The sequence below is a fragment of the Brevundimonas sp. genome, assembly GCF_041688735.1.
Taxonomy (GTDB): domain Bacteria; phylum Pseudomonadota; class Alphaproteobacteria; order Caulobacterales; family Caulobacteraceae; genus Brevundimonas.
In genome coordinates, this window is record NZ_JBDNHO010000064.1 from 1 (window position 1) to 55559 (window position 55559).

Annotated in this window: 53 protein-coding genes, 3 tRNA genes and 1 pseudogene (1 of these 57 running past the window's edge); 15 read left to right on the forward strand and 42 right to left on the reverse strand. The window is 67.0% G+C overall.

Annotation, left to right across the window (positions count from 1 at the left end; genetic code table 11):
* Positions 1-258 precede the first annotated feature (258 nt).
* The 12 genes from ACESMO_RS06810 to folK all read right to left on the reverse strand — a co-directional run bounded on the left by ACESMO_RS06810 (position 259) and on the right by folK (position 11185).
* On the reverse strand, positions 259-1203 hold the full coding sequence (locus ACESMO_RS06810) for a hypothetical protein (RefSeq protein ID WP_372707410.1): 945 nt from the start codon (positions 1201-1203) through the stop codon (positions 259-261).
* Between the two features lie 68 nt (positions 1204-1271).
* Positions 1272-2003, reverse strand: a complete 732-nt coding sequence (gene recO / locus ACESMO_RS06815; protein WP_372707411.1) for a DNA repair protein RecO — start codon at positions 2001-2003, stop codon at positions 1272-1274.
* The gene (locus ACESMO_RS06820; protein WP_372707412.1) at positions 2003-2632 is read right to left on the reverse strand and encodes a nuclear transport factor 2 family protein; all 630 of its coding nucleotides are present in this window, start codon (positions 2630-2632) and stop codon (positions 2003-2005) included. The genes recO and ACESMO_RS06820 overlap by 1 nt, the downstream gene beginning before the upstream one ends.
* Positions 2633-2690: 58 nt before the next feature.
* A complete protein-coding gene (locus ACESMO_RS06825; protein ID WP_372707413.1) occupies positions 2691-3926 on the reverse strand; it encodes a serine hydrolase domain-containing protein in 1236 nt (411 codons plus the stop codon).
* Positions 3927-3930: 4 nt separating this feature from the next.
* Positions 3931-4878: a GTPase Era gene (era, locus tag ACESMO_RS06830; protein ID WP_372707414.1), complete on the reverse strand. Its 948-nt coding sequence runs from the start codon at positions 4876-4878 to the stop codon at positions 3931-3933.
* Positions 4875-5591, reverse strand: coding sequence for a ribonuclease III (rnc, locus tag ACESMO_RS06835; RefSeq protein WP_372707415.1), 717 nt, complete (start codon positions 5589-5591; stop codon positions 4875-4877). Before rnc ends, era begins: the two co-directional genes overlap by 4 nt.
* Complete coding sequence (gene lepB, locus ACESMO_RS06840; protein ID WP_372707416.1) at positions 5591-6583, reverse strand: signal peptidase I; 993 nt, start codon at positions 6581-6583, stop codon at positions 5591-5593. Before lepB ends, rnc begins: the two co-directional genes overlap by 1 nt.
* Before the next feature lie 59 nt (positions 6584-6642).
* Positions 6643-7044 carry a holo-ACP synthase gene (gene acpS / locus ACESMO_RS06845; protein ID WP_372707417.1) on the reverse strand — a complete coding sequence of 134 codons (402 nt, stop codon included), beginning with the start codon at positions 7042-7044 and terminating at the stop codon, positions 6643-6645.
* A complete protein-coding gene (locus ACESMO_RS06850) occupies positions 7041-7778 on the reverse strand; it encodes a pyridoxine 5'-phosphate synthase (RefSeq protein WP_372707418.1) in 738 nt (245 codons plus the stop codon). Before ACESMO_RS06850 ends, acpS begins: the two co-directional genes overlap by 4 nt.
* Positions 7779-7869: 91 nt before the next feature.
* Positions 7870-9936: a bifunctional (p)ppGpp synthetase/guanosine-3',5'-bis(diphosphate) 3'-pyrophosphohydrolase gene (locus ACESMO_RS06855; RefSeq protein WP_372707468.1), complete on the reverse strand. Its 2067-nt coding sequence runs from the start codon at positions 9934-9936 to the stop codon at positions 7870-7872.
* A gap of 227 nt (positions 9937-10163) precedes the next feature.
* Positions 10164-10523: a DNA-directed RNA polymerase subunit omega gene (gene rpoZ, locus ACESMO_RS06860; RefSeq protein WP_372707469.1), complete on the reverse strand. Its 360-nt coding sequence runs from the start codon at positions 10521-10523 to the stop codon at positions 10164-10166.
* A 107-nt stretch (positions 10524-10630) separates the two neighbouring features.
* Positions 10631-11185, reverse strand: a complete 555-nt coding sequence (folK, locus tag ACESMO_RS06865; protein WP_372707419.1) for a 2-amino-4-hydroxy-6-hydroxymethyldihydropteridine diphosphokinase — start codon at positions 11183-11185, stop codon at positions 10631-10633.
* Between folK and ACESMO_RS06870 the strand changes: the two genes are divergently transcribed.
* The 3 genes from ACESMO_RS06870 to ACESMO_RS06880 all read left to right on the forward strand — a co-directional run bounded on the left by ACESMO_RS06870 (position 11184) and on the right by ACESMO_RS06880 (position 12728).
* Positions 11184-11765, forward strand: coding sequence for an NYN domain-containing protein (locus tag ACESMO_RS06870; RefSeq protein WP_372707420.1), 582 nt, complete (start codon positions 11184-11186; stop codon positions 11763-11765). The two genes, folK and ACESMO_RS06870, sit on opposite strands and share 2 nt — an antisense overlap.
* Positions 11762-12403, forward strand: coding sequence for a uracil-DNA glycosylase (locus ACESMO_RS06875; RefSeq protein ID WP_372707421.1), 642 nt, complete (start codon positions 11762-11764; stop codon positions 12401-12403). The genes ACESMO_RS06870 and ACESMO_RS06875 overlap by 4 nt, the downstream gene beginning before the upstream one ends.
* A gap of 172 nt (positions 12404-12575) precedes the next feature.
* The gene (locus ACESMO_RS06880; RefSeq protein ID WP_372707422.1) at positions 12576-12728 is read left to right on the forward strand and encodes a hypothetical protein; all 153 of its coding nucleotides are present in this window, start codon (positions 12576-12578) and stop codon (positions 12726-12728) included.
* 10 nt (positions 12729-12738) lie between these two features.
* Here the strand turns inward: ACESMO_RS06880 and smpB are convergent, their stop codons facing one another.
* Both smpB and dapA read right to left on the reverse strand, forming a co-directional pair.
* Positions 12739-13209, reverse strand: a complete 471-nt coding sequence (smpB, locus tag ACESMO_RS06885; RefSeq protein ID WP_372707423.1) for an SsrA-binding protein SmpB — start codon at positions 13207-13209, stop codon at positions 12739-12741.
* The gene (gene dapA, locus ACESMO_RS06890; protein ID WP_372707424.1) at positions 13209-14096 is read right to left on the reverse strand and encodes a 4-hydroxy-tetrahydrodipicolinate synthase; all 888 of its coding nucleotides are present in this window, start codon (positions 14094-14096) and stop codon (positions 13209-13211) included. The genes smpB and dapA overlap by 1 nt, the downstream gene beginning before the upstream one ends.
* A 112-nt stretch (positions 14097-14208) precedes the next feature.
* Here dapA and ACESMO_RS06895 point away from each other — a divergent pair, with 112 nt between their 5' ends.
* Positions 14209-16302, forward strand: coding sequence for a transglycosylase SLT domain-containing protein (locus ACESMO_RS06895; RefSeq protein ID WP_372707425.1), 2094 nt, complete (start codon positions 14209-14211; stop codon positions 16300-16302).
* Here ACESMO_RS06895 and ACESMO_RS06900 read toward each other — a convergent pair.
* From ACESMO_RS06900 to ACESMO_RS06915, 4 genes are read right to left on the reverse strand one after another with little or no spacing between them, the layout of a single operon-like run.
* Positions 16248-17048 (reverse strand): ABC transporter ATP-binding protein, encoded by an 801-nt coding sequence (locus ACESMO_RS06900; protein ID WP_372707426.1) that lies wholly within the window; start codon positions 17046-17048, stop codon positions 16248-16250. The genes ACESMO_RS06895 and ACESMO_RS06900 overlap by 55 nt on opposite strands.
* The gene (locus ACESMO_RS06905) at positions 17045-18037 is read right to left on the reverse strand and encodes a FecCD family ABC transporter permease (RefSeq protein ID WP_372707427.1); all 993 of its coding nucleotides are present in this window, start codon (positions 18035-18037) and stop codon (positions 17045-17047) included. Before ACESMO_RS06905 ends, ACESMO_RS06900 begins: the two co-directional genes overlap by 4 nt.
* Complete coding sequence (locus tag ACESMO_RS06910; RefSeq protein WP_372707428.1) at positions 18034-18834, reverse strand: ABC transporter substrate-binding protein; 801 nt, start codon at positions 18832-18834, stop codon at positions 18034-18036. The genes ACESMO_RS06905 and ACESMO_RS06910 overlap by 4 nt, the downstream gene beginning before the upstream one ends.
* On the reverse strand, positions 18831-19460 hold the full coding sequence (locus ACESMO_RS06915) for a TetR/AcrR family transcriptional regulator (RefSeq protein ID WP_372707429.1): 630 nt from the start codon (positions 19458-19460) through the stop codon (positions 18831-18833). Before ACESMO_RS06915 ends, ACESMO_RS06910 begins: the two co-directional genes overlap by 4 nt.
* Before the next feature lie 177 nt (positions 19461-19637).
* Between ACESMO_RS06915 and ACESMO_RS06920 the strand changes: the two genes are divergently transcribed.
* From ACESMO_RS06920 to ACESMO_RS06930, 3 genes are read left to right on the forward strand one after another with little or no spacing between them, the layout of a single operon-like run.
* Positions 19638-21071 carry a glycosyltransferase family 2 protein gene (locus tag ACESMO_RS06920; protein WP_372707430.1) on the forward strand — a complete coding sequence of 478 codons (1434 nt, stop codon included), beginning with the start codon at positions 19638-19640 and terminating at the stop codon, positions 21069-21071.
* Positions 21043-21972: a class I SAM-dependent methyltransferase gene (locus tag ACESMO_RS06925; protein ID WP_372707431.1), complete on the forward strand. Its 930-nt coding sequence runs from the start codon at positions 21043-21045 to the stop codon at positions 21970-21972. Before ACESMO_RS06920 ends, ACESMO_RS06925 begins: the two co-directional genes overlap by 29 nt.
* Positions 21969-22778 (forward strand): TrmH family RNA methyltransferase, encoded by an 810-nt coding sequence (locus ACESMO_RS06930; protein WP_372707432.1) that lies wholly within the window; start codon positions 21969-21971, stop codon positions 22776-22778. The genes ACESMO_RS06925 and ACESMO_RS06930 overlap by 4 nt, the downstream gene beginning before the upstream one ends.
* Before the next feature lie 55 nt (positions 22779-22833).
* Here the strand turns inward: ACESMO_RS06930 and dnaE are convergent, their stop codons facing one another.
* The gene (gene dnaE, locus ACESMO_RS06935) at positions 22834-26289 is read right to left on the reverse strand and encodes a DNA polymerase III subunit alpha (RefSeq protein ID WP_372707433.1); all 3456 of its coding nucleotides are present in this window, start codon (positions 26287-26289) and stop codon (positions 22834-22836) included.
* Positions 26290-26684: 395 nt separating this feature from the next.
* Between dnaE and ACESMO_RS06940 the strand changes: the two genes are divergently transcribed.
* A complete protein-coding gene (locus tag ACESMO_RS06940; protein ID WP_372707434.1) occupies positions 26685-26801 on the forward strand; it encodes a hypothetical protein in 117 nt (38 codons plus the stop codon).
* A 55-nt stretch (positions 26802-26856) separates the two neighbouring features.
* Here the strand turns inward: ACESMO_RS06940 and ACESMO_RS06945 are convergent, their stop codons facing one another.
* The 10 genes from ACESMO_RS06945 to rpsB form a co-directional block, all read right to left on the reverse strand.
* A complete protein-coding gene (locus ACESMO_RS06945) occupies positions 26857-27261 on the reverse strand; it encodes a hypothetical protein (RefSeq protein ID WP_372707435.1) in 405 nt (134 codons plus the stop codon).
* 41 nt (positions 27262-27302) lie between these two features.
* Positions 27303-28004: an ABC transporter ATP-binding protein gene (locus ACESMO_RS06950; protein ID WP_372707436.1), complete on the reverse strand. Its 702-nt coding sequence runs from the start codon at positions 28002-28004 to the stop codon at positions 27303-27305.
* Positions 27997-29301: a lipoprotein-releasing ABC transporter permease subunit gene (locus tag ACESMO_RS06955; RefSeq protein WP_372707437.1), complete on the reverse strand. Its 1305-nt coding sequence runs from the start codon at positions 29299-29301 to the stop codon at positions 27997-27999. The genes ACESMO_RS06950 and ACESMO_RS06955 overlap by 8 nt, the downstream gene beginning before the upstream one ends.
* Complete coding sequence (gene proS / locus ACESMO_RS06960) at positions 29298-30614, reverse strand: proline--tRNA ligase (protein ID WP_372707438.1); 1317 nt, start codon at positions 30612-30614, stop codon at positions 29298-29300. Before proS ends, ACESMO_RS06955 begins: the two co-directional genes overlap by 4 nt.
* A 193-nt stretch (positions 30615-30807) precedes the next feature.
* Positions 30808-31146, reverse strand: a complete 339-nt coding sequence (locus tag ACESMO_RS06965) for a DUF3088 family protein (RefSeq protein WP_372707439.1) — start codon at positions 31144-31146, stop codon at positions 30808-30810.
* On the reverse strand, positions 31143-31421 hold the full coding sequence (locus tag ACESMO_RS06970; RefSeq protein ID WP_372707440.1) for a DUF1467 family protein: 279 nt from the start codon (positions 31419-31421) through the stop codon (positions 31143-31145). The genes ACESMO_RS06965 and ACESMO_RS06970 overlap by 4 nt, the downstream gene beginning before the upstream one ends.
* The gene (mce, locus tag ACESMO_RS06975; RefSeq protein WP_372707441.1) at positions 31421-31858 is read right to left on the reverse strand and encodes a methylmalonyl-CoA epimerase; all 438 of its coding nucleotides are present in this window, start codon (positions 31856-31858) and stop codon (positions 31421-31423) included. Before mce ends, ACESMO_RS06970 begins: the two co-directional genes overlap by 1 nt.
* 69 nt (positions 31859-31927) lie before the next feature.
* Positions 31928-33010, reverse strand: a complete 1083-nt coding sequence (locus ACESMO_RS06980) for a sensor histidine kinase (RefSeq protein WP_372707442.1) — start codon at positions 33008-33010, stop codon at positions 31928-31930.
* A gap of 196 nt (positions 33011-33206) precedes the next feature.
* On the reverse strand, positions 33207-34151 hold the full coding sequence (tsf, locus tag ACESMO_RS06985; RefSeq protein ID WP_372707443.1) for a translation elongation factor Ts: 945 nt from the start codon (positions 34149-34151) through the stop codon (positions 33207-33209).
* Positions 34152-34370: 219 nt separating this feature from the next.
* The gene (gene rpsB, locus ACESMO_RS06990; RefSeq protein ID WP_372707444.1) at positions 34371-35312 is read right to left on the reverse strand and encodes a 30S ribosomal protein S2; all 942 of its coding nucleotides are present in this window, start codon (positions 35310-35312) and stop codon (positions 34371-34373) included.
* A gap of 183 nt (positions 35313-35495) precedes the next feature.
* Between rpsB and ACESMO_RS06995 the strand changes: the two genes are divergently transcribed.
* On the forward strand, positions 35496-35720 hold the full coding sequence (locus ACESMO_RS06995; protein WP_372707445.1) for a hypothetical protein: 225 nt from the start codon (positions 35496-35498) through the stop codon (positions 35718-35720).
* Between the two features lie 4 nt (positions 35721-35724).
* Here ACESMO_RS06995 and hrpB read toward each other — a convergent pair whose 3' ends face one another.
* On the reverse strand, positions 35725-38163 hold the full coding sequence (gene hrpB, locus ACESMO_RS07000) for an ATP-dependent helicase HrpB (RefSeq protein WP_372707470.1): 2439 nt from the start codon (positions 38161-38163) through the stop codon (positions 35725-35727).
* A 137-nt stretch (positions 38164-38300) separates the two neighbouring features.
* On the opposite strand from hrpB, the pseudogene ACESMO_RS07005 reads away from it, so the two are divergent.
* Positions 38301-38417 (forward strand): annotated as a pseudogene (locus ACESMO_RS07005) (hypothetical protein); the annotation flags it as partial.
* Positions 38418-38489: 72 nt separating this feature from the next.
* On the opposite strand, the gene ACESMO_RS07010 reads toward ACESMO_RS07005, so the two are convergent.
* Positions 38490-39923, reverse strand: a complete 1434-nt coding sequence (locus ACESMO_RS07010) for a sodium-dependent transporter (protein ID WP_372707446.1) — start codon at positions 39921-39923, stop codon at positions 38490-38492.
* 115 nt (positions 39924-40038) lie between these two features.
* Entirely contained in the window at positions 40039-41514 is a 1476-nt protein-coding gene (locus ACESMO_RS07015) for an alanine/glycine:cation symporter family protein (RefSeq protein ID WP_372707447.1), read from the reverse strand.
* A gap of 153 nt (positions 41515-41667) precedes the next feature.
* Between ACESMO_RS07015 and ACESMO_RS07020 the strand changes: the two genes are divergently transcribed.
* A tRNA-Leu gene (locus ACESMO_RS07020) sits at positions 41668-41752 on the forward strand.
* Between the two features lie 248 nt (positions 41753-42000).
* Here the strand turns inward: ACESMO_RS07020 and msrA are convergent.
* Together msrA and ACESMO_RS07030 are read right to left on the reverse strand one after the other, a co-directional pair.
* Positions 42001-42609, reverse strand: a complete 609-nt coding sequence (msrA, locus tag ACESMO_RS07025) for a peptide-methionine (S)-S-oxide reductase MsrA (protein WP_372707448.1) — start codon at positions 42607-42609, stop codon at positions 42001-42003.
* Between the two features lie 116 nt (positions 42610-42725).
* Positions 42726-43970, reverse strand: coding sequence for a class I SAM-dependent RNA methyltransferase (locus ACESMO_RS07030; RefSeq protein ID WP_372707449.1), 1245 nt, complete (start codon positions 43968-43970; stop codon positions 42726-42728).
* Between the two features lie 155 nt (positions 43971-44125).
* On the opposite strand from ACESMO_RS07030, the gene ACESMO_RS07035 reads away from it, so the two are divergent.
* Positions 44126-44851: a glycine zipper 2TM domain-containing protein gene (locus ACESMO_RS07035; RefSeq protein ID WP_372707450.1), complete on the forward strand. Its 726-nt coding sequence runs from the start codon at positions 44126-44128 to the stop codon at positions 44849-44851.
* A gap of 94 nt (positions 44852-44945) precedes the next feature.
* Here the strand turns inward: ACESMO_RS07035 and ACESMO_RS07040 are convergent, their stop codons facing one another.
* The 5 genes from ACESMO_RS07040 to ACESMO_RS07060 form a co-directional block, all read right to left on the reverse strand.
* The gene (locus tag ACESMO_RS07040; protein ID WP_372707451.1) at positions 44946-45677 is read right to left on the reverse strand and encodes a TlyA family RNA methyltransferase; all 732 of its coding nucleotides are present in this window, start codon (positions 45675-45677) and stop codon (positions 44946-44948) included.
* Positions 45674-48520: a valine--tRNA ligase gene (locus tag ACESMO_RS07045; protein ID WP_372707452.1), complete on the reverse strand. Its 2847-nt coding sequence runs from the start codon at positions 48518-48520 to the stop codon at positions 45674-45676. Before ACESMO_RS07045 ends, ACESMO_RS07040 begins: the two co-directional genes overlap by 4 nt.
* A gap of 133 nt (positions 48521-48653) precedes the next feature.
* A complete protein-coding gene (locus ACESMO_RS07050) occupies positions 48654-49286 on the reverse strand; it encodes a DUF2497 domain-containing protein (protein WP_372707453.1) in 633 nt (210 codons plus the stop codon).
* A 165-nt stretch (positions 49287-49451) separates the two neighbouring features.
* On the reverse strand, positions 49452-50975 hold the full coding sequence (locus tag ACESMO_RS07055) for a TolC family outer membrane protein (RefSeq protein ID WP_372707454.1): 1524 nt from the start codon (positions 50973-50975) through the stop codon (positions 49452-49454).
* 127 nt (positions 50976-51102) lie between these two features.
* Complete coding sequence (locus tag ACESMO_RS07060) at positions 51103-51732, reverse strand: protein-L-isoaspartate O-methyltransferase (RefSeq protein WP_372707455.1); 630 nt, start codon at positions 51730-51732, stop codon at positions 51103-51105.
* Positions 51733-51869: 137 nt separating this feature from the next.
* Between ACESMO_RS07060 and ACESMO_RS07065 the strand changes: the two genes are divergently transcribed.
* Positions 51870-51943: transfer RNA gene (locus ACESMO_RS07065), tRNA-Cys, on the forward strand.
* A gap of 234 nt (positions 51944-52177) precedes the next feature.
* On the opposite strand, the gene ACESMO_RS07070 is transcribed toward ACESMO_RS07065, so the two are convergent.
* Positions 52178-52981, reverse strand: coding sequence for a TrmH family RNA methyltransferase (locus ACESMO_RS07070; protein WP_372707456.1), 804 nt, complete (start codon positions 52979-52981; stop codon positions 52178-52180).
* A 70-nt stretch (positions 52982-53051) separates the two neighbouring features.
* Between ACESMO_RS07070 and ACESMO_RS07075 the strand changes: the two genes are divergently transcribed.
* A tRNA-Asn gene (locus ACESMO_RS07075) sits at positions 53052-53126 on the forward strand.
* 139 nt (positions 53127-53265) lie between these two features.
* Here ACESMO_RS07075 and ACESMO_RS07080 read toward each other — a convergent pair.
* Positions 53266-54018, reverse strand: a complete 753-nt coding sequence (locus tag ACESMO_RS07080) for a hypothetical protein (RefSeq protein ID WP_372707457.1) — start codon at positions 54016-54018, stop codon at positions 53266-53268.
* An 82-nt stretch (positions 54019-54100) separates the two neighbouring features.
* On the opposite strand from ACESMO_RS07080, the gene ACESMO_RS07085 reads away from it, so the two are divergent.
* Positions 54101-54703, forward strand: coding sequence for a TIGR00730 family Rossman fold protein (locus tag ACESMO_RS07085; RefSeq protein ID WP_372707458.1), 603 nt, complete (start codon positions 54101-54103; stop codon positions 54701-54703).
* A 298-nt stretch (positions 54704-55001) separates the two neighbouring features.
* On the opposite strand, the gene gltX is transcribed toward ACESMO_RS07085, so the two are convergent.
* On the reverse strand, positions 55002-55559 hold the end of the coding sequence (gltX, locus tag ACESMO_RS07090) for a glutamate--tRNA ligase (RefSeq protein ID WP_372707459.1). 777 nt of this gene lie beyond the right edge of the window; 558 of the gene's 1335 nt are visible here — the last part of the coding sequence; the start codon falls outside the window, past its right edge; its stop codon occupies positions 55002-55004.

Genomic DNA, 55559 nt, shown 5'->3' on the forward strand with positions numbered 1-55559 from the left:
CTAGTCCAGGGGTTCAGACGCTGGTGACCACGCGTTTCGACCAGGCGCAAAATCAGCCTTCGACTTAGCATCCAGCGTCCGCTCCGGGTCGAGAGCCGCCCTTAACCTATGCCCCGAAACCCGACAGGGGCCGTCTGACCCGAAAGCGGGCGTGCCGAGCTCTGGACGGTGCGAAGAGCGGTCATTCCTGTGTTCTGCGACAGAGCGTGACATTCGCCCCTACTCTGCCGTTCAGAGCCGCTCCTGCATCGCCACCCGTCAATCCTCGACGTGAGGCGGGCAAGTCGGCACGGCGTCGTCTGATCGCTGCAGGCCGCCGATCACGACCTGGATCACAGGCTCGGGCCAGTGCTCAAAAGTCGCCATTCCCGGCGGCACTGTACAGACGGACGTTGCGACAGGACCGCGCGCCTGGCCGCCGACGTAACGCACGATCAGCCCGAAATACTTCAGCCCTTGACCCTGGCCGTTTTCCACCTTGAGGATTGAGCCGACGTCCTGGCGGGCGTGCAGGCCGAACCTTATCGTCCCGGCTGCCGCCCTGTTCAGTTGATCGCGTGACCCCTCCGCCGGGGGCAGAACGTCACGAACCTGGATCCGGTCGACGTCGACCAGGTCGTAGCTACCGTCCGCGTTCAGGCGCAGGGTCGCTCGCTCGCCGGTGGCAACGTTCAGCGTTCCTTGCACGTAGGCGGATTGCCGCCCCGCGAATTGCTGCGGCGTGGCGGGATGGGCAACCTGGGCGGTCGGAGCGCCCTGAGCCCGCTCAGCACCCGGGGCGCCGTAAGGTCGAGCCGCAGCGTCCAGCCGCAGGTCGCCCGCCTCCACGTCGGCAACGGCACCGGGGACCTCTCTCGCCAAGTCCTGACAGCGACGCTTCAGGCGCGGGTACATCTGGCGCAGGTGGCTGCGGGCTTGTGCGCGAGTCACGCCGGTCGCGTCCATCACAATGCCAACCTCGGCGCGCTCGAGATCGCGGCCCCGGTCGTAGGCGCTGCTACGCTGGACGGCGGTCCAGCCCGCAGCAGCAGAGCGGCGTTCAAAGGCGTCCGCGAGGCGCCGCCCCGCTTCGATATCGACAGCGTAATAGGGCTCGCACACGGCGAAGAGGGTGGAGAGGCGCCCGAGGCGTTCGCCCTCACCGGCCAGGCCATCGGTCGCCACAAGCTGGAGCGACAATGCGACGAGAGCTGCGGTAATCATCTCACCACCCTCTTTCACCTGATTGACCAGATCAAGGCCTCAGGTGTGGCGGGACACACAGGCCAAAGTTAAAGCCGCCCGGCCTCGCGCAGTTTGTCGATCATCCACACCCGCGCGGCGGGGATCGGCTTGTTCTGGGGGTGGAAGACGAACTGTTCGAGGAAATGACCGGTCAGGTCGAGCCCCTTGCCGACATCGCCCTCGCCCAGTCCCGCCTGCGCCCCCAGCATGAAAGGCGGCAGCGACAGGAGTTTGTCGGCATAGGGCTCACCGGCCTCGCGGCTGACGGCGCGCCCGGTGCGCGGGCTGACCCAGATCAGGTCGTCCATGGTCCCGGTGACGGCGCAGCGCGACAGGTCGAGGCCGAAGCCCAGATCCTCCAGCAGGCCCGCCTCGAAACGCACGAAGATGGCGGGCCAGACGTCCGAGAGGGCGAAGGCGCTCATCAGCGCCTCGAAGGCCAGGAAGGCACCGGGATGCGACTCTCGCTCAGGCATGGCACCCTGCGCGACCGACGCGGCCGCCGCCAGGCCGGTCAGCGCCAGGGGGTCGTCGAACAGGGCGCTGGGCCCCTCCCCCACCGGTTCCAGTCGCGCGGAGCCCAGATGATCGGACGTGCGGGCGCGATAGTCGGCCACGACGCGCGCTCCGGCCTGAAGAAAGGGCTTCATCCTGCGCGACGCCCCGCCCGCCACATAGGCGGCGCGGCGACCGTGCGTCTCGGTCAGCAATTCGACCACCACGCCGGTGTCGCCATGGGATCGCGCGGAGAGGACGAAGGCGTCGTCGGTGAAATCCATCAGCGCGGGGCGGTCGCAGCAGCGGCTTCGGCTTGGCGTTCGCTTGCGTTGGCCGCCCTGTCGAACCCGGCGTCAAGCTCGTCTATCGCCGCGTCCGCCTCGCCCTCCGCCGCTTGCTCGGCAGCGGCGGGTGCAGCGGCGCGGTAGGCCGCGATGACGCGCACGACCGGACCGGCCGTCTCGTTCGGCACGGCGAAGCTCAGCACATATTGCTCGATCTTCCAGCCGCCGTCGGTCAGGCGCAGCACGCCCGAGCCGCGCGTCTCGCCATAGCCGGTGTTGTGGAGCCTTTCCTCGAACCAGGCGACGCAGCGGCAGGCGATGTCGGCCACGGTGATCGTCCGCGCGTCCACCCCATAGGTCCAGCCCCGCCCACGCGAGAAATAGGGTTCGGCGTAGGCGCGGAACCGGGCCACAGTCCAGTGCTCGCTGGCGTCGGTGCCGATGTAACGGGCGTCCGGGGTGAACACGTTGAAATAGACGGCCCCGTCCGCCCCCGCGGCGCTGGCGTGCAGCGTGTCCAACACGGCGGCGATCTCCGCCTCCGGCGACGCGTCGGACGTAGGGGGAGGCGACGCGGGGGGCGCGGTCTGGGCGGCGAGGACCAAGGCGAGGATTGGGGCGATCATGGCGGCGACCCTAACCCCGGAACGCGAAAGAACAAAGAGGGACCGGACCTGGTAAGCCTCAGCGCGCCGCGGCGGTCGGGAACGGTCGTCCAAGGGCCGCGGCCATGCCCTGCTGCGACAACAGGAAGACCGCGTCGCGCTGGTGAAAATTGTTGGACAGGACAATGACGGTGACGTCGGCGTCCGGCTGATACGTCATCAGGTTGCGGAAGCCGGACCAGCTGCCGGTGTGATAGATCTGGCGGTCGTCGAAGGCGGGACTGACCTGGCGACCTATGCTGTTGACGAAGACACCGTAGCCCCAGTCGCGACGCGGGCGACCCCGCTCGGGCGGGGTGGTGGCGGGCGCGTGATCGCCGGTCATCCTGGCGTAACTCTTCCCGGACAGCAGGTCGCCGCCGTGCAGGGCGCGCTGCCAGACCAGCAGGTCGTCCAGCGTCGAATACAGGGCACCGGCGGCGAAGATGATGCTGACGTTGGCGTCCGGTTGGGGCGACGGTCCGGCGCCGCCGAGGTTGGCGTAGCCCATGACCACGTCGGATGCGCCGTCGTCATAACCGGTGTCGGTCATGCCGAGCGGCGTGAAGAAGGCCGTCTGGAGATAGTCCATCAGTGGCCGGCCGCTGGCCTGCGCGACCACGGCACCGAGCAGATTATAGCCCGCGTTGTTGTAGCGGACCTTGGTACCGGGCGGGAACTGAAGGCCGTATTTCGCTGATCCCCCTGTTAATTCATCCTCAGTCGCGGGCGTAACCCTGCGCAGGCCCCAGGCCGGGCGGGCCATCAGGTCGGGCACGCCCGAGCTATGCGACAGCAGGTGATGCAGTCGGATCGGCTCCCACGCCGCCGGACAGGGCTGGATCCATCGGCACAGCGGATCATCGACCGACAGCTTGCCTTCGTCCTGCAAGCGAAGGACGGCCGCAGCCGTGAACTGTTTGCTGACCGAGGCCAGGCGGAAACGGGAGTTCAGCGCCAGGGGTTCGCCACTGGAGCGGTCGGCGAGGCCGTGCACCCGGCGGAAGAGGACCTCGTCGCCGCGAGCGACCAGGATGCCGCCGGTGAACTGGCCGCGGCCACCCCAAAGGTCCAGCTGCGCTTTCAAACCCGGCAAGGTCTCGACCACCTCCACCGGTGGCCGGGGCGGCGGAACGGCCACGGTCGCGGGCGGCGTCGATGGCGTGGGACGAAGCGTCGTCCAAGAGGCCGCCCCGCCGCCGACGGCGATCAGGAGGATCAAGACTGCGAGAATGAGGCGCGGGTGATTGCCCGCGCGCCGGGGTACGTTGAACACGGCTCTAGACGTCGAAATTCAGCCCGAACTGGGCGTAGAGGGCGCGGGAGTCCTGCCATTTCGGGTCGACCTTGACCGTGATGAACAGGTGTACGGGGCGGTCCAGCAGCTCGGTCAGCTCCTCGCGCGACTTCTGACCGATCCATTTCAGCGTCTGGCCGCCCTTGCCCAGAACGATGGGCCGCTGGCTCTCGCGCTCGACGTAGATGGTCTGTTCGATACGGGCGGAGCCGTCGGCCTTGTCCTCGAAAGCCGTGGTCTCGACGGCCGCCGAATAGGGCAGTTCCTCGTGGACGCGCAGATAGACCTTCTCGCGCGTAATCTCGGCGGCCAGGACGCGCATGGGCACATCGGCCGACTGGTCCTCGGGATAGAGCCAGTGCCCGGCCGGCATCGCGTGCGCCAAACGCTGCTTCAGGTCGTCGACACCGTCGCCGCTCAGGGCGGAGATCATGTAGACCTCGGAATAGACGCCGGTTTCGAACATGGTGTGCGACAGGGCCAGAAGGGTGTCGCGGCGCATGCCGTCGATCTTGTTCAGGGCCAGGATGACCTGCTTGCCCGCAGCCTTCAGCGCGGCGATGATGGTCCCAGTGTCCTCGGCCGAGCGACGGTCGGCAGCCTGACCTTCCTTGCCCTCGGAGGCGATGTGGGACGCCGCGTCGATCAGATGCACCACCACGTCGGCGCCGTCCGCCCCGCCCCAGGCCGAGGCCACCATGGCGCGATCCAGGCGGCGGCGCGGGGTGAAGATTCCGGGCGTGTCGACCAGCACGATCTGGGCATCGCCCTCGATGGCGATGCCGCGCACGGGGAAACGGGTGGTCTGGACCTTCTGGGTGACGATCGAGACCTTGGTCCCGGTCAGGTGATTGACCAGTGTGGACTTGCCGGCGTTGGGCGCGCCGATGATGGCCGCGAAGCCTGCCCGCTGGTTTCCGATATTGGTCAAATCACGCCTTCACGCTGAAGCAGGCCGATGGCGGCCGCTTTCTCTGCGTCCTGACGCGAACGCCCCTGCGCGGTCAAGGGCGGATATCCGGCCACGCTGGCTTCGACGGTGAATGTCGGGGCGTGGTCGGAGCCGGTGCGTCGCAAGATCGCATAGGTCGGCAGGGATTTTCCCTGCCCCAGCGCCCATTCCTGCAGCGCGGATTTCGGATTGGCCGGCGAGCGCTTGGGCGGTGCCGACAGCTCGGCCGCCCAGGCCGTTTCAAACACCACGCGGGCGGCGTCGATGCCGCCGTCGAACCAGGCGGCGGCGAGTATGGCTTCCATCGCGTCGCCCAGAACGCCCTCGCGCCGGCGACCGCCCTGTTTCGCCTCGCCAGGTGAGAGGCGGAGCGCGGCGCCGACGTTCAATGCCTCGGCCACGCGAGCGCAGGTGGACTTGTCGACGAGGGCATGAAGCCGCGAGGACATTTCGCCTTCGTCAGCGTTCGGGAAGTCGAGCATCAGCCGATCGGCGACCAACAGGCCCAGCACCCGATCGCCCAGGAACTCCAGCCGCTGGTTGTCGGCGAAGGGGCGGCCGCGCGCGTCACGCTCGGCCCCCTCCCCCACGCTGGAATGCGTCAGGGCCAGTTCGAGCAGGCCGGGATCGCGGAAGACGTGGCCGAGACCGGCCACCAGCACCTGCACCGCCTCGGCCCGTCGATCACCCATCAGTTGAGGACGTTGAAGAACCGGCTAGGACGGATGTTGGCGAACCAGCTGACCGGATTCCACAGCGAGGCACCCGGCGTCCACGAGAACAGGATGATCTCGGCCTTGCCGATCAGGTTTTCGGCAGGGACCATGCCGACGCCGGCGGACTCATCGAAGCGGCTGTCGACCGAGTTGTCGCGATTGTCGCCCATCATGAAGTAGTGTCCCGCCGGCACCTCGAACACGTCGGTGTCGTCGGCGTTGTTGCCCGGGCCGAAGTCCTGAACGGTGAAGGATTTGCCTTCGGGCAGGGTCTCGCGGGCCTGGATGACCGGCATGCCGTACATGTTGGTCACATCCTGGGCGGTGACGGGCACGTCGGGAACGGCGGTTCCGTTGATATGCAGCACGTTGCCGATCATCTGGATCCGGTCGCCAGGCAGACCGATCAGACGCTTGATATAGTCTGTCTTGTCGTCACGCGGCAGCTTGAAGACGACGATGTCGCCGCGCTCCGGCGTCTTGTCGAACAGGCGACCCTCGAAGATCGGCGGGCTGAACGGGATGGCGTGTTTGGAATAGCCGTAGCTCCACTTCGACACGACGATGTAGTCGCCCTCTTTCAGGTTGGGCTCCATCGAGGCCGACGGGATGGTGAAGGGCTGGAACAGCAGAATCCGCAGCACCATGGCGATCAGAAGGGCGAAGAAGACGGTCTTGATGACCTCCCATCCCTCGTTGCCGCCGCCGGAAGATGCCCCGTTCTTGCGCTTGCCGCCGCGCGCAAGGATCGGCGTGGCAGCGAAGTCCTCCAAGGGCGCGTCGCCCTTTTCACTCCACACCGGGCTCTTGCCGGCGACCGATGCCGCAACGGCCGTGGGATGAGCATCGTTGCCGTCGGCGTCATGCGTCGCATGGTCCTCGGCAGCGTGCCCGTGCGCCGCGTGATCGTCATGGCCATGGGCGTCGTCATGGCCGTTGTCGTCTTGCGGCTTGTGCCCGTCGCTCATGGTTGCAGTATCCCCCAGCCGCTGACCGCAGTCTTGCGGCGAAAATCGGTATAACGTGATTAAGCCGTCGGCAAGGCTTCGATCACCACGAATGCCAAGGCATAGGGGTGCTCGTCGCTGAGCGTCAGAAATATCCGTGGTTCGTGACCGGGCGGTGTCAGCCTTAACAGGTGGTCCGCGGCGTGCCCGGTGAGGGCCATGGTCGGCTGCCCCGAGCGCTGATTCACCACCCCCATGTCGCGCCAGTAGACGTCGGCCCGCATGCCGGTGCCCAGCGCCTTGGCGCAGGCTTCCTTGGCGGCGAACCGCTTGGCGTAGCTCCACGCCGGGTCCGGCTTGCGGTCCGACCGTGTCCGCTCCAGCTCGGTGAAGCAGCGGGTCTTGAACCGCTCGCCGAAGCGATCGAGCGAACTCTGGATGCGACGAATGTCCGACAGGTCCGCGCCGACGCCGATGATCATGCGACCGCGTCCATCGCCGCGCGCATGCGGTGGATAGCAGAGGCCAGCCCGACGAAGACCGCCTCGCCGATCAGGAAATGGCCGATGTTGAGCTCGCACACCTCGGCGATGGCCAGCATGTGAGCGGCGGTCTGGTAGTCGAGCCCGTGGCCGGCATGGACTTCAAGACCCAGTTCGCCTGCACGCGCGGCGGCCTGTTCGAGACGTTCGAACTCGATTGCCCGCTCGTCGCCGTTCAGATGGCAGTAGCGGCCGGTGTGCAGTTCGACGATGTCCGCGCCGACCGCACTGGCCGCCTCGATCTGGTCCAGACTGGGTTCGATGAAGAGGGAGACGCGCACGCCGGCTCCGGTCAGGGCCTGGGCCAGGGGCGCGATGCGAGCCTCGTGCCCGGCCACAGCCAGCCCGCCTTCGGTCGTCACCTCCTCGCGCCGTTCGGGGACGATGCAGGCGGCGTGTGGACGATGGCGCAGGGCGATGGCCAGCATCTCGTCCGTCGCGGCCATTTCGAGATTGAGCGGACGTCCGACCTCGGCGCAGAGCAGGCTCAACGCGGCGATGTCGGGGTCGGTGATGTGCCGCCGGTCTTCGCGCAGATGGGCGGTGATGCCGTCCGCGCCTGCCGCCAGAGCCTCGCGCGCGGCGCGAAGAGGATCGGGATGCACCCCGCCGCGGGCGTTCCGCACCGTAGCCACGTGATCGATGTTGACGCCGAGCCTTACGCGATGGTTCATCCCGGACTCCGCATGCACCGGCGCGACGCCGACGCGTTGAAACAGATGGTCATGCCGCCGTCATAGCGAGCGTCGCCGTGGGAGCAAGGCCTCAGCCCCGCGCCCTTTCGACCGTGTCAACCGAAGGATTGGCCCGCAGCGCCGCCATTATGGTCGTGGCGTGGCGCGCGTCCTCGACCTCCATGTCGATGTCGACGTCGAAGAAGTCCTGCTGACGATGGCTCATGACCAGGTTCAGGATGTTCCCGCCCGCCTCACCGATCAGGGTCGCGACCTGTCCCAGGACGCCGGGCGCGTTCTTGATGGTGGCGCGGATACGGGCCGACGCGACCGTCCCCTGCTCCGCCTGCGGCGTCCATTGCAGGTCCTGCCAGACGGAATCGTCATCGCCGTAGTCGGCCAGACGCTGGCAGTCGATGGTGTGCACGGTCAGCCCGGCCTCGGGTTCGAGGATGCCGACGATGCGGTCTCCGGGCACCGGGCTGCAACAGTGGGCGAAATGGATGCTGACGCCCTGCGTCAGCCCGCCGCCGCGCACGAACAGACGGCCTTGTTCGTCGCCGATGCGCTTGCGGTCCGGGCCGGCCTTCAGACGACCCTTCAAGTCAGGGAACAGCGTCTCGCCGACCTTGGCGGCCGACAGGCGTCCGCGACCGATGGCCTCGAACAGGTCCTCGTCGCCGGCGAAGCCCAGCGTCTCTAGCACGGGCTTCAGCGTGACTTCGGCAGGGGTCTTGCCCGCGCGCGACAGGGTCTGCTCCAGCGTGCCGCGCCCCAGTTTCTGGAACTCGCCCCTCTCCGAGGTGCGGATGTGGCGACGAATGGCCGAGCGGGCGCGACCCGTGACGGTCAGCGAGCGCCAGTCGACGGGAATTTCACGTTTTGACCCGCGCACGATCTCAACCACGTCGCCGTTCTGAAGCTGGGTCCGCATCGGCTTGAGTTCGCCGTTGATCTTCACCCCCACCGCCGTGTCGCCGACCTCGGTGTGGACGGCATAGGCGAAGTCCAGCGCCATGCCGCCACGTGGCAGGGTGATCAGCGCGCCCTTGGGCGTGAAGACAAAGACCTGATCAAGGTACATCTCCAGCTTGGCGTGTTCGACCCAATCGTCGCCGCCCTCGCCGTGCTCGATCACCTGCACCAGATGGCGCAGGTTCTGCAGCGGGTCTCGCCCGCCGTCGCGCTCCATGGCCTCCTTGTCGAAGCCATAGCTCTTGTTCTTGTAGGCCCAGTGCGCGGCCACGCCATCCTCCGCCACGCGATCCATGGCTTCGGTGCGGATCTGCATCTCGATGCGCAGGCCGGACGGGCCGACGACCGTGGTGTGCAGCGAGCGGTAGTTGTTCGACTTGGGCGTCGAGATGAAGTCCTTGAACCGTTCGGGCACCATCGGCCAAGCGCGGTGTATGACGCCCAGGGCGCGGTAGCAGTCGTCCTCGGCCTCGACCAGCACGCGGAAGCCGTAGATGTCCGACAGGGACGAGAAGCCGACCGACTTGCGCTGCAATTTGCGCCAGATCGAATAAGGCGTCTTCTGGCGGCCGAAGACGTGGGCGTCGACGCCGGCTTCCTGCAACACGCGCTCGACCTCGCGCGACACGCCCTCGATGGCGCGACCATGCTCCAGCTTCAGGGCCTCGAGCCGCCGATCGATGGCGGTGCGGGCCGTGGGGTTCAGTTGCTCGAAGGCCAGTTCTTCCAGCTCGGACGCGATCGAATGGATGCCGATGGACCGGCCCAGCGGAGCATAGACTTCCAGCGTCTCGCGGCTGATACGCTCGCGCTTCTCCGGCTTGATGTATTTCAGCGTCCGCATGTTGTGCAGACGGTCGGCCAGCTTCACGAGCAGGACGCGCACGTCCTTGGAGATGGCGAGGATGAATTTCCGCAGGTTCTCGGCTTGGCGCGTGTGCTCGGCCTGAAGCTCCAGCCGTGACAGCTTGGTCACGCCCTCGACGAGGCCGGCGATCTCTTCGCCGAACATGCCCGCGATGTCCTCGCGCGTGGCCGAGGTGTCCTCGACCACGTCATGCAGCAGGGCCGTGATGATGGTGGCCGTGTCCAGCCGGTAGTCGGTCAGGATGCCCGCGACCTGGATCGGATGGGCGAAATAGGGGTCGCCCGAGGCCCGCATCTGCGAGCCGTGCATCTTCATCGCATAGACATAGGCCCGGTTCAGCAGGGCCTCGTCGGCGGTGGGGTCATAAGCCTTGACGGCCTCGACCAGCTCGAATTGGCGAAGCACCCGGGCCCTCGAAGGCGCGGGTGCTTCTGCCGCAGGGCGGCTGCCCTTGGGTTCGTTCAGATTCGCAGCTTTCAGAGGCGTCGCGGGCGGCGAGGTCCGCGCCGGAAGGATGGTGATACCGTTGGCGGGTTCAGCCGTCAGTACCGCTCCTCCTGCCCGCCGTCGCGGTCGCTCTGCAGCGCGCGAATCAGCTCGGCTTCCGCCATGTTCATGTGTTGCGGCTCAGCCAGAAGGGCGACGACCTCGGCCTCGTCCTCGGCTTCGGTACGCTCGTCGACGCGTTGCAGCGTGACGATGATGGCTTCTTCCAGCTCATCCGGAACGACGGTGTCGTCGGCCAGTTCACGCAGGGCCACGACGGGGTTCTTGTCATTATCGCGGTCGATGGTCAGGGCGGCGCCGTTGGCGATCGAGCGGGCGCGATGACCGGCCAGCAGAACCAGGCCAAAACGGTTCGGCACTTTTTCAATGCAGTCTTCGACGGTGACGCGGGCCATGAAATTCCTCGGGCGCGGGGGAGAGCCGCACAAAATAGAGTGTTGGGCTGAATTGTGCAACGCCGCATGGGCGGGAATGAGGCGTCCGACCGCCATGACTCCGGCGATCAGGCCGGATTGGCGTCCCTGCCGACCGGACTGGAGGTCGAAAGCGTCGCCGCCGTCCCGCCTTGCGGATGTTCCCACGCCGGTGCGATCTCCGCCAGCGGCCCCATGACGAACTTCCTTTCGTGCGCTCGCGGGTGCGGCAGGATCAGCCCTTCGATGTCGCCGGTCAGGCGGCCGTAGGCGATCAGGTCGAGATCCAGGGTGCGCGGGGCGTTCATGGCGTCGCGGCGACGGCCGAAGGCGTCCTCAATCCGGCCCAACGCCGCCATCAGACCGTGCGGATCGTGTTCCGTCCTGACGATGACCACCCCGTTCAGGAAGGGCGGATCGGACGGGTCGGGCCAAGCCTGCGAACGCCACCAGGACGACCGGCGGATCACGTCTATGCCTTCGGACCGGAACCGCGCCAGCGCCGCCTCCAGCGCCTCGCGGCAGTCGCGCCAGACCCCCTTGTCATTGCAGCCCAGCGCGACGATGACGGCGGAGTGCAGATCGACGGTGCCGTCCATTTCGACGGCGACCGGGACGTCCATATTCTCGGAGCCCTTTTTCATGACGCCTTATCCGACCGAGCGCATCGCCCTGTTCATCGACGGGGCCAATCTGTATTCCGCAGCCAAGGCTCTGAACGCCGATCTCGATTTCAAGAAGCTGGTCGAGAAATACCGCGCCGGGGCTGTTCTGGTTCGGGCGTATTATTACACGGCTGTGATCGAGGGCGAAGAGTTCTCGCCGATCAAGCCGCTGGTCGACTGGCTGGACTACAACGGCTTCACCGTGGTGACCAAGCCGGTCAAGCGGTTCACCGACGCCTTGGGCCACGTCCGGACCAAGGGAAACATGGACATTGAGATCGCGGTCGACATGCTGGAGTTCGCGCCGCACCTCGACCACGTCGTCCTGTTCTCGGGCGACGGAGATTTCCGACGACTGGTTCAGGCGGTGCAGGCCAAAGGCGTTCGCGTCACCGTGGTCTCGACCACCCGGACCCAGCCGCCCCAGATCGCCGACGAACTGAGACGTCAGGCCGACACCTTCGTCGAGCTGAGCGACCTGCTGCCAGAGATCGGGCGACCGAAGACCTCTCCGCCCACGCCGACCAGCCGGGTCTTCGAGCGGGACGATCGCGCGTGACGGCCTTCCCGCCCGAAGCGCCACGCGACTGCCCGCTGTGCCCGCGCCTCGTCGCCTATCGTGAGGAGAACCGGCGCCAGAACCCCGACTGGTGGAACGGGGCCGCGCCCAGTTTCGGCGACCCCAACGCCCGTCTGCTGATCGCGGGCCTGGCCCCCGGCAGGACCGGTGCCAATCGCACGGGACGGCCTTTCACCGGCGACGGTGCCGGCGTGCTTCTTTACCAGACCCTGATCAGGACAGGCTTCGCGCGCGGGGAATACCGGGCCGATCCGGACGACGGGCTCGAGTTGGTCGACTGCATGATCACCAATGCCGTGCGTTGCGCCCCGCCGCAGAACAAGCCCCTACCGGTCGAGGAGGCGACGTGCCGCCCCTTCCTGATCGCGCGCCTCGCCGCCCTGCCCCGGCTCAAGGTCATCGTCACCCTGGGCGACGTAGCGCGTCGGAACGTGTTGAAGGCGCTGGGTCTTCCGGGTTCGGCGGCCCCGCCCGGCCACGGCGTCGAGGCGGCGGTCGGCGGCTATGTCCTGCTGAACAGCTATCACTGCTCCAGGCTGAATACGAACACCGGCCGGCTGACGCCGGCCATGTTCGAAGCGGTGTTCCGGAGAGCCCGCGAAATTATCGACTCTTGATCGAACGACGGATTATGAACCGTGATGTGTGGCTCCCGCGCCACGCGAATCACACTTTACAGGGTGGAAGCTCGGCCTTCAGGAACACGTGCAAAAATCTTGCGTTTAACGGACAGCTTTGGAGGCTGTGATGCGCAGGGCGAACGGGGTCTTTTCATCCCAGGAACGGAAGATGGCGCTGTGGGCGCTGCTGATCGCAGGCATGATCGTGGCGCTGGGCCTGATCGTCCAGCAGTGGGCGCAACCCTCGCTCGGTCCCGGCGGCATCGACGCCTATACGACCGCGCCGTCGCCTGGCGTTCTGGACGCCCGGCCCATCGTCTGACGGCTTCGGGTCAGCCCCGGTCCTTCATCAGCCGCGCCTTGTCGCGTTGCCAGTCGCGCTGGGCCGTGGCCTCTCGCTTGTCGTGCAGCTTCTTGCCCTTGGCCAGGGCGATCTCGATCTTGGCCTTGCCCGCTTCGTTCAGATACAGCTTGACCGGAATGATGGTCTGGCCGTCGCGCTGGACCGCACCGATCAGCTTGTCGATCTGCTTGCGGTGGAGTAGCAGTTTCCGGTGCCGGCGCGGCTCGTGGTTGAAGCGGTTGGCCTGTTTGTAGGGCGGGATGTCGGCGTTCACGAGCACAATCTCGCGCCCCTCCACCGCCGCATAGCTCTCGGCGATATTGGCGCGGCCGGCGCGCAGGGCCTTGATCTCGGTGCCGAGCAGCATGATGCCGGCCTCAATGAAATCCTCGAGAAAATAGTCGAAGCGAGCCCGCCGGTTCTCGGCGATCACCTTCATCTTTGGAGAGGTCGACGCCATCAGCCGACGCCCGCCTCGGCCATGGCGCGTTCGATCGCCGGTTTGACGGCATCGGCGGTGGGAGCCAGCGGCAGACGCACCTCCTCGCTGCACAGCCCCAGCCGCGACAGGGCATATTTGGTCGGCGACGGCGAATTGTCGAGGAACAGGCCCTTGTGCAGGGCGATCAGCCGGTCCTGCCAGTCGCGGGCCGTGGCATAGTCTCCCGCGCTCGCCGCCTCGTGCATCGCCACCATGGCTTCGGGCGCGACATTGGACGTCACCGAGATCACGCCGACGCCGCCGTGGGAGTGATAGCCCAGATAGCTGGGGTCATCGCCCGAGATCAGGTCGAACTGGCCACCAGAAATATTGGCCCGCATCCAGCTGATCCGCGTCATGTCGCCGGTGGCGTCCTTGATGCCGACGATGTTGGGATGGGCCGCCAGCCGCGCCGTCGTCTCATTGGCCAGGTCCACGCCGGTGCGGCCGGGGACGTTGTACAGCAGCACGGGCAACTGGACCGCCTCGGCAATGGCCTCGAAATGCCGGGCCAACCCTTCCTGCGAGGGACGGTTGTAGTAGGGGGTCACCACCAGAGCCCCGTCGGCACCCACAGTCTTGGCGTCGCGCACCAGATCGATCGCCTTGTCCGTGGCGGAGGCCCCCGCCCCGGCGATCACGCGGATGCGGCCAGCGGCGGTCTGAACGCACAGATCGACGACCCGCTTGTGTTCGTCCGGATGCAACGACGCGCTCTCGCCTGTGGTACCCATCGGCACGACGCCGTGGACGCCGGCGGCGATCTGGCGTTCCAGCAGGGCGACAAAGGCGGCTTCGTCCACCTTTCCGTCACGAAGTGGTGTGATCAAGGCGGTGATCACGCCCTTGAACAATGGGGCGGTCATTGAGAGAGATGGTCCTGCGTGGAAATCGGGCGATCGTCGCCGGATGCAAGCGCAAGAGGGTAGGTTGCCGGTCGTCGGATCGCAACCACGACGAATGAGGATCGGACACGGCATGATCGCTATCAGCCTCGCGACCGCGCTGGCCCTTTTTGGTCCCGCGCCCGAAACCCTGCTGCCGAAGGAGGTCCTCTATGTCTCGGTTGCGGCAGCGGTCAGTAATCAGGCGCGCACGCTCAACGACCAGGACACCGCCCTCTTCCGCCAGGGACTGGCCGCCGCCAGGGCCCGGGACATCTCCGGGGCGCGCAACGCAGCCTCGCAGATCGGCGATCCCACCGCCCGCAAACTGGTCGAATGGGCTTTGCTGGACACGACGGCCGAACAACTGCCGTACAGCGATCTGGTCGCGGCCCAGACGGCCTTCGCCGGCTGGCCACGCGGCGACAGCCGGCGCCTTGCCGCCGAACGGGTGCTGGACCGCGCCTACGTCGGCCCTGATGCCGCCCTGGCCCTGTTCGCGCGCACGCCGCCGACGACGGTTCAGGGCGCGATCGCTCTCGCTGATGCGCTGGAGCAGCGCGGCCGTTCCGATGAGGCGCGACGCCTGATCGGCGACTGGTGGCGCACCCGATCCTTCGACGACGCCGCCCAGACCCGCATCCTGACCCGCTGGGGCTCCAGCCTGACGCAGGCCGATCACGAGGCGCGGCTGACGATGTTTCTACCCGGACCGCACGGGCCGGCGACGCGGGCCATGGTGCCGCTGGTTTCGTCCGACCGGCAGACCGTCGCCGGCGCCGCAATGGCGCTGCGCACCGCCTACAGTCCCGATGCCATCGTCGCCAACCTCAGTGCGTCGCATGCCCGCGATCCCGCCGTCGCGCTGGAGCGGGTCCGGATCCTGCGCTCGCAGAACCGGCAGTCCGAAGGCTTCGCCCTGCTGTCGGCCCTGCCCCCGGCGCCGTCACACATAGAGGGCCAGAACACCCTGTGGAGCGAGCGCCGCAACTATTTCCTCGACGCGCTGGAACGCCGCAATTGGCAGGCCGCCTATGATTCCATGGCGGGCCACGGCTTCCCGTCGGGCGAGCGCAAGGTCGACGCGGAGTTCTTCGCCGGCTGGACCGCGCTGGTCAAGCTGAACGATCCTGTCCGCGCCGCAGGATATTTTGAAACCCTGCGCCAGGCCTCGTCGACCCCGATCACCCAGGGTCGCGCGTTGTACTGGCTGGGCCGCGTCGCCGAGGCCCAGGGCAATACGCCCGCGGCCGTTGACTTTTACCGGGCCGGTTCCCGGCACATCCAGACCTTTTACGGTCAACTGGCCGCCGAGAAGACCGGGATGACCACCCTGACCCTGCCGGCCGATCCAGCCCCGAGTTCCGCCGAACGCGCGGCGTTCGAGAGCAATGAGGTCGTCCGCGCCATGCGCATCCTCGGCGAAACCGGCGAGACCAGCCTGTTCCGCGTCTTCGCCTTTCAGCTCGACGACGACCTGCCCGGCGCGTCCGAACTGGCGCTGCTGATGGATTTGTCGCGCGCCTATGGCGAAGGTTTCACCGCCATGATGGTCGGCCGGGCGGCCAGCCAGCGCGGCTATCTGATGCCCGAGCGCCAGTACCCGATCCGCATGCCCCCGACGGTCGCAGGTGCCGCGCCGCTGGAGTTTACCCTGGCCATCACGCGCCAGGAATCCAGCTTCGATCCGCGTGCGCGCTCCCACGCCAACGCTCGCGGCCTGATGCAATTCCTGCCCGCCACCGGCCGCAGTGTCGCCCGCCAACTAGGCCTGCCCTATTCGGACGAGCGCCTCTACGACGGCGACTTCAACATGACGCTGGGCAGCTTTCATCTCGGCGATCTGACGCGCAATTTCGGCGGCTCCATGCTGCTGACCACGATCGGCTACAACGCCGGTCCGGCGCGACCGCCGCAATGGATCGCCCGCTGCGGCGAGCCACGAGCCGGAACCGTGGATCCCATCGATTTCATCGAATGCGCGCCCTTCACCGAGACTCGCAACTACATGATGCGAGTGATGGAAAACCTGCAGGTTTATCGTGCCCGGCTGAACGGTGGATCCGCGCCTCTGACCCTGTCCGAGGATTTGCGTCGCGGCGTTCCGCACGGGTCCGGCCCGCGGCCCTATAGCTATGCGCCGGGTGAAGCCGGCCTGACCACGCCGCCGGCCGCCCCCTCGGAATAGCGCCCGGACGCCAGCAATGGCCCATCGGGGCCGTCGACCCAGCGTGCCGACAGACTGAACACGCGCGCCAGCAGCTCTGGCGTCAGGGCCGCCATGGGCGCGGCGTCGGCGACCACGCGGCCGCCGTCCAGCGCCACGACCCGGTCCGCGAAGCGCGCCGCAAGGCCGAGGTCGTGCAGGCTGACCAGGATCGCCTGCCCCTCTCCCGCCCGTTTCGCCAGGGCGTGGAGCACCAGTAGTTGGGCGTCGGGGTCCAGCCCGGCGATGGGCTCGTCGAGCATCAGGGCTTCCGCCCCCGTCGACAGGACGCGGGCCAGCAGGACGCGGGCTCGCTCTCCGCCCGACATCTCCGCGACGCCGCGATCCGCCAAATGCGCCGCCTCGACGTCCGCGAGCGCGGCTCGCGCGCGGATCAGGGCGTCGTCGCGACCCCCGAGAGGAATACCCAGCGCCGCCACCTCGAGCGCGGGCATGTTCCAGGCGATGCGCCGTTCCTGGGGCAGGTAGGCCACGCGGCTTGCGCGGACTTCGGCCGTAAGGGAACAAACGTCGTCGGCCCCCAGCCGCGCTTGGCCGCTGGTCAGCGGAAGCAATCCCGCCAATGCCCTGATCGCGCTCGACTTGCCCGCGCCGTTCGGTCCGACCAGCGCGACCAGCTCGCCGGCGGCGACAGACAGGCTCACCCCGTCCAGAACGGTCCGCCCGCCCAGTCGCGCCGTGGCGTGGATGAGTTGCAGCGCGCTCACAATCGCCACTCCCTCGCCGCGCGCCAGGCGATGATCGCGAACAGCGGCGCGCCGACCAAGGCCGTGAAGACGCCCAGTTTGAGTTCCTGATCGGTCGGGGTCATCCGCGCCAGAAGGTCGGCGACCACCAGTATCAGCCCGCCCGCCAGCGCCGAGGGCAGCAGAACGCGCCCCGGATCGCCTCGCACCGTCGCGCGCACCAGGTGTGGCGCCGCGAGACCCACGAAACCGATGACCCCCGCCACGGCGACCGCCGCGCCCGTAGCGAGCGCCGCCGCGAGAAGGGCCAGCAGGCGCAAGCGGGCCATCGGCAAGCCGGACGTCCGCGCGGTCTCCTCGCCGAGGCTGAGCATGCGCAGGCCGGGCGCCGCAAACGCCGCCAATGCACCGGCGACCACAACCGTCGGCGCGACCCATGCGACGTCGATCCAGCTGCGATTCTGCACCGATCCCAGCAGCCAGCTGATCACCTCGGCGGTGGCGATGGGCGACGGGGACAGGTTGAAGATCAGCGCCGTGGCCGCCCCGGCGAAGCTGGAGACGGCGACCCCGAACAGGATCAGCGCCTCCGGCGAGCGCACCCGCGCCGAGAACAGCACCAGCAATCCTCCCGCCAGCGCCGCGCCGAACATGGCCGCGACCTCGACAGCGCCCGGCGTCGCCGCCGCTCCACCGACGATGGCGAGCGCGGCGCCCAGGGCGGCTACGGCCGAGACGCCGAGGACCGCCGGATCGGCCAATGGATTTCGCAGCAGGCCCTGCATCACCGCGCCCGACAGGCCCAGAGCCGCGCCGACCGTCAGGGCGGTGACCACGCGCGGTGCCCGCACCTGCCACAGGACCTCGGCCGGTCCGGACCCCGGCTCGGTGAAAGCCTGGACCAATTGACCTGCATCGAACAGGCTCTCACCGAACAGTGTGCCCAGCGCCAGGGCCGCCCCGATCAGCAGCGCGAGGACGACGATCAATCGTGACCCACGCCCGCTCACGATCCCGCCTTCAGCATCGCGGCGGCATTGGCGGCGAACCAGGCCGGGCAGGTCAGGGCGGCGGCGGGCAGCCGCCCCGCGACCCGCCCGTCGGCGGCTTTTCTCACCACAGGATGACGGCCAGGCCCGCGCCAGTCGGCCCTGATCTGATCAAAGAAGCCCAATACAAAGCGCGACGGCGGCGACAGGGCGACGCGCTCCACGCTGACCGGGGCGAAGCCCGGGGCGATCGTCAGATTGATGTAGCCGGCTGCGGTCAGGATCGCGTCGATCAGCGTGCCCTTGCCCGCCGTGAATCCTCCCGCGGTCAGATACAGGGCCGACCGCCTGACCGGCGAACGCGGACGGGCCTCCGCCAGACGCGCGTCCATGGCGTCGATCAGCATCCGGCCCCGATCGTTCTCGCCCAGCGGCTCCGCCACCGAGCGAATGTTGCCGCGAATCCCGTCCATGGTCTGGGCGTCGGCGATTGTGACGACACGAACGCCGCGGGCCTCGAGCGCGGCCAGCAAGCGCGGCTCGCCGCCCCAATAGCGCACCACCACATCGGGTCGAAACGTCAATGCGGCCTCTAGCGTGGGCCTGATCCTCCGATGTCCCCACGCCTCGGCGCGCAACCAGGAGTCCGGATCGTCGGCGCGCGGCGACAGGGCCAGCGTCGCGTCAGGGGCGAGGGCCAGCGCGTACTGGTCGCCGCACTGATCCAGCGACATGACCCGCAGCGGCCGCGCTTCGGCGACGCCCGCCGACGCCAGCATAGCCCCGGTCGCGAGCAAGGCGGCGCGACGCAGGCTCAAGGCTTCATCAGACCCGTGAAAAGGGCGTCGGGCAGGGCGTCGAGCAGGGTATCCCGCTCCACCCAGTCAAAATAGGGCTTGGTGATCACCAGCGAGACGATGCCGTGCGCGCCCGCCCACAGGGCCTGGGCCGTCACCCTCGATTCCCGGCGAAGCCGCCCTTCGTTAGCCGCCGTCTCGACCACGCTCTCGAAAGACCGGAACAGCTCATACCCGAGTTCGCTCGCGGCGGACTGGGCGCCTTCGCGCAGCTCGGCGGGACGGGTCATATAGGCGAGGCGGTAGGCGTTGGGGTTGTCGAAGCCGAAATCGATATAGGCCTTCAGCATCAGACGCAGACGCATTTCCGCCCCGTCGGTTCCAACGGGAATGGCCTCATTGGCCTCCAGCAGAGACTCGAAGGCCCGACGACAGATCTCGTGCAGGATTTCGCCCTTGTCGGCGAAATGCATATAGAGCGCCGTCGACGACAGGCCGACCTCGTCGGCGATCTTTCGGATCGTCGCGCCCTCATAGCCGTGCTCGACGAAAATGCGCTCGGCGACCGCGAGAATCTCGGCCCGCCGGGCGTGACCCTCGCCCTTGGGCTTACGTTGCGAGCGGGGGTTGAGGGCGGGGACGGTCAAGCGGTCTGAACTCCGGGGTCCTGCCCTTGAATAGCGCCATTCCCACCGCGCCGCCAACCGCTTGCCCGCTCTCAACCTAAGCGGTAATCGTTTTGCATGGAGAAGGCCGAGCCGCCAACGCCGTTTCATCGACCGTCGACGGCCGCGCGTCAGGGGCCGCGGGCTTGTGACAGCGCGGTGCAGCGTGGCCTCTCGACCCTGCAAGCCACGGTCGTCGCCGTAGCGGTCATGGTTTTCGGAACTATCGCAGGGTTGCGCCCGGAGGTGATCGTCCCTGCGCTCGAAGTCGGGGCCGCGGCCGCGTTCCTGTTCGTGGCGTGTTGGCGAATTCTCCTGACCCTGCTGAGCCTGCGCGTGGCCTCCCCTTCGCCGACCCTGCCGGCGGCCCGATTGCCCCGCTATACCGTGGTGGCCGCGCTGCATGACGAGGCCGAGGTGGTCGGCCAGTTGATCGCCCGCCTGGGCCGGATCGACTACCCGCCGGATCGGCTCCAGGGCTTTCTGGTGCTGGAGGCGCACGATCTCGAGACGATCGCACAGGCCCGGCACGCGCCCCGACCGCCATGGCTGGACATCCTCATTGCGCCCGCGGGCCTGCCCCAGACCAAGCCGCGCGCCCTGAACGTCGCCCTCGGCCACGCCACGGGTGAGCTGTTGACGGTCTACGACGCCGAAGATGATCCAGACCCTGGACAGTTGCGCGAGGCCGCCGCACGGTTCGCGGCCGACCGTGGAGGACGACTGGCCTGCCTGCAGGCTCCCCTGCGGATCCGCCGCCGTTTCCAGTGCCCCGAGCCCTCGCCGTTTCTCGATCGTCAGTTCGCGCTGGAATACGCCAGCCTGTTCGAAACGGTCTTGCCCGGACTGGCACGGCTGGGCCTGCCCTTCCCCTTGGGCGGGACCAGTAATCATTTCCGCGTCGACGTCCTGCGGGCGCTCGGGGGTTGGGACGCATGGAACGTGACGGAAGACGCTGATCTGGGATTCCGGCTGTGGCGCGACGGTTGGAGACTGGGCGTCCTCGCTCGCCCGACCTGGGAGACGCCGCCGGGCGGTCTGAACGCCTGGTTGCCCCAGCGCGCGCGCTGGCTGAAGGGCTATATGCAAACCTTCGGCGTCCATACCCGCAAGCCATGGCGATTGGGATTCAGAGGGGCGTTCGCCCTGCTCATGACGGTGGGCGCGGGCCTGGCCTCAGCGGCCTTACACGGACCTTCGCTGGCCTGGTTCGCGGCGGCCTTGCTGGTGACCGCCGTGGCGGGCCTGCCGCCCGCGACATCTCCGATGGCTTTGGGCGTGCTGTTCTTCGGCGCGGTCTCGGCTTGGGTGTCATGTGGCGTCGGCGCCAGGCGAGCGGGCATCCGCTTCAGCGTCGCCGACATGATCGCGGCGCCGGCCTACTGGTCGCTGCTCAGTCTCGCCTTCGTCCACGCGGCCTGGCGTCTGGCGCGTGAGCCCTTCGTCTGGGACAAGACCCGGCATCGGCGCGACGCGCCGGATATGGGCAGCGCCGGGATAACGCCGCTCCGCGCTTACCACGCCGCGCTGGACGAAGACGCCCTGCCCGGCCTATCAGCGCCCCATGCCGCCGCGCCTGAACACGTCGCCTGAAACGCTCCTGACCAAGGGGTGGGAAGACTACGCCCTGCTGGACTCCGGTGGAGGGCGCAAGCTGGAGCGCTATGGGCGGTTCACGGTCGTGCGTCCGGAGCCGCAGTGCTTCTGGTCACCGCGCGATCCGTCCGCCTTCGACGCGGCCGACGCCGTCTTCGACCCGACCGACGAGGACGAAAGCGGCCGCTGGCGTTTCGCCGGTAACCCGATCGATACCTTCCCCCTGGCCTGGCGAGACGCGTGCTTTACCGGCCGCTTCACGCCCTTCCGGCACCTGGCCTTCTTCCCGGAACAGGCGGCGAACTGGGAGTGGTTGGACGAGCGCATACGACGGTGGACGCGCTCAACTGCCCCAAGGGGCGATAGCGGGACGAAACCCGCGCCGAAAATTCTGAACCTGTTCGGCTACACCGGCGTCGCCTCGCTGGCCTGCGCGGCGGCCGGGGCGGAGGTCACGCACGTGGACGCTTCGAAGAAGTCGGTCGCCTGGGCGCGCGAGAACGCCGCGCATTCGGGCCTTGCCGACCATCCGATCCGCTGGATCGTCGAAGACGCGCGCAAATACGTCGCCCGCGAGGTTCGGCGCGGTTCGAAATACGACGGCATCATTCTCGATCCGCCGAAATACGGTCGTGGGCCGGCGGGCGAGGTCTGGCGTCTGTTCGAGGACATGCCGGGACTGTTGAAGGACTGCGCCGCCCTGCTGTCCGATAACGCCTCCTTCCTGCTCCTGAACGCCTATGCCGCCCGGGTGTCCGGCCTGTCGCTGGCGCACGCCATGGCCGAAGCGACAGCGGATCGCGGCGGCGTCATCGACTGGGGCGAACTGGCCCTGTCCGAAGCGGGCGCCGATGGGCGGTCCATCGGTCTCAGCTTCTTCGCGCGGTGGTCGGCGTGAGCGCCCCGGCCCAGGACCGCCTGATCACCTCGCTGACCAATGACACGGTCAAGGCCGTGCGCGCCCTGCACATGCGCAAGGCGCGCGAGGCGACCGGGCGGTTCCTGGCCGAGGGGCTGAAATTCATCGGCGAGGCGCTGGATCAGGACCGCGCGCCGCGACTGCTGCTGGTCGGAGAGGACGCGCGACCGCATCCCATCCTCGACCGCGCCCGCGAGGCGACCTGCGCGGCGGGCGGCGAGGTGGTGATCGTCACCCACACCATCCTCGAAAAGATCAGCCGCCGCGACAATCCGCAGACCGTGCTGGGCGTGTTCGATCAGGTCTATACGCCGTTATCGGCGATCCAGCCGGGCTCGGCTCGGGCCTGGGTGGCGCTGGAGCAGGTGCGCGATCCGGGCAATCTGGGCACTATCATCCGCACGGCGGATTCTGCAGGCTGCGGCGGGGTCATCCTGATCGGCGACTGTGTGGACCCCTTTTCGGTCGAGGCGGTGCGCGCGACGATGGGATCGGTCTTCGCTGTGGCCATCGCCCGGACCAGCCCGGCGGAGTTTCTGGCCTGGCGCCAGACCTGGCCAGGCAGCGTCATCGGCACCCGGCTGGACGCCGCCTCCGGTTATCGCGACGCCTCAATCCAGCACCCGGCCCTGATCCTGATGGGCAATGAACAGGCCGGACTGACCGACGCCCTGGCCGAGGCCTGTGACGTCAACGTCAAGATCCCCATGCGCGGTCGCGCCGACAGCCTGAACCTGGCCGTGGCGACGGGGATCATGGTCTATGCGGTGACCGACGCGGCCTAGAAACTGCGCCCGTCCACCTGGGTCGCCGTCCGGCTGAACGGTTCGATGTCAGACGTCACGCATCCTCCAGCAGAACCACGCCCGGAGCCGACTTCAACGCGCCTCTCAGCGCGCCGTCCAGCCGATAGCGGCCGGGCAATCTGATCTCCACCTCGCGCCGGCCGTCGAGCGTGGCGACGAGCGAGACTTCCCCTCCCTTCCCGTCGGCCTTGGCGCGGTCGAGGCGGGAGCGGAGGGCCTCGGCGTCGGTCGTGCGGCCGGAGACATGGATCCGCAGTCCCATGGCACCGTCATCGATCAGCGTGTCGAGCCGGGAGGCGTCGTCGCCGAAGAAGCGCACCTCGCCGTCGGCCGACTTGGCGCGGACCCGCACCACGACCGAGGCCCCGACCTCCAGCACTTCGCGGCATTTGCGCAGTTGTTCCGGCGGGAACAGGCATTCGAACTCGCCGGTCGGGTCCGAGAAGGTGACGAAGGCGAATTTCTCGCCCGACTTGGCGCTGGCGCGTTCCTGACGGCGGCGGACGACACCGGCCATCAGGAAGGCCTCGTGGCCGCTTTCGGCCAGGGCCGTGGCCTCGGCGACGAAGGTGACGCGCTTGCGCTTCAGCGCCGGAGCCATGTCCTCCAGCGGGTGGCCGGACAGGTAGAAGCCGACGGCGGCCAGTTCCTGATCCAGCTTTTCCGGACCCAGCCACGGCTCGACCGGCTTCAGCCGCGGCCGCGCGGCGGCGGCCTGATCGCCGCCGAACAGCGACACCTGCGACGAGGCGCGCTCGGCGGCGACGCTCTGGCAATAGGCCATCAGGGTGTCAGCCTGTTCGAACAGCTGTCGTCGGTTGGAATGGAAACTGTCGAAGGCCCCGGCGCGGGCGAGGTTTTCCAGCGCCCGCTTGTTGACGCTGCGCGGGTCGACCCGCTCGAGGAAGTCGAAGATGTCGGTGAACCGCCCGCCGGTCTCGCGCGTCTCGACCAGATGTTTCATCGCCTCGAGCCCGACGTTGCGGATCGCGCCCAGGGCATAGAGGACCGCCCCGACGCCGTCGTCATAGGCCACATCGAAATCGGCCGAAGAGCGGTTCACGTCCGGCGCCTTGATCGGCACTTCGAAGCGACGACAATCTTGATAGAAGACAGCCAGTTTGTCGGTGTTGCTGAGATCGAGCGACATGGGCGCGGCCATGAATTCGACCGGATGGGTCGCCTTCAGCCAGCCGGTCTGGAAGCTGATCAGGGCATAGGCGGCGGCGTGGGATTTGTTGAAGCCATAGCCCGCGAATTTAGCCACCAGATCGAAGATGCCGCCCGACTGCTCCCCGGAAACGCCTTTCGCGGACGCGCCCGCGATGAACCGCGCCCGCTGTTCGTCCATCTCCTCCTGCTTCTTCTTGCCCATGGCGCGACGCAGAAGGTCAGCCTCGCCCAGCGAGTAGCCGGCCAGAACCTGGGCGATCTTCATCACCTGTTCCTGGTAGATGATGACGCCGTAGGTCTCGGTCAGCACCTCGACCAGCGACGGGTGCAGACAGTTCACCGCCTGCCGCCCGAACTTGCGGTCGATATAGGTGTCGATCATCTCCATCGGCCCGGGCCGATAGAGCGAGATCAGGGCGGTGATTTCCTCGATGGAGCCGCAGCGCATCTTGCGCAGGGTGTCGCGCATGCCCTGGGATTCCAGCTGGAACACCCCGACGGTCTGGCCCGAGGCCATCAGCTCATAGGTCTTAGGATCGTCCAGCGGCAGACCGTTCCAGTCGGGCGCGACGCCGCGCCGCTCCAGATAGACTCTGGCCCGGTCCAGCATCGTCAGGGTCTTCAGGCCGAGGAAGTCGAACTTGACCAGCCCGGCGGCCTCGACCCATTTCATGTTGAACTGGCTGGCCGGAATGGTCGAACGCTGGTCCTGGTACAGCGGCACCAATTCGGTCAGTGGCCGGTCGCCGATGACGATGCCGGCGGCGTGGGTCGAGGCGTTGCGGTACAGTCCCTCAAGCTCCAGCGCCGTCTCCAGCAGGGTGGCGACGGATTTTTCGTTGTCGCGGGCCTCGCGCAGGCGCGGCTCCAGATCGATGGCCTGGGCCAAGGTCACCGGATTGGCGGGGTTAGCCGGCACCATCTTGGCCAGCCGATCCACCTGACCCAGCGGCATCTGCAGCACCCGGCCGACGTCGCGCAGCACGGCCCGCGCCTGAAGCGTGCCGAAGGTGATGATCTGGGCGACGCGGTCCTTGCCGTAGCGTTCCTGCACGTAGTCGATGACCTCTTCCCGCCGCTCCTGACAGAAATCGATGTCGAAGTCGGGCATGGAGACCCGCTCGGGGTTCAGGAACCGCTCGAACAGCAGGCCGAACCGCAAGGGATCCAGGTCGGTGATGGTCAGGGCCCAGGCGACCAGCGACCCGGCTCCAGACCCCCGCCCCGGTCCCACGGAAATACCGTGGGTCTTGGCCCATTTGATGAAATCCGACACGATCAGGAAATAGCCGGGAAAGCCCATCTGCTGGATGATGCCGACCTCCCATTCGAGGCGGGTCCAGTAGTCGGCTTCCGGCGCGGCGGGCGTCACCTGCGCCAGGCGCGCCTTCAGCCCCTCGCGAGCCTGATGCATCAACTCGTCGGGCTCGGATCGCCCGGCCCCGGCCTCGAAGCGCGGCAGGATGGGCTCGCGGGTCGGCACCATGAAGGCGCAGCGGCGGGCTAAGTCGACGGCATTGTCGCAGGCCTCGGGCAGGTCAGCGAACAGCGCGCGCATGGCGGCGGACGTCTTGAACCAGTGCTCGCCGGTGATGCGGCGGCGGTCTTGCTGGCCGATAAAAGCCCCGTCGGCGATGCACAGCAAGGCGTCGTGCGATTTGGCCTGGGCCGCCTTGGCGTAATGGACGTCGTTGGTGGCGACCAGCGGGACGTCGTGGGCATAGGCCCAGTCGACCAGCCCGCCCTCGGCGTGACCCTCGTCGGGCAGGCCATGGCGCTGAAGCTCGACGTAGAAGCGGTCGCCGAAGACCCGGGTCATTTCCGTCAGGGCCACGGCGGCCTCATCCGGACGGGACTGGACGAACAGCGGATCGACCGGGCCGTCGGGGCCGCCCGACAGCAGGATCAGCCCCTCGGAGCGTTCCGCCACCATGGACCAAGGCACGCTGGGCTCGTCCATCGAGCCGGCGTCGAGGAAGGCGGAGGACGACAGGGCGCTGAGATTCAGCCAGCCGGTCTCGTTCTGGACAAGCAGAACCACGGTCGGGACCTTGGCCCAGCGCTCGTTAATCTTGCCGCCGATGCCGGTGACGGGGATGGCGCAGGCGACGATCGGCTGCACGCCCGCCTCGCGCGCCGCCTGGCTGAACTCCAGCGCGCCGAACAGATTGGCCCGGTCGGCGACGCCCACGGCCGGCATGCCCGCATCGGCGGCCAGAATCGGCACCTTGCCCGCCTTGATCGCGCCTTCCAGCAGCGAATAGGCCGACCGGACGCGGAGGTGGACGAAGCCTTGGCTGTTCTGCGGGTCGGTCAACCGGGGTTCCTCGCGCGCTCCATCGGGACGGGAGGCGACCTGTTCTATCCCCCGCCCGCGATTCGCTGGACAGCGCCCCGCCTGCGTTTGGCGGGGATGAGCGGATTATGGCGTGGACAACTCCCCGTCCGGCGACCTCAGGCTCCTGCCGTCATCAGCGCCGCCTGCCAAACCATCCAGACGAAGCCGCCACACGAGGCCAACGACAATCCATCCCGAACCAGACGCGCCATGATCTTTCCCCAGATTGCGTGTTCCGGATATGTTCTATGTTGCGGCTTTGTTCCAAGTCAAGCCCCTCAATTTCGGCTTGCTGAAGCCAGCGGTGTTGTAAGGTGTCGGAAGACGCCGCCCACGCCCGCCCTCCTGGCGGCAGGCGTCGCAGGAGAACGGTCATGGCCAAGGGTCAAGTCAAGAGCAACAAGGAAACCCGCAAACCCAAGGCAGAGAAGCCCAAGCCGTCCGTGTCGGCGGGAAGCTCGCCGTTCACGACCCCGCCCGGAAAGAAGTAGGCCTCCATCTATCCGCCCATCCCGGCTTTTGCCCGGATGGGCGGAAATCTATGATCTAACGATCGAGCCGATCCTCGCATTCGGCCACGCCCGCCTCGGCCCCGGCGGCGGTGTAGAGGTCGCGCGCTTCCGTCCACGCAGACACAGCCTGATCGGCCTTGCGCAGCGCATCCAGCGCCAGCGCCTTGAGACGCAGCGCATCGGCCAGATCCAGCGCGTCCGCGCCGTTCGACCGGTACAGGGCCAGGGCCTGTTCGGCATGGGCCAGCGCCTCGACCGGCTGCCGGGCCTCGCGGTCCAGATCAGACAGGTGGCGCAACGCATGGGCACGGAGCAGCGGCCGGGCGCTCTCGCGAGCCAGGGCGGCGGCGCGGGCGTAGCCGTTGCGGGCGTCGATCGGGCGGCCGTCCGCACTGGCCTCTCGCGCCGTGCTCAGATGGGCCTCGATGGCGTCGGTCATGGGTGGCTCCGCGGAAGCCAAACCCTTAGCACCGCCCGAAGTCAGTACAGGTGGCTTTCAGCAGGGCGCTCCACCAGATAGCCGTCCTTCAGGGCGAACACGCGGTCCATGTGACCGGCCAGCTCCATGTTGTGGGTAGCGATCAGGGCGGCGACGCCGGTATCCTTGACCAGGCGATGCAGGGCCTCGAACACCGTCTGGCTGGTGGCCGGGTCGAGGTTGCCGGTTGGCTCGTCGGCCAGCAGCAGGCGCGGACGGTTGGCCAATGCGCGGGCGACGGCGACGCGTTGTTGCTCCCCGCCCGACAACTGGGCCGGTTGGTGCGTCAGCCGTTCGCCGAGGCCGAGCGCGGTCAGTACCTCGTCGGCGCGGGCGCGGGCGGCGACTCGACCGACTCCGGCGATGCGCAACGGCAGGGCGACGTTGTCGCGGGCGTCGAACTCTGCCAGCAGATGGTGGAATTGATAGACGAAGCCGATCCGGGCCAGGCGGATGTGGGTGCGGGTCCGCTCGGGCAGATCACCGACGTCCTCGCCGTCGATGCGGATTTCACCGGACGTCGGGCGCTCCAGCAAACCCGCCGCGTGCAGCAGCGACGACTTGCCGGAACCGGATGGCCCGATCAGGCCCACCACCTCGCCCGGCATGACGTCCAGATCGACGCCCTTCAGCACGGTCAGGCCGCCCGAGGCGGTTTCATAGGTGCGGGTGACGCCCCGCACGGAGAGCACGGGTCTACTCATACCGAAGCGCCTCGACCGGATCCATCTTGGCGGCGCGCCAGGACGGCAACAGGCTGGCGACACAGGACATGAAGACCGACCACATGGTCACCCAGAAGACGTCGGTCGGATCGACCAGCGCCGGGATGGCGTCCAGCATATAGACGTCGGCGTCAAACAACTGGACCCCGAACAGGGCCTCCAGGAAGTGCTGGATGGCGCCGATGTTCAGGCAGAAGACGAGGCCCAGCACCAGTCCCGTGACCGTCCCCGCCAAGCCGATAGCGGCCCCGGCGATGAAGAAGATGCGGAGCATGGAGGCCTGGCTTGCCCCGACCGTGCGCAGGATGGCGATGTCGCGGGTCTTGTTCTTCACCAGCATGACGATGCCGGAGATGATGTTCAGGGCGGCGATGGCGACGACGAGGCCGAGAATGATGCTCATGGCCACCCGCTCGACCTTCAGCGCGCCCCAGAAAGCGGCGAGGCGATCGCGCCAGTCGCTGACGATGGCCCCCGGTCCGGCGGCTTCGCGCACGGGCTGGATCAGGTCGGCCACGCGGTCCGGCTGATCGACCTTGAGCTCGATTACGTCCCAGACGCCCTCCTTGCCGAAAAACAGCTGGGCTTGTTCCAGCGGCATGAAGATGAAGGCGCGGTCGAAGTCGGCTGTGCCCGAGGTGAACAGGCCGCCGACGCGGTAGCTCTTTTCGAGTCCGCCCAGATTGCCGAAGGCGCTGTCCGCTCCGGAGGGGGAATACAGGCTGATGGGATCGCCGACGCTCAGTCCCATGCTGTCGGCCAGCGACTTGCCGATCAGGATATTGTCGCCGCCGTAGGCCCCCTGGCCGAAACCACGGATCGCCTCCGGCGTCAGGCTGTCATAGACGAAGTCCATGCTGTCGAGATCGGCGGGACGGATGCCGCGCACCACGGCACCGGTCGTCTGGCCGGCCGCGCGGACCAGGCTCTGGTTCTCGGTCAGCGGGGCGACGCTGACTACGCCGGGGACGCCGCTGATCCGCTCGACCGCGCCGTCGCGGGAAGGATCGTTGAGCAACTGGCCCTGCACATACATATGCCCGTTGAAGGACAGCATGCGGCTCAGCAATTCGCTGCGGAACCCCGCCATGATGCTCATCACCGTGATCAGCGCCATGACCGCCAGCGAGATGGCGACGTAGGAAATGATGGCGATCAGGGCGATGCCGCCCTCCTTGCGTCGGGCGCGCAGATAGCGCAGCGCCAGCTCGAACTCCCAGGCGGAGAAGGGTCCGGCGGGCTTGGTCGGCTTCGTGGCCACCACGGCGTCCGTCATGCCGTCAGCCTCGCCATGGCGTCATCCAGAGGAACCGAGACCTTCTCGCCCGTGGCGCGGCGCTTCAGCTCGACCACGCCGTCGGCCAGCCCCTTGGGACCGATGGTCAGCTGCCAAGGGATGCCGATCAGGTCGGCGGTGGCGAACTTGCCTCCCGGGCGCTCGTCCGTGTCATCATAGAGCACGGCCTTGCCCGCGGCCTCCAGCCTGGCCACCGCGTCCTCGCAGGCGGCGCTGACGCCTTCGTCATTGGCGCGCAGGTTGATCACGACCACGTCGAACGGGGCCACGGAGTCCGGCCAGATGATGCCAGCCTCGTCGTGGCTGGCTTCGATGATGGCCGCCAGCAGACGCGACACGCCGACCCCATAGCTGCCCATGTGGACGTCGGTGTCCTTGCCGTCCGGCCCGGCCACGCGCGCCTTCATGGGCGCCGAGTATTTGGTGCCGAAGTAGAATATATGGCCGACCTCGATGCCGCGAGCGGTCAAGCGGTCCGCCTCGACTGTCTGGGTCTCGAACTGGCCGGCATCGTGCATTTCCTCAGTCGCGGCATACAAGGACGTTCGTTGATCAACGATTGACTGCAGGTCGTCCCAGTCGACGTCCGCGCCGGGCACCGGCATCTCGACCAGCTTGCGGTCGCAGAAGACCTGGCTTTCGCCCGTCTCGGCCAGGACGATGAACTCGTGGCTCAGATCGCCACCGATCGGGCCGGTGTCGGCGCGCATCGGTACGGCCTTCAGTCCCATCCGGGCGAAGGTGTTCAGATAGGCCACGAACATGCGGTTGTAGGCCTTGCGGGCCGCCGCCTCGTCGATGTCGAACGAATAGGCGTCCTTCATCAGAAACTCGCGGCCGCGCATGACGCCGAAGCGGGGGCGGCGCTCGTCGCGGAATTTCCACTGGATGTGGAAGAGGTTCAGCGGCAGGGATTTGTACGACTTCACGAAGCCGCGGAAGATGTCGGTGATCATCTCCTCGTTGGTCGGTCCGTACAGCAACTCGCGTTCATGCCGGTCGGTGATGCGCAGCATCTCGGGGCCGTAGGCGTCGTAACGCCCCGACTCGCGCCACAGGTCGGCCAGTTGCAGGGTGGGCATCAGCAGCTCGACGGCCCCTGCCCGCTCCTGTTCTTCGCGCACGATCTGCTCGATCTTGTTCAGCACCCGCAAGCCCAGCGGCAGCCAGGCATAGATGCCGGCGGCCTCCTGCTTGATCAGGCCGGCGCGCAGCATCAGCTGATGCGAAACGATCTGGGCGTCCGAGGGCGCTTCTTTCAACGTGGGCAGGAAATAGCGCGACAGGCGCATAGGCAGAATCCGGCAGAGAGGCGTGGGACCCGAGCTTTAGCCGGGTCACCGGGGCGAAAGCTAGGCCATCCTCCCCCACTGAGGGAGGGGAACCGTCCGAAGGACGGTGGAGGGGGTCGACCGCGAACGCAGGAGTCCAGGGCAGACCCCCTCCACGGCTGCGCGGTCCCCCTCCCCCGATGGGGGAGAAATGTCAGGGATGCGGCAGGCCGATGCCGTAGCGGGCGGCCAGATAGGGGATGATGGCCTCGTCCTGCAGGAAGCGTTTTCCGGTGGCTTCGCTGGTCTGCGCCTCGGGCCAGTCGAACGTCTCGTCCAGCACCAGGATCGGGCAGCTCTGGTGCGCTTCGCCGACCAGATCGATGAGCGGAGGTCGCGGACGGGGGTGATCGAGGCGCGTGATGTCCAACTGCGTCTTCAGCGCCGGATAGAAGGCCAGCACGCCCTCCACGACAGCTCCGGCCGGGCAGTACCAGGGACCGCCCTGATCGTCTGTCCAGCCCGGATTGAGGAGGAGCAGGCGGTCGGTCATGCAAAGTCAGGGATCGGCGGCGCCAGGTCGGGCAGCGGCATCCAGCCGATGTAGGCCAGGACCATCACCAGCGCCCAGACGATCAGGGCGACCCAGCTGGTGGTGATGAATTTGCGCTTCAGCTGCGGCGTTTCGGGCGCGCCCCACTGGCGGCCGTCGGTCGGCGGCTCGTGCGTCTCGCGCGACGTGCCGAGCGGCAGGATGGCGAAGAGCACCACCCACCAGCAGACTATGTAGATGGCCCCCATGGTGACCGGGCCGATAGGCATGTCCATCAGTGCGCTCCACTCTCGGTCTTGGCCTTCGGCGTTTCCATCAGCTCGACCAGAACGCCCCCCATGTTCCTGGGGTGCACGAAAAGGATCGGCGTGCCATGCGCACCGATGCGCGGCTCGCCGGTGCCGAGGATGGTCGCGCCCTTCGCCCTCAAGGCGTCGCGCGCAGAGATGATGTCCTCGACCTCGAAACAGACGTGATGCTGGCCGCCCTTGGGGGTCTTGGCCAGGAAGCCGTGGATCGGGCTGTCGGCACCCAGCGGCTCGATCAGTTCGATCTGGCTGTTCGGCAGGTCGATAAAACAGACGCGCACACCCTGGGCCGGCAGATCGAACGGCGCGCCGATGGACATGACGTCCAGCATGTCGCGGTACATCGCGACGCTGGCCTCGATAGACGGCGTGGCGACGCCGACGTGGTTCAGACGTCCAATCATGACTCGTGCCTTAGCGGGTCCTTGGGATCAGGTGAAGACGGGCATGGTGTCGCGAAGTGATCGGAGTCGTCACTCCACCTTGGGCGGCCTCAAGGCATCTGCGCTCTGAAAGGCGATCTCTACGCGCATGCCCTTTTCCGGAACCGAGGTGACGACCATTTGCGCGTTGGCATTCTGCAACAGGGACCGAACGATCAAAGCCGACAGCTTGCCGGCCTTGGGCCAGGTGTAGCCTTCGGGCAGGCCGACGCCGTCATCGACGATCGAAATCCTGCACCCGCCACTCGCGTCGGTCGCGCTGTGCAGGCTGATGGACCCCCCGCTCCGGCCAAGGAATGCATGTTTGAGGGAGTTGGTCATAAGCTCGTTGACGACAAGCCCGGTCGGCATCGCCACATCGATTGAAACCATCCACGTGTCGACCTGCAGATCGAGATGGATTCCCTCGACGGCATGAGCTCGCATGACGGCAGATGCGATTTCGCTCAGATAGACCCCAAGATCGACCCGACCCTCTCCCGCCGCATCACCCAAGGCGCGATATAGAAGACTGAGCGCTTCGACACGCCCGGCCAGCCGGTCAAACCCCTCACCGGTTGAAAAGTCCGCTACCGCCCGCGCCTCGACCCGGATCAACGCCGTGATCATCTGCAGATTGTTTCTGACGCGATGCTGCAGTTCCTGAAGCTGGGTATCCTTTTCCCGGACTTGCGCTTCCAATTGCTCCATAATCGAAGGTGCGCGAGGGGCGGCGGCCACAAGCGCCACCAGCCGGTACGCCGCCTTGCCCTGATCATCGTCAATGATGCTCGACCAGGCATCGACCATCATCGCTCCGCCGTTATGCGGCATCTCGAACGTGCCGAGGTAGTCCCGGCCACCCGTGATGGCCTGGCCCATTGACACACTCGATGCAACGCCCACCGAGGCGCCCGGTAGGCTCTTCCAGCCGTCTCCGAGCACCGAGGTGCTCAACTGACCTGACAGGCGCTCAAACTCAAGATTGGCATAAACCACTCTCTCGACCGGCTCGAGTTTGGACACCGCCACGGCAATCGGGATCTGATCCAGGAACTGTTTGAATTGATCCGTCTCAAGAGCGACGGCGAGATCTGAACTGTCGATACTGACGGGCGACTCTGACGAAGACATAATTCTAACCATGACCGCCGAACGCGAAATCGTCCGGACAACTTCTGTCTAGCCAGTCCACCGCTCCAAGGCCACCATCGGAGCGGCGCATGACGAAACGTGGATTCGTGCCGGGCTCTGCCCATCGGTCACAACAAAGGGCCGGCGACCGAAGTCGCCGACCCTCCTGCAAGTCTTCCTGCAGCCGGACTGACTGTCAGGCCTGCGGGGCCACCATCGAAGCGACTTCCGTCGCGAAGTCCGGGCCTTCGACCTTTTCGACGCCTTCGCCAAGGGCGAGGCGGACGAAGCCGGCCAGGTGCAGGCCGGGGGCGCCCAGTTCCTTGCCCGTTTCGGCGACCAGCTGTTCGATGGTCACGTCGGGGTTCATGACGAACGGCTGCTTGGTCAGCACCACGTCCTTCTGGAACTTGTTGATCTGGCCTTCCACGATCTTGGCGATCATGGCTTCCGGCTTGCCTTCTTGCTTGGCCTTTTCGGTCAGGACGGCGCGTTCCTTCTCGATCGCGGCGGGGTCCAGGTCGTCGGTGTTCAGCGACAGCGGTGCCGTGGCGGCCACGTGCATGGCGATCTTGCGGCCCAGTTCGCGCAAGAGCACCTTGTCGCCGCCGCCGTGCAGGGCGACCAGCACGCCGATCCGGCCCAGGCCGGGGGCCACGGCGTTGTGGACGTAGGAAGCGACCACGCCCTGGTCGACGGACAGGCGCGCGGCGCGGCGCAGCTGCATATTCTCGCCGATGGTGGCGATCATGCTGGTCACCTCGTCCTGAACCGTCTTGCGGGCTTCCAGCTCGGCGCCGTGCAGACCTTCGAGCGTGGCGTGCTCAAGGCCCAGTTGGGCGAACGATTTGGCGGCGTTCTGGAACAGGTCGTTGCGGGCGACGAAATCGGTTTCAGAGTTGAACTCGATGGCGGCGCCGACTTCACCGGCACCGACTTCCTTCGAGGCGACGGCGACCAGGCCTTCGGCGGCGACGCGGTCGGCCTTCTTGGCGGCCTTGGACAGGCCCTTGGCGCGTAGCCAGTCGATCGCGGCGCTGATGTCGCCGTCGGTTTCCTGCAGCGCCTTCTTGCAATCCATCATGCCGACGCCGGACTTGGCGCGCAGTTCCATCACGAGGGCGGCGGTGATCTCGGCCATGGGTATCTCCTTGGGTATGCGTATGCGGGAACGGCCGGGCTGATCTAGCCCGGCCTGGTGTCAGACTTGATACGTTCCGCTCATCCCCGCTAAGGCGGGGACCCAGTGCTTTGGGCTAACCGGCGACGGCGAGTTTGCGCCGTTATCAATCCCACACAGCCTGCCTCACGAAAGAACTGGGTCCCCGCCTTCGCGGGGATGAGCGGTTACACAGTGTGCCTAGACCGCAGCCTTCTCGGTTTCGACGGCGTCGTTGGCTTCCGAAGTTGCGGCCTGGGCGGCTTCGTCGGCGACGGCGGGCTCGGGGGCCGGCTCGGCTGCCGGTTCGGCGGCGGCGATCATTTCCTCGGCGACGGCTTCCGCACCCGCCGGGACGACGTCTTCAACCTTGGCCGCTTTCGGGGCCTTGGCTTCGCGCAGCATCGGCTCATCCGGGTTCACCGCGGCGCCCAGGTCGACACCAGAGGCCGACTGACCGGCGGCCAGACCGTCGAGGACGGCGTCGGCGATCAGGTCGCAATAGGCCTGGATGGCGCGGGCGGCGTCGTCGTTGCCCGGGATCGGATAGGTGATGCCGTCCGGATCCGAGTTGGTGTCCAGAATGGCGATGATCGGGATGTTCAGCTTGCGGGCTTCCAGGATGGCGATGGCCTCCTTGTTGGTGTCGATCACGAACATGATGTCGGGGATGCCGCCCATGTCCTTGATGCCGCCGAGGCTCAGTTCAAGCTTGTCCTTCTCGCGCTGCAGGTTCAGCAGCTCTTTCTTCACGCGGCCCTCACCGCCCGTTTCCAGCAGGCCTTCCAGCTCGCGCAGGCGGGCGATGGAGCCCGACACGGTGCGCCAGTTGGTCAGGGTGCCGCCGAGCCAGCGGTTGTTCATGTAATATTGCGCACAACGCTTGGCGGCTTCGGCGACGGGATCGGCGGCCTGGCGCTTGGTGCCGACGAACAGGACGCGACCACCCTTGGCGGCGACGTCGCGCACGGCGACCAGCGCCTGGTGCAGCAGCGGGATCGACTGCGACAGATCGATGATGTGGATGTTCGAGCGCGATCCGAAGATGTAGCGCTCCATCTTCGGGTTCCACCGGTGCGTCTGGTGACCGAAGTGGGCGCCGGCTTCGAGCAGCGAACGCATGGAGAATTCTGGCAGAGCCATGAGGGTCGTGTCCTTTTTCCGATAGACGTTGCGCGGGCGATGAAAAGGACCAGCCGGTCCCTCGGAACGGAGCGGATGAGGATGTCTCCCCCAACCGCGCCACGCCCACGTGCGAAGTGCGGGCGGCTTCTAGGCGGGATGGCGCGAAAAGGCAAGCGTGGACGCAGACGGAGGTTGGCTTCGATGCATCATTCGCGATCCACCCTGTCGCAAGGATTGCATAACGACGCATGGCGAGGAAACCTTGGGGAGGTCTCTGCCGACTTCGGCGGCAATACCACGACCATCCACCTTCGTTTCGAGATCAAGATACCGGTCACAAGCGGCGGCGGCGCGGTGGTGGCCTTCGTGCCGAGCTGCAGCAGCCTGGTGGACAGCTATGGCAGGTTGCTGAACGGGGCAGCCTGAACTTTCAGGTCCCTCGCGGTTTGGCGCGCGAGGTCGGATCGGCCTCGGCGGGGTTTTCCGGCCAGGGATGACGGGGATAGCGGCCGCGCATGTCCGCCCGCACGGCGGCCCAGCTTCCCGACCAGAAACCGGGCAGATCCCTGGTCAGCTGCACTGGCCTGCGCGCCGGCGACAAAAGGGCGAGGGTCAAGGGAATGATCCCGCCGCCGACGGTCGGATGGGTCTTCACGCCGAACAGTTCCTGCACCCGGATATCCACGCGTGGTCCGCCCTCGGCCGCATAGTCGATGGCCGCCGAACCGAGCGGGGTCTCCAGCCGCGCAGGCGCGAGCGCCTCCAGCGCGCGCTGTCTGTCCCACGAGATGAGGGCGCGGACCCCTTGCTCCAGCGCTGCGTCAGGGATCGCGTCCAGCGACTGAACCGCGTCCAGTAGCGGCCATAGCCAGCCTTGGCGGGCCTCGAGGAGACCGATCTCCGAGACGTCCGGCCAGTCGGCGTCCAGCGCGCGCAGAAAACTCAGTCGCGCCCGCAGCGCGGACGACCGCTCGCCCCAACGCAGGCCGGTCAGGCCGTCCCGCTCGACCTCGCCCTTCAACGCAGCCGTGATCGCCGCGCGGTCGGGGGCGCCGGTGATCTTCTCGTCGACCACGATGACTCCGATGCGCCGGACCCGACGCATCGCCATTCGACCAGAAGGTTCACGGCTCAGGCGATCCTCGACCTCCAGCCTGCGGTCCAGCGTCGCCGGATCGAGCGGCGCGGCCAGCCGGATGCGGTCGCGCGCGTCCCCGCCGCCCAGCTCCGCGACGGCGAGCCAGGCTTCGCGCGCCAGCAGGTCGGTGGAGTCGAGAAACGCGCCTCGCCCCGAAGCCAGCAGCACCTCGCCCGGCTTGCCGCGCGCCTTGGCCACGCGCTCGGGAAAGGCCTCCGCCAGAAGCTGGCCGGGGTCGGCGTCGCCCCCCGTCCCACCCCCTGCGGCCCGCGCCCAGCGCTGCGCTAGGGTCATGGTGTCCTTGGCCCGCGCCGTTCGATCCCGGGCCAGTGAGCTCAATCGCTCGCGCAGATCGACGTCCGTCCCGCCCAGCCCCGGCTCGCTCAGCACCGCCGCGATCCGGGCGCCGAGCATGGCGTTGCCACGATCGCTGGCGGCAGCGACCATGTGCGCCAGCCTCGGCGGCAGGGGGATGCGGGTCAGCCGTCGTCCGTGCGCCGTCAGCCCGCCAGAAGCGTCGAGCGCGTCCAGCCGGGTCAGGACCTTGCGCGCCTCCGCCATCGCGCCGACCGGCGGTGGGTCCAGCAGGGCCAGACCCTCAGTCGAACGCGCGCCCCACCGGGCGAGATCAAGGGCGAAGGCCGTCAGATCGGCTTCGAGGATTTCCGGCTTCTGGTGCGGGACCAGACCGCGCGTCTGTTCCTCGTCCCACAGGCGATAGCAGACGCCGGGCGCGAGCCGCCCAGCCCGACCGCGTCGTTGCTCGGCCGAGGATCGGCTGACGCGCATCGTGGCCAGCCGGGTCAGGCCGCTGGACGGATCGAAGCGAGGCACGCGGGACAGGCCGCCGTCAATGACCACCCGCACGCCCTCGATGGTCAGGCTGGTCTCGGCGACGGAGGTCGCCAGAACGACCTTGCGGCGACCCGGCGCTGCCGGTTCGATGGCGCGATCCTGCTCCTGCCGGTCGAGCCCGCCATACAGCGCCACGATATCGACGGCGGGATCGCGAACCCTTTCTCTCGTGTGCTGCGCGACGCGGTGGATTTCGCCCTGCCCCGGCAGGAAGGCGAGAATGGACCCTTGCTCCTCCGCCAGAGCCAGCTGGATCGCCCGGGCCATGGCGTCCTCGATGCGCTCGACCACATTTCGGCCCAGGTAGCGCGTCTCGACCGGGAACAATCGTCCCTCGGCTTCGATGACGGGCGCGCCCTTCCCGTCTGCGTCGGCCAGCAGCCGCGACACACCGGCGATGTCCAGCGTGGCGGACATGACCAGCAACCGAAGATCCTCGCGCAGCAGCCTCTGCGTCTCGCGGGCCAGCGCCAGGCCGAGATCGGCGTCCAGGCTGCGCTCGTGGAACTCGTCGAACAGCACCGCACCGACGCCCTCGAGGCCCGGGTCGTCGAGGATCATGCGGGTGAAGACGCCCTCGGTGATGACCTCGATCCGTGTCTTTGGACCGATGCGGCTCTGAAGCCGCGTGCGATACCCAACCGTGTCGCCGGCCTGCTCGCCCAGCGTCCTGGCCATGCGCTCCGCCGCCGCGCGGGCCGCGATCCGTCTCGGCTCAAGCACCAGAATCTTGCCGTCGCCCAGCCAGGCCTGATCCAGCAGAGCCAGCGGCACGACCGTGGTCTTGCCCGCCCCCGGCGGCGCGGCCAGCACGGCGACGTTTCCCACCGACAGAACGGTCTTGAGCGGTTCAAGGACGGCATGGATTGGCAGCATCATATGCGGTCTATCCCCCGGTGCCCGCAGGTGGAAGCAGCGGATTGAACGGTATCGACTTTTGCTTTTTTCACAGACTGCCGGTGCGCCTAACGTCTCCCTGGTCGTGGTCGGCCGACTCAAGGGAGGGGCGTGCCGCCTACGGTTTCTGGCACTCCAAGCTGGCCAAGGGCATCGACATCACCGAGGAGACCACAATCAATTCCCCGGCCCAGGCCCTGGGTCGTGGCGTTGACGACATCAAGGAAGACTGACCGCCCGACAGGTCAGAGACGACAACGGCCCGGGCTTGCACCCGGGCCGTTCCCGCCTGATGCGGTGAAAGCTCAGCCCAGCAGTTGCGGGAACAGGCCGATCACAAGGATAGCGAACACCGCCAGCGGGCACAGCCAGCCGATGAGGAACCGCCACGCCGCCAGTCCGCCGCCCGTCAGGCCTGTCTCGGCATTGACCAGTTTGCGGTCTGCGACCCAGCCGATGAAGACGGCGGTAATCAGGCCCGACAGGGGTAGAAGCAGCTTTCCGGTGACCCCGTCGATGGCATCGAACCAGGTCGCGTTTTCAAAGCCCGGAATGAACGGAATGGGCCGCTGATCGGCCAGAATATTGAACGACAGGGCCGACAACAGGCCGATCAGGAACACCGGAACGCCGATGCCCCAAGCCGCCTTGCCGCGCGAGACGCCGAATTTCTCGGTGACCCAGCTGACCGAGATTTCCAGCAGGGAGACCGACGAGGTCAGGGCCGCGAACAGGGCCAGGACAAAGAACAGAAAGCCTACAATCGCGCCCCCCGGCATCGAGTGGAAGGCGGTCGGCAGCGACTGGAACATCAGGGTCGGGCCGGCGTCCGGGGCCATCCCGACGCTGAACACGATCGGGAAAATGGCCAGGCCGGCGATGATGGCCACGCCGGTGTCTGCGAAGGCGATCATTCCTGACGTCTGACCGAGGTTGGTCTCGCGCGAGGCATAGGCTCCGTAGGCGATCATCGCGCCGCCCCCAAGGCTGAGCGAAAAGAAGGCCTGCCCCAGGGCGGAACTGAGGACACCGGGTTGGAGGGCCCGCTCGAAATCAGGCGTAAAGAGGTAGGTCACTGCCGCGGCGAAATCACCGGTGATGGCGGCGTAGATGGTGATGCCGATCAGCAGGAAGAAGAAGGCCGGCATCAACCAGGTCGCCGCCATCTCGATGCCACCCTTCACACCGCGGGCGACGATCCAGACCGTCACGACCAGGAAGGCGAACTGTAGCCCGACCAGGAGGAAAGGATTGGCGAACAGGGTTGGCATCATCTGCTGGATCTGCTCGACGGATTGCGGGGCGAAAGCCCCTCTCAGAGGCTCGCCGGCACCGATGGCACCGATCAAGTCGGCCGCGCTGGTCCCGATGAAATAGATCACCCAGCCCGCGACGACGCAGTAGAAGGTCAGGATGGCGGTATTGGCGATCAGGCCGACCACTGCCAGCAGGCTCCAGGCCGGGCTGGCCCCGGACTGGCGGGCCAGATGGACCGCGCTGCCAATGGTCGAACGCTGGCCATGCCGCCCGATCAGGCTCTCGGCCAGCAGCAGCGGCAGGGCGATCAGCACGACGCAGAGAATGTAAAGCAGGACAAAGGCCCCGCCGCCGTTGCTGCCCACCTCGGTCGGAAAGCGCCACAGATTGCCGAGGCCGACGGCGGATCCCGTCGCCGCCAGGACGAAGGCGGCCTTCGAGGACCATTGCGCCTGACCCGGCGCCGCTGTATTTCCTGCCAACTGTCTGCTCCCGAACTCGTGACGCGGTGCCGATATGGCCGCGTTCTCATGTTGCGGCCATGCGCGGCCAGTAACGGATCAGGGTCCGGGCGTTCGCCCCGGACCCTTAGAAACGCTATTTGTGATCTTTGCCGGCGGTCTTGTCGCCTTTTGCCAGGGCGAAGACGACGGTGGACAGCAGGGCCAGGGCCACGAGGTTGGGCAAGGCCATGGCGGCGTTGGCAATGTCTCCCAGTCGCCAGACCAGTTCGATCTCCTGGAAGGAGCCGACGAAGATCATCACCACCCAGAACAGACGGAATGGAATGGCCGTCTTCATGCCGAACAGATAGGTGGCGGCCCGCTCTCCATAATAGCCCCAGGTGATCAGGGTCGTGAACACGAACAGGATCAGTGCGATAGAGGCCACGAGGCCGCCGAGGGTGACATTGCCGAACACCAGGAAGGGGAAGGCCGAGGCATAGGCCGCCTCGGTCATGGCGAAGCCGCGCAAGTCCGAGGTCCAGACGTGCGGTTGCATAACCGCGACGCCATCGGCCCCGGTGTAGGGGAAGGCCCCTTGCACGACCAGCAGCACGAGACCCGTCGCCGTACAGATAATGATGGTGTCGATGAAGGTGCCCATCATGGCGAACCGGCCCTGTTTGGCCGGATCGTTGGTCCTGGCGACGGCGTGGGCGATGGGGGTCGAGCCCTGGCCGGCCTCGTTGGAGAACAGACCGCGCGCCACACCTGCCCGGATCGCCATGATCATGCCGGCGCCGAGGAAGCCGCCCGCGGCCGCCTCGCCGCTGAAAGCGCTGTCGAAGATGGTGGCGAAAGCGCCCGGGATACCCTGATAGTTCAGGGCCAGGGCAAGCACGGCCATCAGCACATAGGTGATGGCCATGAACGGCACGACCTTCTCGGCGATCGAGCCGATGGATTTGATGCCGCCGATGATGACCACGAAGACGGCGATGGCCGCGATCAGGCCCGCGCCCCACTCGGGAAGGCCCGTCAGGCCACTGACCGAATCGGCGAAGGAGTTGGCCTGGATCATGTTGCCGGTGGCCACCGACGAGAACAGCAGGCCGACGCAGAACACCACGGCCAGCCAGTTCCAGCGCTTTCCCAAGCCGTTGCGGATATAGTTCATCGGGCCGCCGCGGTAATGGCCGTCAGGCCCCTTCTCGCGGTAGCGAATGGCCAGTGAGCCCTCGGCGAAGGCCAGCGCCATGCCCAGCAGGGCCGTGATCCACATCCAGAAAAGGGCACCGGGTCCACCCAGGGTGATGGCGGTCGCCACCCCCGCCAGATTGCCCGTGCCGACCTGTCCAGACAGCGCCGTCGACAGGGCAGCAAAGGGCGATATCTCGCCATTGGCGGCGTCCTTGTCTTTCTTGAACAATCCGGCAAAGGCCGTGCCCAGCTTCAAAATCGGGTAGAAGCGCAGGCCGATCATCAGCCACAGGCCGACGCCCAGCAGGATCACGACCATGGGCGGGAAAAGCAGGACGGTCTCGCCGTTCCAGATCCCTCCCCAGATGAAGTCGCTGACGTTGGTCACGTCATCGTAGAAGCCCTGCATCGGGCTTGGACTGATCGCCATTGTATTCCCCTGGACCCTCAAGCGGCTCACTATCCACATGGTGAACGTATTGGCCAGCCGGAAATTCCGGATTCTTCCGTTAGATGAACGCCTGACCGTCGCCCGGGCCTTGCCCGGCGTCGCCCCTCCGCCTAGACGCTGTGACGAACCTTTGCGGATGTGGCGGAACTGGTAGACGCACCAGATTTAGGTTCTGGCGCCGAGAGGCGTGGAGGTTCGAGTCCTCTCATCCGCACCATTCTTTTTCTGCCTATACTCGCGACGCGGTCGCTCGCGGCTTGAGGCCGGTAAAGCGGCTGGAGGCGATCTGTCGGCTCGCCGGCGCCGGCGCTCCGGTCACCGTCGGCTTCGCGCCGGTCATCCCCGGCCTGAATGATCATGAACTGGAATCGGTGCTCGAGGCACAAGCCGGACGAAACGCAATTCCATCCTCCGGCGGACTCAGGACGTCAGATGACCCCTTTTCGACCCGGCCATGGCGCCCGGTCATTGATCGGCCGGTCCCCACAGGGCTTCCAGCCGCTGCGCCCGACCGCACCGCCATTTGTAGAAGCCATAGGCCTGGCGGTTCTTCAGATAGTAGTCCTGGTGGTTGGTTTCGGCGTCATAGAAGCGGGCTGAAGGCAGGACCCGAACATCGACCGCACGGCCGAACCGCTGGGCTACAGCCTGTTTCGAGGCTTCAGCGACGGCGGTTTCCTCCGGCGTGGCGGCGAAGACTGCGCCGCGATAGGAGTCGCCCTTGTCGCAGAATTGGCCGGCCGGATCGAACGGGTCGACGTTGCTCCAGAACACTTCGAGAAGACTGGCGTAACTGACGACCGTCGGATCATAGATGACGCGAACCGCCTCATAGTGTCCGGTACTGTCTCGTGTGACCTGCTCATAGGTCGGATCGGCCGTCGTCCCACCCGTATAGCCGGACACCGCCTCCACCACGCCCGGCGTCGTCTCGAAGGCCTCTTCGGCGCACCAGAAGCAACCGGCGGCGAAGACCGCGGTCGCGGCACCCGGGGGTGGAGTGCGCTCGACCCGACCGGGCGAGGTGCAGGCTGCCAGAAGCAGCAGGGACAGCAGGGCGAAAGTCCGACGCATGTGACATCCTGATCCGGCGCAATACATGCGCGGCTGATCCCTCTTCGGCAGGATCGTTGCGACGGTTACACCCGGCGCGCCTCATCAGCAAAGAGGACGGCACACGCCGGGCGAATCTACCGCCTGAAAACGCCCACCAGCTCGACATGGGCGGACCACAGGAACTGGTCGATCGGCGTGACCCGCTCCAGCCGGAAGCCGGCGTCGATGAGCACGCGGGCGTCGCGGGCGAAGGTGACGGGGTTGCAGGACACGCCCACCACGACCGCGGCCTTGCTCTGGGCGATCTGGGCCGTCTGGTTGATAGCGCCGGCGCGCGGCGGATCAATGACAATGGCGTCGCAGCCGCGCAGGTCATAAGGAGCCAGCGGGCGGCGGAACAGGTCGCGCGCCTCGGCAGTGATCGGCTTCAACCCCTTGACCGTGCCGAGCCCGGTCTTCAACGCGGCGATGCCCGCCGCCGAGGCGTCCGCCGCCAGCACCGGCGCGACCATGGCCAGCGGGAAGGTGAAGGTCCCCGCTCCGCAGAACAGGTCGGCGATCTTCTTGGCGCCGCGCACGGCCTCGACCGCGCGATCGACCATGGCCCGCTCCGCCTCGGGCACGGCCTGAAGGAAGCCGCCGGACGGCAGGGACACGATGGCCGGGCCGAACGCCACCTTCGGCTGTCGCTCCATGACCAGGGTGTCCCCCGCCATGCTGAGCCGGGCCAGATCGCCGTCGGCCGCAGCCTGAATGGCCAGCATCTGCGCGTCGCGGGACAGGCCACCGGATTTGCGTTCCACGCCGGTCACGTCGACGTCCAGCCCGGAGAGTGTCCAGGTCACATGCAGCGTCGGCGCGGACTTGTGGTGTTCCAGAAAGGCTTCGGCCACGCGCGCCAGTGCGGGGAAGGCCGCGACGATGTGGGGATCGGCGACGGGACAGGCCGTCACCTCGACCAGCCGCCAGCTCTTGCGCGCCTTGAAGCCCAGCGCGACCCGGCCGTCCGGTCCACGCCGCGCGTGCAGGGCCAACCTGCGACGCGTGCCGGGCGGCACGGCGACCGTGGCCTCGATCTCGGTCTCGATATCCGCGCGGCCCAGGGCCAGCCGGACCTGCTCTCGCTTCCAGTCCAGATAAGGCCCGGCCGCCCAGTGCTGTAGAGAGCATCCGCCGCAATCGCCGTAGTGTGGTGAAACCGGGGCGATCCGGTCCGGACTGGACGTCAGGATCTCGATCTGTTCCGCGCGCCCGTCACGCAACACGGCCCGGATCGTTTCGCCCGGCAGCGTCAGGGGCGCGAAGACCGGCCCGGCGGGCGTTTCTGCCACGCCGTCGCCCTGGGTGCCCATGCGCGTGATGGTCAGCGTCTGCGTCATGCGCTGTTCCTAGAGGCTCAAGCGGCAGAGCGAAACCTGAACGAAGATGAACGCCATGCTCAATTCGCGTTCAGTTTGGGCCGCCTAAAACGAATGCAACAGACAGGGACGCCGACCGTTCGGCCATCTGCTCTCAGTTGATCAGGATCAAGCCGATGTTCGCCCGTCTGCCTTTCAAATCCGCCACCGCCGCCGCTGCGATCGCCGCCACGGGCCTGCTGATGGCCCCCGCCGCCGCTTCGGCCCAGACCTACAGCTATCAGGGTCCACAAAACTATGGCTCGGGTTCGTACGGTCAGCGCCACGACTACGGTCAATCGCGCTATGGCTACGATCAGTATGGCCAGGACCGCAACAGCTCGTCCTACTGCCGCAGCGACACCAACCAGCGCCGCGCCGCAGGTGCCAGTTTCGGGGCCGTGCTCGGCGCTGTCGCCGGCTCCCAGCTGGGCGCGCGTGGCCGCCGCACCGAGGGCAGCGTTCTGGGTGGCGTCGTCGGTGCCGCGATCGGCGCGGGCCTCGGCAATAGCAGCGCCCGCTGCGACGATCGCTCGGGTTACGGCTACGGCTATGAAAATCAACGCCACGGAAACCAGGTCTACAGCAACCAGCGCTATGGCAACCAGGGCTACAGCAACCAAGGCTACGACAGCGGTTCGTACGACTCGTCGGACAGACGCTATGACGACCAATCCTACGGCTACGACCGTCAAGGCTACGACCGGTCCTATTCGTCCGGGGACGATCGGTATCGGTCCGGCTACCAGAACAATCAGTCCGGCTACCAGCAGTACGGCTGCCGCACGATCGAGACCCGAAGCCGCGGCTGGGACGGTCGCATCGTGACCCGTTACGCGCAGTCCTGCCCCAACCGCTACTGACAGAATCGCGTCGCCGATCAAGTTTCAGCCCCCCTGTCGATCGGCGACGTGACGAGAGCCGCCGGTGGAGAAATCCGCCGGCGGTTTCTTCTTGTCAGGACTTCCGAGCCCAAAGCAGGAATTCGACGTTGCCGTCGCCGCCGGTGATCGGGCTTTCGGTCGTCGCCTGAACGATCCAGCCCCTCCCTTCCAGCCAAGCCGAGACCGAGGACAGCGCCGCCTGACGGGCGATCGGGTCCTTGACCACGCCTTTGCGGGTTCCGCCCGGCCCGGTCGCTTCGAACTGCGGCTTGACGAGGGTGACCAGGTCCACGCCCGGTCCAGCCAGCGCCAAGGCGGCGGGCAGCACCTTCGCCAAGCCGATAAAGCTGACGTCGCAGACGATCAGCTCCGGCGGTTGCGTGACCAGAGCGGCCGTCAGGTCGCGCGCGTCGGTGTGCTCCAGATTGACGACCCGCGCATCTGCGGCGACCCGCGCATGCATCTGATCGGCACCGACATCCACAGCGAAAACGCGCGTCGCGCCGCGCTCGAGGCAAACCTGGGTGAAACCGCCGGTCGACGCGCCGATGTCGAGCGCCACCCTGCCCTGAACGACGACCGGCCACAGCGTGAGGGCGTGATCCAGCTTCAGCGCGCCGCGCCCCACGAAACGGTGGGCGTCGGCATAGTCGATGACGGCATCCTCATCCGTTGCGCGAGAGGCCGTCCGCGCGGGCTGGCCGTCCACCGTGACGCAGCCCGTCTCGATCGCCGCCTTGGCCTTGGCCCGGCTCTCGGCCAGACCCCGCGCGACCAACAGCTGGTCGAGCCGTACCTTGCTCACCCCACCGTATCCAGACGCGACAGAGCCGTCTGAAGACGGGCCTTGCCCGCGACGGCTTCGGCCTGTTTCTCGCGCTGGTCCTCGACCACGTCCGGCGCGGCGCGGGCGACGAAGGCAGGGTTGCACAGCTTCTTGTCGAAATGGGCGATGTCGCTGTCCAGGACCGCGATCTCCTTGACCAGGCGGGCCCGCTCGGCTGTCAGGTCGATGATGCCCGCCAGCGACAACGCGCCGGTCGTCCCGCCGGAAACGAAGGTCACGGCGCCCGTCGGCGCGACGTCGGAAGAGCCGACTTCGCAAACCCGGGCCAAGGTCAGAACCAAGTCGCGGTGGCGGTCGATCCGCTCTGCCGTCGTCGCGTCGGGCGAGACGAAGGCCAGCGGCGGCCTGGCCGAGGGCGGCACGTTCATCTCGGCGCGCAGCTGACGGATTTCGGTGACCAGATCGACCAGCCAGCCGATCTCGGCCTCGGCACCGGCGTCGATGAAGGCGTCCGGCAGGTCGGGCCAGGCGGCGCCGATCAGGGTGGCCTCGGCGCGGGGCGCGCCCTCCCCGGCCAGCTTGTCCCACAGCTCTTCGGTGATGAAGGGCATGACCGGGTGCATCAGCTTCAGCGTGTGGTCCAGGGTCCAGGCGGTCATGGCGCGGGTCTCGGCCTTGGCGGCCTCGTCCGAGCCCATGAAGACCGGCTTGGCCAGCTCAAGATACCAGTCGCAGAACACGTTCCAGACGAACCGGTACAGGGCCGAGGCGGCGTCGTCGAAACGCCCGCCCTCGATCGCCGACGACACCTGCCGCTCAGCCTTGGTCAGTTCGCCGCGGATCCAGCGGTTGATGGTCTGGTCCACGGTCGCCGGATCGAATCCCTCGACGCGCCGCGCCTCGTTCATCTGCGAGAAGCGCGCGGCGTTCCACAGCTTTGTGCCGAAGTTGCGATAACCTTCAATGCGTTGCCGCGACAATTTGATGTCCCGCGTCCCCGACAGTATGGCCATGGTGAAGCGCAAGGGGTCGGCCCCCAGTTCATCGATGATGCTCAAGGGGTCGATGACATTGCCCTTGGACTTGCTCATCTTCTGGCCCTTCTCGTCGCGGACGAGGCCGTTGATGATGACCCGTCTGAAAGGGACCTCGCCGTCCATGAAGTGCAGGCCCATCATCATCATCCGGGCGACCCAGAAGAAGATGATGTCCGCCGCCGTGACCAGATCGCTGGTCGGATAGAAGCGGCGCAGGTCCTCGGTCTCTTCCGGCCAGCCCATGGTCGAGAACGGCCACAGGGCCGAGGAGAACCAGGTGTCGAGGACGTCGCCATCTTGGAAGAGTTGAACCTCCTCATAGACTGTTCCGTCTCCGTAGAAACCGGGAGCCATGCCCCATTCGACCCGGCAGCCATAAAAATCCGCCGCCTGTTGCTCTGCCTCTTCGGCCGTTTCAGCGACGAACACCCTGAGATCAAGCTTTGATGGATCAACTGGACGTGTGCCGTCATCGTTCGCTGGTGGGCCGTACCAGGCCGGAATGCGATGACCCCACCATAGCTGGCGCGAGATGCACCACGGCTCGATATTGCGCAGCCATTCGAAATAGATCTTCTCGTACGACTTCGGCTCGAACACCGTATCGCCCTGCTCGACCGCCTTGATGGCCGGCTGGGCCATCGTGTGGGCGTCGACGTACCACTGGTCCGTCAGCCACGGTTCGATCACCACGCCCGAGCGGTCACCGTGCGGGATCACATGGCGGGTCTTCTCGATCTCCTTCAGCCAGCCGTCTTCTTCGGCCTTTGCGACGATGGCCTTGCGCACGGCGAAGCGGTCCATGCCCGCGTATTCCGCCGGCACGTCCGGCGTGTCGTCGGCGGTGATCCGGCCGAAGGCGTCCATAACGTTCAATGCCGCTAGCCCCGCCCGCTTTCCGACCTGGAAGTCGTTGAAGTCGTGCGCGGGGGTGATCTTCACCGCGCCCGAGCCCTTGGTGGGATCGGCGTAGTCGTCAGCGACGATGGGAATGCGGCGGCCCACGATCGGCAGGGTCACAAACTTCCCGACCAGCCCGGCATAGCGCGCATCGTCCGGATGCACGGCGACGCCGGTGTCACCCAGCATGGTCTCGGGCCGGGTCGTGGCGACGACGATATAGTCGCGCGTCTCGTATTCCGTCGCCTTGCCGTCCTCGTCGAACGCGATCGGATGCTCATAGGTGACGCCGTCGGCCAGCGGATAGGCGAAATGCCAGTAGAAGCCGTCCATCTCCTTCTGCTCGACCTCGAGGTCCGAGATCGCCGTCTGGAAATGCGGGTCCCAGTTGACCAGCCTTTTGTCGCGATAGATCAGCCCGTCCCGGTGCAGCTGGACGAAGACCTTGCGCACCGCTGCGTTCATGGCCGGGTCGAGGGTGAACCGCTCGCGCGACCAGTCGCAGGACGCGCCCAGCCGGCGCAGCTGCTGGACGATGGTCCCGCCGCTTTCGGCCTTCCACTCCCAGACCTTGGCCACGAAGGCGTCGCGGCCCATGTCGCGGCGACCGACGTTGCCCGCCGCCGCCAACTGGCGCTCGACCACCATCTGGGTGGCGATGCCGGCGTGGTCCGTGCCCGGCAGCCACAGCACGGTCTTGCCCTTCATCCGGTGATAGCGGGCCAGGATGTCCTGCAGGGTGTTGTTCAGCGCGTGGCCGATGTGAAGCGAGCCGGTCACATTGGGCGGCGGAATGACGATCGAATAGGCCTCGGCAGCGCCGTCGGTGGCGGTGGCGTCACGCGGCGCGAACAGGCCGCTGTTCTCCCACATCGCATAGAGGCGTGGTTCGGCGGCGGTCGGGTCGAAGGTCTTGTCGAGCATTGAAGGACTTCTTGCTTTCCCTATCGCTCCGCGCGCGGCGCGTCGCTGCATGAGGGCGGTAGACAAAAGATAAGGGCGGCCCCGACTGGAGCCGCCCCGGAATGATCTAGCCTTGATCGGGTCGCAGGTGAAGTCAGCCGGCGTTGCGGGCGATGCGTTCGACTTCCTTGCGGACCTGGGCCTCGACGATGCCCGGCAGGTTGGCTTCCAGCCATTCCTTCAGCATCGGCCGCAACAGGGAGCGGGCCAGTTCGTCGACTGTGGGTCCGGATCCGGTCGAAGTTTCCATGGGTTCTGGCTTCCTGATCGAAGAGGCGAAACCGGCGAAGGCCGAGGCGGCGCTGGCCGCGGCACTGTCGCCGACCAGGGTATCGTACGCGGGGGTCGGTTCCGGGGCCTCGGCCGGCTCCGGAGCGAAGATTGATTCGCTGACGGGGGCCGCCGGAAAGGGTTCGGGCTCGGCCGGAGACACGTCCAGATCACCGATGCTTTCGGCGGCCGGCGCTTCATAGGGTTCGGTCAATTCCAGCACGTCGTCTTCGGACGAAACAGGCATCTGGGTCGACGGGGTTTCGTCCATCAGGGCGGACGACACGACCGGCTCGGCCTCGACTCCGGTTTCGGACGCGGCGAAGGACTCGGCCTCAGGCTCTGCCGGCGCAGCGGCGGACGCCGTCTCCGCAGGCGCGTCGTCTTCGGAGATGATCCGGCGGATCGACGCCAGGATTTCCTCCATCGTCGGTTCCTGGGCGGTCTGGTCGGTCATGTCGTAACCCCGAGGCGCGCGGCCGAAGCACGCAGTCATGTCAGGCGGCAGAGCCAAAACAGCGGCCCTGCCCACAGGTTTGTCGTCGCATCTCAAGCCGTCGGAATCAACGGCCCTTTTCGCCTGACAGGTTTAACGCCCGGCGAAGACTCGCCCCGACGGCGATCAGTTTCCGGGCGCGGTCCTGATGATCTCGGACTTCAGCTGACGGTCGATTGGCGCGTCGGGCGCATCTTCCGCTGGGACCACGCGCGGCGCGGCTATGCGATCGATCGTCTCGAGGATGCCGTCCCACGGCAGGGCTCCACGATTGCGGATGCGCTGGTAGTTGGCGGCGGGATCATAGACGGCGATGGACGGATCGAGATCCTGACCCTCCAACCGACCCATGGCGGCCAGCAGATTGGCCTGGGCCACGTATTCGTTCCGGCGCGCGCTGGCCAGGGTCACCTCGGCGCTGCGCAACTCCAGCTCCTGGTTCAGCACATCCAGCGTGGTGCGCAGGCCGACCTGGGCCTCCTGACGCACGCCCTCGGCGGCCACGGTGGCGGCGCGGACGGCCTCATTCCCGGCGGTCAGGGTGGCGCGGGCCGAGATCGCCTGGGCATAGGCCGAGCTGACACTCTGCAACACATTCCGGCGCTCGCCCTCGACGCCGATCTGGGCGGCGTTGGCCTGTTCCAGCGCCTGGGCCACCCGCGAGGCGTTAAGCCCGCCGGTGAACAGCGGAATGGAGATCGAGGCGCCGGCCTGGAAACTGGTACGCTGGGTCAGGTCGAATGAAGACAGGTCGTCGGAGCCGCCGTACGAGCTGGTCAGCCGCGCCGACGGCCGATACTCGGCCCGGGCCTGGGCCACGCGCGCTTCTGCTGCCCGCAACCCGTATTCGGCGGACAGCACATTGGGGTTTTCGTTCAAACCGATTTCCAGCGCGGCGTCGAAGTCGGTGGGCAGGCCGGGCAACGGCGGCGGCGTCTCCAGATTGGTGGGAGCCTGCCCGACTACGGCGGCATAGCTAGCTCGAGAAACTGACAACTGAGCCTGGGCGTTAGCCAAGTCCGCTTCGGACTGGGCCAGGCGCGATTCGGACTGGGCCACGTCGGTGCGGGTGATTTCCCCGACCTCGAAGCGGGCGCTGGATTCATCCAGCTGACGACGCAGGACGCCCAGGTTGTCCTGGCGGATGCGCAAGATCTCCATGTCGCGCTGGACGTCCACATAGGCCTGGATCACCGAGATCAGGACCTGTTGCTCGATGGCGCGCAGGTTCTCGCGACCGCCGCGCACATTGGCCTCGGCGACGTTGATGCCGTGGCCGATGCGGCCGCCGGAATAGAGCGTCTGCGAAAGGCCGATCGAGGCATTGACGCTGTCAGATTCGCTGACCCCGCCGGTGACGATATCCGGGATGCCGTCGCCGTTGATGTCTCGGCTGCCGCCGCCCTTGCTGTCGACGCGGCTATAAGATGAGTTGGCGCTCAAATTGATGTTGGGCCGCAGGCCGGCGCGGGCCTGGACGATCGATTCGTCCAGCGCGCGCTGACTGGCGCGTTGGGCCAGCAGCGTCGGATTGGTCTGGTAGGCCAGCGCGAGCGCTTCCCGGAGCGTGTCGGCCCAGGCCGGCGTACCCATGCCGGCGATCACGGCGATGACGGCGACCGAGGCGAGCGCGCGCGAACGTTTCAGCATGATTGTCCCTGCCTGGCGCATGGAGAAGCGCCCTTCGTATCTCGTACGTCTGATGCGGGACCAGTTACGCCCGCGCCAGTTAAGTTTTTTTCACTCGCCGGCGAAATCGCGCGGCGAAGTCACCGTCCTAGAGGGCGAAAGTGGGTTCAGGCTCGAGCTCCGCAAGAACCGGAGGCGCGGCGTCGAACAGTTCCCGCCGCGACACGCCATTTTCGCCACGCACATAGAGGACCGCCTTGCCGGCCGGGCCCGAGCGCTCGACCACGGCCAGACGCCCGCCAACCTTCAACGCGGCGATCCACGATTCCGGTCGCGCAGGAACGGCGGCCTCGGACACGATGACGTCCACATCCTGGATCGCGGGCTCGGCCGCAGACGCCACCGCCGTCGACACGCCGGCGTCGGCCAAGGCACCGCCGACGACGTCGAACACGGCTGCGTCGCCTTCCTGCGCCGTGACCACCAGGCCCAGATTCGCCAGCACCGCAGCGGCATAAGGAGCCGCGATGGCGAGGGCCGTCTCGCCCGGACGCGCGTCCACAGCCATCAGCAGCTTCGAAAGATCCCGCGCCATCATCAGCTTGCGACCCGCCGCGATCTCGGACTCGACTTCGGCATAGGCCGAGAAGGCGCGGTCTTCCGGCAGGAAACGTTCGCGGGGCACGGCCAGCAGGGCCGCCTGCAGGGCGCGGTCGGTGACGTCGTTCACGCGGACCTGACTGTCCACCATGATCTTGCGCGCGGCTGCGAAATCCATCGGTCCCTGGTCCTGAAACATCGACGCATCGCGGCGCCGGAAAATCTGGCGCGCTTATAGGTCTGTGCGTTGCGAGGGACAATCCGATCTGATAGCGAACGCCCCTCGCGACGACGCGGCCTGCATCGGTGGGTCACGGCCTGATGGCGGAGTGGTTACGCAGAGGACTGCAAATCCTTGCACCCGGGTTCGATTCCCGGTCAGGCCTCCATCGCGATCCTTCAGAGAAAACCGGTTTCAGACCGGCGCGGTCATCCAGCCGATGATCGTGGCGGCGCTGACGGTCGCGGTGACGATGCCCACCGTCTCGTCGACGCGCACATTACGGTGCACGAAGAAAAGAATGCCATTGAGCATAACCCACTCCCCCGGACCACGACAGAGCGTCATAATTCACGCCATTCATCAATGGGTACGAAGGGTCAATCGCGGATTGGTCAATGCTTTATGCCTGACGCGTGAAATGGTGCAGGGCGATAGCGCCCGCCGTCGCCACGTTCAGCGAATCGAAGCCGCCCGACATTCGGATGCCAACGCCCTCGCATCTCCGCAGCACATCAGGCGACAGCCCCGGTCCTTCGGCACCGAGCAAGATCGCCATGCGACCGCCCGGGGCGGTCTCGTCCAGGGACCTGTGGGCGGACGGCGTCATGGCCATCACCCGAAAGCCCGCGACGCCCAGCGCAACGACAGCCTGCACGGCGTCCAGATTGATCGCCATCGGGGTGCGCAGCACGGCACCGACCGAGACCCGGATCGCCTTGCGGTAAAAGGGATCGCAGCACCGGTCATCGAGCAGGACGGCATCCGCGCCAAAGGCGGCGGCCGCCCGGAAGATGCCGCCCATGTTGTCGTGATTGCCGATTCCGCAGGCCAGCACGACGACCGACCGTTCGCCGAGTTCGGCCAGAATGTCCTCCAGCGACCGTGCCGCCGGCTTCTGGCCCAGGGCGAGGATGCCCCGATGCAGATGAAAGCCGGCGATGCCGTCCAGGACCGGCTGCGCGACGGCATGGACCGGCGTCTCTTCGGGAAGCGCGGCGAGAATTTCGGCGAGCCCCTCGACCCGCGATTCCGCGATCAACGCCGCCACCGGCCGACAGAGGGAGCGCGGCGACGCCAGCACCCGCAGCACCACCTCTCCCTCGGCCACGAACAGGCCCTGCCTGCCCGTGAGGTCCCGCTCCTTGATGTGGCGGAAGGCGGCGACGCGAGGGTCGGCGGGATCGTCGATGCGGATGAGGGGCAATGTCGGATATTTCCCGTTGCGTGAGCGCGACTCGCGCTGCTATAGCGCCCGCCTTCCCGAGAGGAAGTGTTCCGCGGTAGCTCAGTGGTAGAGCAGCCGACTGTTAATCGGCTGGTCGTAGGTTCGAATCCTACCCGCGGAGCCACTCTCTCCCCTGCCCAGATATCGCTAGGACGAAAAAAACCCGACGCGAACGCCGGGCTTGAGTAGTTCGGTGATGGTGGGTGTCCTCGAAGAAGACACTTTGCCAATCGACTGAATTGGTTAACCGGACGTAAATCACGTCAGAGGGTCGGCCCCGTCGGCAACCAGGTCCACTGACGCGCGCCCTCCGGACCCACCCAGGCTATGCTCCAGCCGTCGGCCTCGCGCTCCACGACCAGATCGTCTCCGGATCGTGGACTCTCGTCGGGCCAGACGAATGATCGCGCGCCGATCCGGATGGGCTGGGCGCGGGACGAGGGCAGCATAAGCGTCCAGGCTCCATCGGCGGCCGGTGCCACGGTTGTCGAGGTTTCTCCGGTCGAAACCGGCAGCGCGCGGGTTCCGGGCACGGTTCGACCCGAGGCGATATATTGACGTCCGTCGCCGTCGATCGCGCCGAGCGCCGGGGCGGCGTCGAGGCGCCGGGTCGCGCCTCCTGCCCTCAGGATCGCTATGGGGCCACGCCCGCCGTCGACCAGCAGCAGCCGATCCGGCGACGGCGCCGCGTCCTGACCGATCTGGGTCTCGGGACGCAGGATCAGATGCTCAGCAGGCGCGCCCATGCGAATCTCGAATCGCCCGCGCTCGTCGGCCACCGCGGCATGGGCGTCGCCGGACGCTCCGCGCAGGACGACGCGCGCGCCGGGTTCGGCCAGTCCGGTCACGATCAGTCCGGTGGTCGCCCGCATCACCCGCTGGATCACGGGCGGACGCGTCCAACCGCTGGGAGCCTCAGTCTGTTTCCCGGCCGCCTTTCCGATCGGCGCGGGCGAGCATCCGCCGAGCGCCGCTAGCGCCAGCGCCGCCGATGCTGACAATATCGCCCGTTTCATCCTCAAGCTCCGACCGCTAGGAGTGGCCACCCAGATAGCCCGGCGACGCGCCCGCTGTCTTTCATCGTCTTCACGAGGCCCCATGTCGTCGCCCGTCACCATCCAGCCCTTCGACGGTCAGTCCGTCTGCCTTTTCTGCGGATCGTCCGAAACCGCGCATCCTGAATACGTCGCCGCGGCGCGGGCGTTCGGGGAACAGACCGCCCGAGCGGGTTGGCGGCTGGTCTATGGCGGGGGCGGCGTCGGCCTGATGGGCGCTTCGGCCCGGGGCGCGCATGGCGAGGGCGGTCGGGTGCTTGGCGTCATGCCCGGCTTCCTGCGCAGCCGCGAGCGGCTGTTCGACGAGGTCGAGACCCTGGTGGTCACCTCGATGCACGAGCGCAAGACCATAATGTACGATCAGTCCGACGCCTTCGTCGTCGCTCCCGGCGGCGTCGGCACGCTGGAAGAAGTGGTTGAGGTCCTGTCCTGGAAACGGCTCGACCTGCACCACAAACCCGTCATCTTCCTGAATCTGAACGGTTTCTGGGAGACCTTCTTCGCCCTGATGCGGCATAGCGTCGAAGAGGGCATGACCCCGCCCTCCTTCCTCGATGCCTGGACCGTCTGCGACACCGTGGAAGAGGCCATCAAGGGGATGCAGGAAGCCGACGGTCAGGCGGGCTTGCGACATGATCAGCGATAAATGATCATTGTTCATCGCCGCCGCCCCTGCCTTCGCCCAGACCCCGATGTCCAGCGCCGTGCTGGTCGATACCACAAGGGCCACTGCCGCCCGCACGATCATCGACGGCGCCATCCGGCGCTGCGAAGGCGCGACCTGCACCGCCAACGGCGGCGCCAATCAGCCGGCCCCCCGCACTGTCGCCGCGTCGTGCCGCGTTTCGGCGCAGTCTCGTCGTTCAGCTTCAAGGGCGTCGCCCTGTCTGCCGGACAACTGTCCCTCTGCAACGCCTTATCGGACTTGAATCCGGCGAGGCAGCTCAGGCCGTCTCGCCGTTCAACCGCTTCACGATCCGTTCGCGGCCGATCATCGGCGCCAGCGTCGCCATGTCCGGGCCGTGGGATTGGCCCGTGATCATCATGCGCAGGGGCATGAACAACGCCTTGCCCTTGGCCCCCGTCGCCTCCTTTACCGCCGCCGTCCACACGGGCCACAGGGTCTCGTCAATGGTCGCGGGCAGGGCCGCCAACGCGGCTTGAGCGAACGCCGGGTCCTCGATCGTCGGCGTCACTGGACCGCGCACGATCGTCGCCATTTCAACGACATCGGTGAATTTCTGAAGGTTACCTCGCACGCCTGTCCAGAAGGTTTCGCCCAGATCCACGTCGAGAGCGGCCAGCCGAGCGCGCGCCGTCCCATAGTCCATTGCGTGCAGGGCCTGGGCGTTCAGGCGGTCAAGGTCGGCGGTATCATAACGCGCCGGCGACCGGCCCATTTTGGCGAAGGCGAAGCTGGCACCGAGGGCATCGATCGACTGGCCGACCTCCAGCGGATCGCTAGTGCCGATACGGCCCAGATGACTGGTGATGGCGATCGG

Excerpts from the sequence above, each read along its gene's own strand:
- ACESMO_RS06810 (WP_372707410.1), bottom strand. The coding sequence starts at position 1,203 with ATGATTACCGCAGCTCTCGTCGCATTGTCGCTCCAGCTTGTGGCGACC.
- recO (WP_372707411.1), bottom strand. The coding sequence starts at position 2,003 with ATGGATTTCACCGACGACGCCTTCGTCCTCTCCGCGCGATCCCATGGC.
- ACESMO_RS06820 (WP_372707412.1), bottom strand. The coding sequence starts at position 2,632 with ATGATCGCCCCAATCCTCGCCTTGGTCCTCGCCGCCCAGACCGCGCCC.
- rnc (WP_372707415.1), bottom strand. The coding sequence starts at position 5,591 with ATGGGTGATCGACGGGCCGAGGCGGTGCAGGTGCTGGTGGCCGGTCTC.
- lepB (WP_372707416.1), bottom strand. The coding sequence starts at position 6,583 with ATGAGCGACGGGCACAAGCCGCAAGACGACAACGGCCATGACGACGCC.
- acpS (WP_372707417.1), bottom strand. The coding sequence starts at position 7,044 with ATGATCATCGGCGTCGGCGCGGACCTGTCGGACATTCGTCGCATCCAG.
- ACESMO_RS06850 (WP_372707418.1), bottom strand. The coding sequence starts at position 7,778 with ATGAACCATCGCGTAAGGCTCGGCGTCAACATCGATCACGTGGCTACG.
- ACESMO_RS06855 (WP_372707468.1), bottom strand. The coding sequence starts at position 9,936 with ATGAAGATGCACGGCTCGCAGATGCGGGCCTCGGGCGACCCCTATTTC.
- rpoZ (WP_372707469.1), bottom strand. The coding sequence starts at position 10,523 with ATGGCCCGCGTCACCGTCGAAGACTGCATTGAAAAAGTGCCGAACCGT.
- ACESMO_RS06870 (WP_372707420.1), top strand. The coding sequence starts at position 11,184 with ATGACGCCTTATCCGACCGAGCGCATCGCCCTGTTCATCGACGGGGCC.
- folK (WP_372707419.1), bottom strand. The coding sequence starts at position 11,185 with ATGAAAAAGGGCTCCGAGAATATGGACGTCCCGGTCGCCGTCGAAATG.
- ACESMO_RS06880 (WP_372707422.1), top strand. The coding sequence starts at position 12,576 with ATGGCGCTGTGGGCGCTGCTGATCGCAGGCATGATCGTGGCGCTGGGC.
- smpB (WP_372707423.1), bottom strand. The coding sequence starts at position 13,209 with ATGGCGTCGACCTCTCCAAAGATGAAGGTGATCGCCGAGAACCGGCGG.
- dapA (WP_372707424.1), bottom strand. The coding sequence starts at position 14,096 with ATGACCGCCCCATTGTTCAAGGGCGTGATCACCGCCTTGATCACACCA.
- ACESMO_RS06895 (WP_372707425.1), top strand. The coding sequence starts at position 14,209 with ATGATCGCTATCAGCCTCGCGACCGCGCTGGCCCTTTTTGGTCCCGCG.
- ACESMO_RS06925 (WP_372707431.1), top strand. The coding sequence starts at position 21,043 with ATGCCGCCGCGCCTGAACACGTCGCCTGAAACGCTCCTGACCAAGGGG.
- ACESMO_RS06940 (WP_372707434.1), top strand. The coding sequence starts at position 26,685 with ATGGCCAAGGGTCAAGTCAAGAGCAACAAGGAAACCCGCAAACCCAAG.
- ACESMO_RS06945 (WP_372707435.1), bottom strand. The coding sequence starts at position 27,261 with ATGACCGACGCCATCGAGGCCCATCTGAGCACGGCGCGAGAGGCCAGT.
- ACESMO_RS06950 (WP_372707436.1), bottom strand. The coding sequence starts at position 28,004 with ATGAGTAGACCCGTGCTCTCCGTGCGGGGCGTCACCCGCACCTATGAA.
- ACESMO_RS06955 (WP_372707437.1), bottom strand. The coding sequence starts at position 29,301 with ATGACGGACGCCGTGGTGGCCACGAAGCCGACCAAGCCCGCCGGACCC.
- proS (WP_372707438.1), bottom strand. The coding sequence starts at position 30,614 with ATGCGCCTGTCGCGCTATTTCCTGCCCACGTTGAAAGAAGCGCCCTCG.
- ACESMO_RS06965 (WP_372707439.1), bottom strand. The coding sequence starts at position 31,146 with ATGACCGACCGCCTGCTCCTCCTCAATCCGGGCTGGACAGACGATCAG.
- ACESMO_RS06970 (WP_372707440.1), bottom strand. The coding sequence starts at position 31,421 with ATGGACATGCCTATCGGCCCGGTCACCATGGGGGCCATCTACATAGTC.
- mce (WP_372707441.1), bottom strand. The coding sequence starts at position 31,858 with ATGATTGGACGTCTGAACCACGTCGGCGTCGCCACGCCGTCTATCGAG.
- ACESMO_RS06980 (WP_372707442.1), bottom strand. The coding sequence starts at position 33,010 with ATGTCTTCGTCAGAGTCGCCCGTCAGTATCGACAGTTCAGATCTCGCC.
- tsf (WP_372707443.1), bottom strand. The coding sequence starts at position 34,151 with ATGGCCGAGATCACCGCCGCCCTCGTGATGGAACTGCGCGCCAAGTCC.
- rpsB (WP_372707444.1), bottom strand. The coding sequence starts at position 35,312 with ATGGCTCTGCCAGAATTCTCCATGCGTTCGCTGCTCGAAGCCGGCGCC.
- ACESMO_RS06995 (WP_372707445.1), top strand. The coding sequence starts at position 35,496 with ATGCATCATTCGCGATCCACCCTGTCGCAAGGATTGCATAACGACGCA.
- hrpB (WP_372707470.1), bottom strand. The coding sequence starts at position 38,163 with ATGCTGCCAATCCATGCCGTCCTTGAACCGCTCAAGACCGTTCTGTCG.
- ACESMO_RS07015 (WP_372707447.1), bottom strand. The coding sequence starts at position 41,514 with ATGGCGATCAGTCCAAGCCCGATGCAGGGCTTCTACGATGACGTGACC.
- msrA (WP_372707448.1), bottom strand. The coding sequence starts at position 42,609 with ATGCGTCGGACTTTCGCCCTGCTGTCCCTGCTGCTTCTGGCAGCCTGC.
- ACESMO_RS07030 (WP_372707449.1), bottom strand. The coding sequence starts at position 43,970 with ATGACGCAGACGCTGACCATCACGCGCATGGGCACCCAGGGCGACGGC.
- ACESMO_RS07035 (WP_372707450.1), top strand. The coding sequence starts at position 44,126 with ATGTTCGCCCGTCTGCCTTTCAAATCCGCCACCGCCGCCGCTGCGATC.
- ACESMO_RS07045 (WP_372707452.1), bottom strand. The coding sequence starts at position 48,520 with ATGCTCGACAAGACCTTCGACCCGACCGCCGCCGAACCACGCCTCTAT.
- ACESMO_RS07050 (WP_372707453.1), bottom strand. The coding sequence starts at position 49,286 with ATGACCGACCAGACCGCCCAGGAACCGACGATGGAGGAAATCCTGGCG.
- ACESMO_RS07055 (WP_372707454.1), bottom strand. The coding sequence starts at position 50,975 with ATGCTGAAACGTTCGCGCGCGCTCGCCTCGGTCGCCGTCATCGCCGTG.
- ACESMO_RS07060 (WP_372707455.1), bottom strand. The coding sequence starts at position 51,732 with ATGGATTTCGCAGCCGCGCGCAAGATCATGGTGGACAGTCAGGTCCGC.
- ACESMO_RS07080 (WP_372707457.1), bottom strand. The coding sequence starts at position 54,018 with ATGAAACGGGCGATATTGTCAGCATCGGCGGCGCTGGCGCTAGCGGCG.
- ACESMO_RS07085 (WP_372707458.1), top strand. The coding sequence starts at position 54,101 with ATGTCGTCGCCCGTCACCATCCAGCCCTTCGACGGTCAGTCCGTCTGC.